The organism is Leucobacter faecis (genome assembly GCF_054456695.2).
The window spans coordinates 57672-115342 of the sequence record NZ_JBTJER020000003.1; the positions used below are offsets into that span (position 1 = coordinate 57672).

Below are 57671 nucleotides of genomic sequence, written 5' to 3' on the forward strand. Positions count from 1 at the left end.
GAGGGCACCCTCGTGCTCGGTGCTTAACGCCATCGTGCGCGGTGCGCGCCGCGCACCCGCCAAGACCAACGATTTGTTCGACCCACTCGAGAAACCAAGGAGCCCCATGGCAGTCCAGAGCCACGATCCCAGCCTCTACGAACACCGCGACCAGGTGCAGGTGCGCCGCGCCCTGATCTCTGTCAGCGACAAAACCCGCATCGCCGAGCTCGCGACCGCGCTCGTCGAGGCCGGCGTCGAGATCGTGTCGACCGGGTCAACCGCCGCGACCATTCGCGACGCGGGCCAGCCCGTGACCGACGTGGCCGAGGTCACCGGCTTCGCCGAGGTGCTCGACGGCCGCGTCAAGACGCTGCACCCCGCCGTGCACTCGGGCCTGCTCGCAGACCTGCGCCTCGCCGCACACCGCGACGAGCTCGAGAAGCTCGGCATCAAGCCGTTTGAGCTCGTGGTGGTGAACCTCTACCCGTTCGAGGAGACGGTCGCGCAGGGCAAGCCCGCCGCCGACGTCGTCGAGAACATCGATATCGGTGGCCCGTCGATGGTGCGCGCGACCGCTAAGAACCACGCGAACGCCGCGATCGTGGTGTCGCCCGCGCGCTACGACGAGGTCATCGCGGCGGTGCAGTCGGGCGGCACCTCACTCGACCTGCGTCGTTCGCTCGCCACAGAGGCGTTCATTCACACCGCACAGTACGATGCGGCCGTCGCCAACTGGTTCCTCGATCAAGACGAGCAGGGCTGGGGCGCAGACGAGGCCGAGGGCGCCGACTCGATCGAGGCCGACGCCGAGGTGTCGTTCGACGTGCTCTTTGAGACGCCCGGCGAGGGTGCCTCGATCAGCGAGAAGACGGTGGGCTACGAGATCTTTGGCATGCGCGAAGACGTGCTGCGCTACGGCGAGAACAGCCACCAGCGTGCGGCGCTCTTTACCGAGCTCGAGGGCACGGGTATCGCGCAGGCGCAGTTGCTGCACGGCAAGGCCATGTCGTACAACAACTACGTGGACGCCGACGCGGCGCTGCGCGCAGCGTTCGACCACGAGCGCCCCGCCGTGGCGATCATCAAGCACGCGAACCCCTGCGGCATCGCTGTCGCACCCGAGGGAGCTGCCGACCCGATTGCGGCGGCGCACGAGCTGGCACACGCCTGCGACCCCGTTTCGGCGTTCGGTGGTGTGATCGCCGCGAACCGTGTTGTGACCGCCAAGATGGCTGAGACCGTGTCGGGCATCTTCACCGAGGTGATCGTGGCCCCCGGCTTCGAGCCCGCCGCCCTCGAGATCCTCACGCAGAAGAAGAACGTGCGGCTCCTGGCGCTGCCCGTCGACTTTGCACCCAACCCGATCGAGCTGCGCCAGATCTCGGGCGGGTTCTTGCTGCAGGACTCAGACCGCACGTTTGCGCCCGCCGCCGAGTGGACCCTCGCCACGGGGGAGCCGGCAGACGCTGCGACGCTCGCCGACCTCGAGTTCGCGTGGCGCGCCTGCCGCGCAGTGAAGTCGAACGCGATTCTGCTCGCGACTGACGGCGCCTCGGTGGGTGTGGGTATGGGCCAGGTCAACCGTGTTGACTCGTGCCGCCTCGCGGTCGATCGCGCGGGTGACCGTGCGCGCGGTGCGGTGGCAGCCTCAGACGCGTTCTTCCCGTTCGCCGACGGCCTGCAGGTGCTGCTCGACGCCGGTGTGCGCGCGGTTGTGCAGCCCGGTGGCTCGGTGCGTGATGCCGAGGTCGTTGAAGCGGCGAAGGCAGCCGGCATCACCATGTACTTCACGGGTGAGCGCCACTTCTTCCACTAAGCGAGGGTGAGCGGCTGGCGACGGGCAGGTACCGTCGCCAGCCGCTTTTTCGTGTCACCCGCGTGCTGCGCCTGCCGCGCGCCGTGTGCCCGCGCAGCGCAGTGCGAGTAGCAACGCAACGGCGGCTGCCCCCGATGCTACGTCGATCGCGACGTCGCGCACTTCGCCCGAGCGTCCCGGCACGAACAGCTGGTGCACCTCATCAGAGATCGCGTACGCGGTCACAAACACGAGGCTCAATACCGCCACTGTCGGTAGTGAGAGCGCCGATCGAGGCCGTGTAAGCGCAACACTGCGCAGGGTCTCGAAAGCGAGCAGCCCCAACACGAACTATGCGGCCGCGTGAGCGCCTTTGCGCACGAGCAGCGTAATCGTGTCGAGCTGCAACGATGCTCCCGCGCCTTGTACGTAACCCGCGATAGCGTCGCTCGGCACGTCAGAAGCGTCGCCCGGCTGCGCCGAAAGCGCGAAAATGAGCCCCATCCACGCCGCGAGCAGCGTCAAGAACAGCGTCACGCGAAGCCACATGCGTAACCTCCCTCGTGCTGTGCTGTCACCGCGTTGCAGAGCGCGGCGTGCACCGCGCTGTCTACCCTAAAGTTCATCGGCCGCCCTCATCGTAACAACCGACGGCGACAGCTGCTGTGCAGGGGGCAACAGCTACGATAGACACTATGGAAATTGTTAAGGGCATTCTTGTCGTTCTGCACATCGTCGGCTTTGGTGTGGTCTTCGGCGGCGCACTCGCCCAGCTGCCCCGTGTGAAGGAGGGCGCCGCGAAGGTTACTGCCGGCATTCTGCACGGCTCGTCGCTGCTGTTCGCGACCGGTCTGCTGCTCGTCGGCATGACATACGCCCTGGGCGGTCAGCCAAACAACGCCAAGATCGGTGTCAAGCTCATTGTTCTACTCGCGATCATCGCGATCGTGCTCATCAACCGCAAGAAGCCGCAGGTGTCGGGCGGCGTCATCGGCGCGCTCGCGGGCCTGTCGGCTGTGAACGTCGCTATCGCAGTGCTCTGGAGCTAATAGCTGCAGCATGAATACAAGAGGGGCCCGGATCATTTGATCCGGGCCCCTCTTTGTACAGGGCAGCACTTGCGTGCTGCCCTGAGATGCCGCGCGCTAGTCGGCCGTGCGCTTGAGCGTGCCGATCTCTTTGCCCGCCTCATCGCTGATGGTGATCGTGTCGCCTGAGACTTTGCCAGTGGTGGCCTGACCGAGCCAGGTGTCGACGCCCTCACAGAACATCATGGTCGAGGCAAGCTGGCCAAACTTTACGACGCCAGCGTCTTCGGTGTAGCTGCCCATAAGCCGATTGCAGCCGTCGGTGCCGGTGACATTGCCGTCTTCTGCGAACTCGAGTGAGGGTTCTTTCTCTTGCGCCGTGTTGCCCCACGACCCCACCACTGAAGCGTCGCCGGAGGCCGAGCAACCGGTGAGAGCGAGTGCGGCGACAGCGGCCGCGGCGGCAATGATGCGCAAACGTGAGGGTGTCATGCGCTCAGCGTAACAGTGCGGGCGATGCCGAAGGAAACATTAACAGGAGATCCATAACGACCCCATCATCCTGCGCTCGTTCGCAGAATCGAGTGTGGATCCTGCGACTCGTTCCTCGCGCAGGATGACGTGGTTGGGGTAGCTCGCGCAGGATGACGTGGTTGGGGTAGCTCGCGCAGGATGATGTGGTTGGGGTAGCTCGCGCAGGATGACGTGTACGAAGCCGCGCGGTGGCCTACTCCCAGCGTTCGCCCCAGCCCTGGGAACCCCCAGCCGCGTCGATCTGCTGCGGCACGCCGCCCGGATTGTCATCGCGCAGCTCAGCGGGCAAGAACGCCTGCGGTGCGTTTTGAAAAGCGACCGGGCGCAAGAACCTGCCAATGGCGGCAGTGCCCACAGAGGTGCTTGCGTCGTTCGTCGTCGCGGGCCACGGACCGCCGTGCTGCTGCGCGGGCGTCACCGCCACGCCCGTTGGCCAACCGTTGAACAGCACCCGCCCCACCTGGCGGCTCATGGCGGTGACGAGCTCTTGCAGCTCGGCTGCGTTTGAGGTGGTGCCGGTTGCCTCCTGGCTGCTCAAGTGCAGCGTACCCGTGAGGTTTCCCTCATAAAACTCGGGCATGAGGGCCGCGAGGTCGGTGCCGTCTGGCGTCTCGACCAGAATCGAGAGCGGCCCAAACGATTCTTCAACGAGCGCGGCGTGGCCGGCCCTAAAGTCTGCGAGCGAGACTGCGACGACGGTGGGGGTAGCCCAACCCTCACCCGCCTCGTCAAACCGCATGCTGCCCTCGAGGATCGTGGTGACGCCGGGGGATGTGAGCACCTCACCGCGGCGGGTACCAAAACCGGTTGCGATGCGTGGGTCAAGTAGGCGGTGCTCGGCGGGAACACCCGCCGCCGATTTGATGGCAGCGGGCAGAGCCGACGCGGCCGGGGCGAACACGAATCCAGGCTTCGTGCACAGCTGGCCCGCAGAGCCCGAGACGCTCGTGAGGTAACCCGCCGCGATCTCGCCCGCGCGCTCAGCGATCGCGTCGGCCGTGATGAATACGGGGTTCACGCTACCGAGCTCGCCGTAGAACGGAATAGGGGCGGGGCGACTCGCGGCGATGTCGGCGAGTAGCCTGCCGACCCGAATCGACCCGGTGAATGAGCCCGCCTTGATGCGGGAATCTTTGAGTACCTGAATGCCCGCGTCGCGGCCGTGGATCAGATGAAAAATGCCCTTGGGCATGCCCGCGGATTCGAGGGCGGCCGCAGCGACCTTGGCGGTCGCGTCTGAGAGCTCGGGGTGACCCGAGTGCGCTTTGACGATGAGTGGGCAGCCCGCGGCGAGAATGGCCGCTGAGTCTCCGCCCATCACCGAGAACGCGAAGGGAAAGTTTGAGGCAGAGAAGTTGATGACGGGGCCAAGCGGCACGTGAGTGCGGCGCACGTCGGGGCGCGGGCCGAGCACGAACTCGGGGTCTGCGTGGTCGATGCGGGCGTCGAGGTAGCTACCGCCGGTGATGGCCTCGGCCATGAGGCGCAGCTGCACTGCGGTGCGTGTGACCTCGCCAGTGAGACGGGGCGAGGTGAGCCCCGTCTCACGCATTGCAATCTCGACCAGCTCGGGTTTGTATTTCTCGAGGGCGCCTGCCACGGCTACGAGGGCGCGGGCCCTATCTGTGGCTGCGGTGGCCGCAAACGCCGGTGCCGCTGCAGCCGCGCTCGCTACGATGACTTCGAGTTCTGGTGTGAGTGTCGACGACTGTGTCATGGTTCCATCTTGCCACGCGCTACCGCCCGAGTGTGCGCGTGATGAACTCGGCTGCGCGCACGAGCTGCGCTTCGCCCGAGGCGATCTTGCCGGCCGACGTGAAGATGCCGTGCGCGTGACCGGGCAGGTGTGTGAGTTCGACGTGGGTGCCGTGTTCGGCGAGCAGCCGCGCGTATTCGAGCCCCTCTTCGGCGAGCGGGTCGAGCCCGAGCGTGATGATCCACGCTGGCGGCTGCGCGGCAGCGCCCGGCTCTCGCACAGCGAGCAGCGGCGACACACGATGGTCGAAGCCGTCCTCGGGGCGCGCGAGAAACTCACGCGCAAACCAGCGCATCGTGTCGGCGGTGAGGGGAAACCCCTCTTCAACGCGGGCATACCCGGCCGACTCCGCCGACACATCGAGTACGGGGTAAAGCAGCACCTGCGCGGCAACGGTGGTGCCGGGCACCCGCAACGAGGGCTCGAAGGCGAGCGCGGTTGCGATGCCGCCGCCCGCGCTGTCACCCACCGTGACGATGCGCCGAGCGTCCCAGCAGCGGGCAGCGGCTTCGTCACGCAGCCACTCGACTGCGCGGCGTGAGTCGAGGTGTGCTGCTGGGAACCGGTGCTCTGGCCCCAACCGATAGTCGATCGCCACGACGGGCAACCCCGTGAGGGTTGCGAGCCTACGGCAGACCGGATCATGGGTTTCAAGGGAACCAATGATCCAGCCGCCACCGTGCGCAAACAACAGCACGGCGTCGTCTGCTGAGCGAGCACCCGCGGGGCGCGGGTCGTAAACCCGCACCCCGAAGCGCTCGGCGCCCTCCCCAATCGAGACGTCTTCGACGAGTGTCACCTCGTCGCGCGGCAGACCGTTTGCGGCGCTCGAGCGTTCATAGCCCTCACGCGACGCGGCCATTGACGCGGCGTCTTGAAACGATTGCGAGCCCGCGGCGCGAAACGCAGCAACCATTTCGCGCTGATCCGGAGCGACAGCCTCGAGAGGAAGGGCGGTCATGAGCCTAGGCCTCCACGAGCTCGAGCGACTTGACGACGTAGTCGTCTGCGTTGAACTCGCGCGCCCAGTCGCGGTACTCCTCGACGGTGCCCGACCAGTTGTTGATGACCTTGCCCTTCGAGTTCTTGTACCAGCTCGAGCACTCGCTCGAGAACGCCGAACCGCGCATCTCGGCCTGCAGCTGCTCGTTGAATGCGTCGAGGCGGTCGCGGCGCACATCGACCGACACCTTCTCGAGGTCAGCGGTCTTCGCAAGCACGTCCTGGACGTATGCCTGCTGAATCTCGAGCATCGTGACGACCGAGTTGTGGTTCAGGTTGGTGTTGGGGCCGTACATGAGGAACATGTTGGGGAACCCGTCGACCGCCATACCCACGTAGGCCTCGGCGTCTTCGGTGCCCCAGCGCTCAGCGAGCGTGACGCCGTCGCGGCCGATGATGTTGAGGTTGCCCTGGAAGTTCTGCGAGTAGAACCCGGTCGCGTAGATGATCACGTCTGCCTCGTGCTCCACGCCGTCGGCGGTCACGATACCGTTCTCGGTGAAGTGCGACACACCTTCGGTGACCAGAGTGACGTTGTCGCGCAAGAACGTGGGGTAGTAGGCCGAGGTGCGCAGAATGCGCTTGCAGCCAAACTCGTAGGTGGGGGTGAGCTTCTCGCGCAGCTCGGGGTCTTCGATCACCGAGTGCAGGTAATCGATCGATTCCTTGGCACCCTCGGCCTGGCCGCCCGTGTTGGAGCGGGTGCGCTCGAAGCCAGCCTCACGCAGCTCGTGGATCGCGCGACGCGACTCCTCGAACGTCTCGGGGTGCTGCTCGAACGTGTCGAGCTGCTCCTTTGTGAACTCGATCTGCTCGCGGGGCAAGATGTAGTTGGCCGAACGCTGGAACACCTCGAGCTGGCCAGCCTCTTCTGCGACGAACGGCACGTACTGCACGGCCGAAGCGGCCGAACCGATCGAGATGACCTTCTTACCCTTGAGGTCGACGTCGTGACGCCAGTTAGCCGAGTGGAACTGCACACCCTTGAACTTGTCGCGGCCCTCCCACGCGGGGATCTTGACCTCGCTGAGCTGGCCCCAGGCGGGAATGAAGAAGTCAGAGGTGTACTGCTCGCCGTTCGCGAGCGAGATCAGCCAGTGTGCCTCTTCTTCGACCCAGCGGGCCTCGACGATTTCGGCGTTGTAGTGCATGTGCTTCTCGATGCCAAACGCATCACGCAGCTGCTGCTGGTAGCCGAGCATCTCGTCTTGCCCCGCGAACATCTTCGACACGCGCAGGTGCGGAAAGAAGGTGTAGTTGTAGACGTGCGCCTGGGTGTCGCACGCGGCTCCCGGGTAGGTGTTGTCGCGCCACACGCCGCCCACGGCGTCTGCCTTCTCGAACACGGCAAAGTTATCAACGCCAGCGCGTACGAGCTGCGCTGCCATGCCGAGGCCGCCGAAGCCGGAGCCGAGAACCGCGACGCGGAAGTGCTGGGGAGTAGTCATGATGTGTCCTTATTGCTTGGGGTGAATGTTGTGAATGCTGTGAAGTTTTGGGTTAGGCGCTTGCCGCGGCGGCTGCCTCTAGTGCCGGATCCGCCTGCGCCTGTGGCATGCGAATGATCTGGCGCAGCACGGTGCCGGCTGCGAGCGCGTCCATACCCTCGTTGATGTCTTCGAGGGCGATTTCGCCGCTGATGAGGCGCTCGAGCGGGAGCTTGCCTTCGCGCCAGAGCTGCTCGAACTTGGGGATGTCGCGGCTGGGCACTGCCGAACCGAGGTAGGAGCCGATGACCTGCTGGGCGCGCGCGGTGAGCTTCAGCGGTTCGATCTCGCTCATGGCACCGGGGGCGGGGAGCCCCACCGTGACGAGGGTGCCACCAAAACCGATGAGCTGGTACGCAGTCTCGAACGCGCGAGGGTGGCCCACCGCCTCGATCACGACGTCAGCGGTGATGCCCTGCTCGATGGCCTGCTGCGGGGTGAGTGCGGCGGTGACGCCCCACTCGCGCGCAAGGTCAAGCTTGGCGTCGTTCGCGTCGATCGCGTACACCTCACGCGGGCCGATGCCGAGGGCGGTGAGAAGCGCAGCCATGCCAACGCCACCGAGGCCCACCACCGCGATCATCTGCTGCGGTGCGAGCTTCGCCGCGTTGAGCACCGCCCCGCCGCCCGTGAGCACGGCACAGCCGAGCACCGCGGCAATGTCGGCGGGCACATCTGCGCCAACGGGCACTACCGAACGCCGGTCGACCACCGCGTACTCGGCGAAGCCCGAGCAACCGAGGTGGTGCTTCACTTCTTCGGTGGCACCTGACTCAGTTTCGCGGCTGAGATGCTGGCTACCCGTGAGCAGCGTGCCGGCCTCGTTGGTGCGGCTGCCCTCTGCGCAGGGGAGCCGGCCGTCAGTTTCGCACTGTGCGCACTCGCCGCAGCGGGGCAGAAAGGTGAGGACGACGCGCTGGCCGAGCTCAAGGTCGGTGACGCCGTCGCCCAGCTGCTCAATGATGCCGGCGGCCTCGTGGCCGAGCAGCATCGGTACGGGGCGGGGGCGTGAACCGTTTACGACCGAGAGGTCTGAGTGGCAAATGCTCGCGGCCTCGATGCGTACGAGTAGCTCGTGGGCGCCGGGGGCGTCGAGGGTGAGGGTGTCAACGCTTAAGGGGCGGCTTGCAGCGTAAGGCGCCTCGGCGCCCAGCGTGTTCAGCACAGCGCCGCGAATGCTGCGCGCCCGGGTGGTGTTGCTCATGTCATCTCCGTCGAAGGTGAAGCGTGGTGAAACTGTGACCAGTGGCCCGCGTAGCTGTGGGGGCCTTGACTACGAGCATGCCCGGGCTCGCTCGCGAGTCGTGTGGAGAGTTCTATACATTTCAAAAATCAACATAGACTTCTTTACATGCAGAACCTCGGTGTGCCCGCCCAAAGCCACGAAGAACTCGTGGAGTGGGCGCGCAAGCAGCAGCGCCTCACCAGCTCAATCTCTGAGTTTGCGATCGCGATCACCTCGATTCGCGACAGCTCGGCGGCGCTGCAGCAGCTCGTAGCGCGTGCGCGCACACTGCTGGATGTCGACATGGCCTACATCAGCTTGAACGGCACCGATGGCTCGGGGCTCACCACCATTGTTGAGACCTCGGGGGTGTGGACAGAGGCATACCGCACCCTGCAAATGCCGCTCGGCGCCGGGGTGCTGGGCCGCGTCGCGCAGGCGGGCGAGCCCGCGCAAACCTCCGACTACGCCGCCGATGAAGCGCTCACCCGCGACGAACGGGTCGACCGCATCGTCGCGGCAGAGGGGGTGCAGGCGATTCTCGGGGCGCCGATGCGATCTGGCGGCGAAATCATTGGTGCGCTGCTCGTGGCCAACCGGTTTGCGCGCGAGTTCTCGGCCGAGCAGGTCTATATCGCGCAGACACTCGCCAACCTGGCCGCCGTCGCGATTGACAACATGACTCGGGTATCGGAGCTCGAGGCGGGGGGCGACAAGCTACGTGCTGAGCTCGCCGCGACGGGGGCCGAGCTTGCAACCGAGCGCCGCGTGACGGGCGCAGACGAAGCACTGATGGACGCGATCGCTGGTGGCGGCGGGCTCGCGGCGCTGCGCGACGGCATGACCCGCGCGCTCGGGCGCAGCGTGCAGCTTGTCGACCTGACCGTGCGCTTTGACATGCGTGCGGCCGCGGCCGACATCGGTGACGCTGAGCGGCCGCTCATCGCGCTGTCGGCGCGCACTGGCACCCCGCAAGCTCACGCCCGCGAAGATGGCACGCAGCACGCGATCATGGCGGCGACGCGCGGCACCGACCTGGTCGGCGCGGTGATGGCCCCTGGCCCGCTTTCGGCGAGTGATGACCTCGTGCTGCGACGTTGCGCCCGGGTGCTGGGCGTGTTTTTGAGCGCGCAGGATCGAGAACGCGGCGACCTAGCCCGGCGCAGGCGCGAGCTCATCGAGCAGGTGTTGGCGCCGGCATCCGGAGGCCTCGGGTTCGCGGTTATCACACAGCTGCGTGAACTGGGCATCGTGGCTGGTAAGCCGTTTCGCGTGCTCGTCATCGACGGCTCAGAGTCGACCTTGCGCGAGTACGCGCACAAGCTCGAGGTCGATTTTGGGCCGTCACTGCTGCACGCAAAACTCGGTGAGCAGTTGATTGGCGTGGTGCCCGAGGCGGCGTTCGAACGTATTCAGGCCGAGATGGAGCAGCGTGGCGCGCGCCGCTGGGGGGCCATGCTCGTCGCGCACTCGCCGGCGCTGCACATGTTCGAGGTCGTGCCAGATGAGTTTGCTCTGGTCGAGCGGGTGCTCGATGCCGCGCGCAGGTCGGGCTTCCAAGAAACGCTCGTGTCGCTCAAAACCTACGGCGCGATCGGCGCATTTCTCACCAAAGTGACGCTCGAACCCACGAGACTCGGTATCGCCGAGGTGCTCGGACCCGTGCTCGATTACGATCGCGATCATGGCACGGGGCTTGCCGAGACTGCGGCAGCGTTTCTCGATGCGGGGCACTCGGTGCCGCAGGCCGCGCTCGATCTGCACGTGCACGAGAACACGGTGCGCCAGCGGCTCGACCGCATCTCGAAGCTGCTGGGGGAGGGGTGGGCGTACGGTCAGCGCGGTCTTGACTGCCACATCATGCTCGCCGCGCACCGCCTGATCGGCCGCTAACTGCACGTGGATTACGGCGGGTGGATCCTGCGACTCGTTCCTCGCGCAGGATGACAGGAGAGGGGTCGTGCGCCCTTCCGCTAGTCTGCGGGAGCACGCCCCCTTTCGTCATTCTGCGGGAGCGCAGCACCCCTTATCGTCATTCTGCGGGAGCGAAGCGACTCGCAGAATCCAGCAAAGCAGACACGCTCACCGGACCGTGCTGGGCGCACGAGTCAGCAGCGAGACTAACCCACCACGTCGAACTGCTTGAGACGTTTGCGGTCGGCCTTCGAAGCCGAGTGCTGCAGCGACAGCAGCTCGGCGTAGATGCCACCCGAAGCGGCAAGCGCGGCGGGTGAACCGATCTCGTCGATGCGCCCGTCCTTGAGCGTGATGATGCGGTCGACGCCTGCGATCGTCGACAACCGGTGGGCAATGATAAAGCTGGTGCGGCCCTGCATCAGATCGTCGAGCCCCTGCTGCACGAGCCGCTCAGACTTCGTATCGAGTGCGCTGGTGGCCTCGTCGAGCACCAAAATGGGCGCGTCCTTGAGCATGGCACGAGCGACGGCGATGCGCTGCTTCTGCCCGCCCGAGAGCTTCATGCCACGCTCACCGATGACGGTGTCGTAGCCCTCGGGCAGTTTCTCCACGAACTCGGCGACGGCGGCGCGCTGCGCAACCGCTTCGATCTCGGCTCGGCTCGCAGATGGATTACCGTACGCAATGTTCTCGGCGATCGAGCCTGAGAACAGCGACGGGTCTTGAAACACGACGCCGATGCTGCGGCGCAGCGATGCAAGGTCGGGCCCGCCACCCCGCACAGAGATCGCCCCGTCACCGGCCGCATAAAATCCGAGAAGTAGGCTGACCAGCGTCGATTTGCCGCCGCCAGACTCACCCACGAAGGCAATGCGTTCGCCCGGGTGCGCGTCGAAGGTGATGTCGCGCAGCACCGGCTCGTGGTCTTCGTAGCCAAATGTGACACTGTCGAATGAAACCGTGGGGCGCAAGGCTTCGGTCGCCGCACCGGGGGTCGCTGCGCGGCCATGATCCGGATCGCGGGGCAGAGAACCAGCCCCGACGAGCGCCGCGGCATCGAGATCCATGACCTCGAAGTACGAGCGTGAGCCTGCGCTCGCGCGCTGGGCGGAGTCGACCACCCAGCTCAGGTTTTGTACCGGCTGCTTGGCCATCGCCATCAACTGGATCAGCATCACCATCTCGCCGGGCGTGAAGTAGCCCAGCACGGTGCGCACGAAAATGATGATGTACAGGGCGAAGAAGATGAGGTTCAGCACGCCACGGCGGATCCCGTCCATCATGTGCCAGTGGCGCGACTGCTCGGCCGTGAGAGCGATTGTCTTATCGAATCGGTCGCTAAAGTCGCCCAGTTCGCTCGCCTCGCGCGCGAACGATTTTACGACTCGCATCTGACCTACGACCTCGGTGAATCGGCCAGAGGCAACGTCGACGTGCTCGTTCTTTTGGTGTTCGAGCCGCTGCCACTTGCGGCTCGTGAGCGCGGTGAGCCACAGGTAGACGGGGTAAGCGATAGCGAGAAGCACCGCGAGCGGCCAGTAGTGCCATGCGCTGATCGCGAGCACCGCGACCGTCGTCATGAGCATCGTCACGAACATGTTCGAGAACGACTTCATGAAGTTCGTGATCTCGGTGATCGAGCGATTGAGGCGCGCAACAATTGTGCCGCTGAGCTCGTTATCGAAGTAGCGCTGCGGCAGCGCGAGCAGCTGCTCGTAGTAGCGGGTCGACAAAATCGTGCGCATCTTCGCACTCATCACGTCGCCCCAGTAGCCGCCAATGTTGCTGACGAACGTCTCAACGAGGCTCGCGGCGAGAAGCGCGAGTGCTAATAGCACGACGCTCCGGATCGCGCCGTCTGGCACCGCCTCACCGCTTGCTACCGCGCCTGCCGCGTCCACGACCACGTCGGTGGCCGCCCCCGTGATGAATGGCACCGCGATGCCCGCGCCGGTGATGACGGCGGCGGCGAGCATGATGCCGATGTAGTACGGCGTGAGCTGGCGGGTGAAGCGCAAAATGCGCGTGAGTGTCGACACGTTAGGGGCTACCTCTGCGGTGGTGGGTGGCGCAGCCTAAACGGTCTTGGGCTGCTGCTGCGTGATGCAGTGAATGCCGCCGCCGCGGGCGAACAGCGGGCGCGCGTCGATGCCAATCACCTCGCGGCCGGGGTAGACGTCGCGCAGAATGCTGAGCGCCTTGTCGTCGGCCGGATCGTCATACGAGCACGCGAGTACGGCACCGTTGATCACGACGTGGTTGATGTAGCTGTAATCAACGAAGCCCTCGTCGTCGCGCAGCGTCTCGGGGGCGGGCAGGTCGAGGATCTCGAAGCCGGCCGAGTTGACGGTGCGGTACTCCTCGGCCACGGCGCGGTTGGTTTTCGCGATGACGTGGTCGGGGTGTGACTGCGAGTTTTGGCTGTGCATAAGGAGCACGTCGGGCGTGGTGAACGCGGCAAGAATATCTGAGTGGCCGCGGGTGCCAAACGTGTCGTGGTCACGGGTGAGGCCGCGGGGCAACCACAGAGCGCTGGTCGTGCCGATGGTGCGTGCGAGCTCGGTTTCGACCTGCTCCTTCGTCCAGCCGGGGTTGCGGCCCGGGTCGAGCTGCACGGTCTCGGTCAGTACGACGCGGCCGGTGCCGTCGACCTGAATGCCGCCGCCCTCATTGACCATCTCTGAGTTGATGAGCTCGGCGCCCGCCGCCTCTGCGACAATCTTGCCGATGTGCTGGTCGTGATCCCACTGCGCCCAGTCCTGTGCACCCCAGCCGTTGAACACGTAGTTCACGGCGCCCAGGCGGCCGTCGTCACCGATCACGAAGCTCGGGCCGATATCGCGCATCCACGCATCGTTGAGGGGAGCCACGAGTGTATTGATCTGAGCCGAGAGGAATTTCGCGGCGATCGCTTCGTCGCCGGGGCTCACGACCACCGTCACGGGCTGGTGCTCACTTGCAGCGTTGGCAACGGCTGCCCAGGTGGTGCGGGCTTCGAGGGCTTCGGCCTCGGTGTCGCCGAGCGTGTAGCCGGTGGTGGGCCAGGCGAGCCACAGGCGCTCCTGCTCGGTGCCTTCGATGGGCATGCGCCACGTCGTCATGAGTGCTCCTCGATGGGTCGGTGCGGTGGGCCAGGCGCCCCGCAAAAGTTGAAATTATTTTCAGTCTACCCTGCGGGGAGGTGCGAAGCCCAGCATGTTCCTGATGAAACGCCGCAGGGGGCTGCTTCACCGACGAAGAATCGGTGAAGCAGCCCCCTGCTGGTCGGTAACTGAACTACGCGTCGAAGTTCAGCGCGCGCTTGATGAGCTCCTCTTGCTCGGCCGCGTGAACCTTCGCTGATCCGGTCGACGGAGCGGCCGAAGCCGCCCGCGATACGAGCGAAATGCGATCGTTCGCCAGGTGCTTTGACAGCTCGAGCGAAATGAACGGCCACGCACCCTGGTTCTCGGGCTCCTCTTGCACCCACACGAGACTTGCGTTCGTGTACGGTGCGAGGGTGCGCACGAGCTGTGCCCCCGGTACCGGGTAGTACTGCTCGACACGCACGATCGCGATGCGCGGGTCGGGGTTCTTATCAAGAGCGTTGCGCAGATCGTAGTAGACCTTGCCCGATACGAGCAGCACGCGCTCCACCGCTGAGTGCTCGGTGACCACGCGGTCGTCGATCACGGGCTGGAAGGTGCCGGTCGTGAAGTCTTCGACGTTCGAGGTCGCACCGCGCAGGCGCAGCATCGACTTCGGCGTGAAGACAACGAGCGGCTTGCGCGGCCGCGCGTACGCCTGGCGGCGCAGCAGGTGGAAGTAGCTCGCGGGCGTTGACGGCTGCGCGACAATCATGTTGTCTTCGGCGCACAGCTGCAGGTAACGCTCGATGCGGGCCGACGAGTGGTCAGGGCCCTGGCCCTCGTAACCGTGCGGCAGCAGCATGACGACAGAGGACTGCTGGCCCCACTTCTGCTCAGCGGCTGCAACGTACTCGTCGATGACGGCCTGCGCGGTGTTCGCAAAGTCACCGAACTGTGCCTCCCATAGCACGAGGGCATCTTCGCGCTGCAGCGAGTATCCATACTCGTACGCGAGGGCCGCGTACTCAGACAGCAGCGAGTCGTAGATCCAGAACCGTGCCTGCTCCTCGGCGAGGTTCAGCAGCGGGATCCACTCCTGACCGTTCGCGCGGTCGTGGAACACGGCGTGACGCTGCGCGAACGTGCCGCGCCGCGCGTCTTGCCCCGCGAAGCGCACGGCCGTGCCCTCCATGAGTAGCGAACCGAGCGCGAGCAGCTCACCAAAGCCCCAGTCAATGCCGCCCTCGCGGCTCATGTGGGTGCGCTTGTCGAGCAGCTGCTGCAGCTTGCGGTGCACCGTGAAACCCTCGGGCTTGTTCTGGTGCGCATCGCCCACGCGCTCGACTACGCTGCGGTCAACCGCGGTTTCAAGGGGAGCCGGGCCGGGGCCGCCCACCTCGCCCACCTCTGCGATGCCGCTCTGATCGATGATCGGGATCGATCCGGTCTGAGCCGCATGCGTCTCTTGGAACGCGAGTTCGAGACGGTCGTGGAAGTCCTTCTTGGTGTTCTCGTACTCTTCTTCAGTGAGATCGCCACGGCCCACGAGCGCGCTCGTGTAGAGACGACGGGTCGAACGCTTCGCCTCAATCAGATCGGTCATGAGGGGCTGCGTCATCGACGGGTCGTCGCCCTCGTTGTGGCCGCGACGGCGGTAGCAGATCAGGTCGATGATCACATCGACGTGGAACCGCTGACGGAACTCGTACGCGAGCTTCGCGACGCGCACAACCGACTCGGGGTCGTCACCGTTCACGTGGAAGATGGGTGACTGCACAACCTTGCCCACGTCTGAGGCGTAGATCGCCGAGCGCGAGTCGGTGGGCAGCGTCGTGAAGCCCACCTGGTTGTTGATGATGATGTGAATCGTGCCACCGGTGCGGTAGCCGCGCAGCTGCGACATCTGCAGCGTCTCGTACACGACACCCTGGCCGGCCATCGCAGCGTCGCCGTGAATCAAAATCGGCAGAGTAGTGAATGAGCCGATTGGCTTCAGGTCTTGCTTCGCGCGCACAATACCCTCGAGTACACCGTTGACGGTCTCGAGGTGTGAGGGGTTCGCCGCGAGGTGAATGGGCACCTGCGTGCCGTTGGGTGCGGTGAACACACCCGACGTACCGAGGTGGTACTTCACATCGCCCGAACCGCCCTTGTTCGCCGTTTGGGCGCCCTCAAACTCGCGGAAGATCTGGCCGTACGTCTTGCCCGCAATGTTCGAGAGCACGTTGAGGCGACCACGGTGGGCCATGCCGACGTCAACGCTGTCGACCCCGTCTTCAGCGGCGTCGATGAGCATCGCGTCGAGCAGCGGAATAACCGACTCGCCACCCTCGAGGCTGAAGCGCTTCTGGCCCACGTACTTCGTCTGCAGGAACGTCTCAAATGCTTCGGCCTCGTTGAGCTTCGACAGAATGCGCATCTGCTCATCACGGCTCGGCTTTGCGTAGGGAACCTCGAGCTGCGCACGCAGCCACAGGCGCTGAGCCGGATCCTGGATGTGCATGTACTCGATGCCGATCTTGCGGCAGTACGAATCACGCAGCACACCGAGAATGTCGCGCAGGAGCATGGAGCGCTTGCCACCAATGCCACCCGTCACGAACTCGCGGTCGAGGTCCCAGAAGGTAAGCCCGTGAGACTCGATCTCGAGGTCGGGGTGTGTGCGCTGCACGTACTCGAGCGGATCGGTGTCGGCCATCAGGTGACCGCGCACGCGGAACGAGTTGATCAGGTCTTGCACGCGTGCCGACTTGTCGATCGCGCCCGACACGTCAACGTGAATATCAGAGGCCCACTGCACGGGCTTGTACGGGATGCGCAGCGCGGCAAAGATGTCTTCGTAGAAGTTGTAGCCACCGATGAGGCGCTGGTGCACCATCTTCAAAAACTCGCCAGAGCCCGCACCCTGAATGACACGGTGATCATAGGTGCTGGTGAGCGTGATCGTTTTCGAAATGCCCAGGTCGGTGAGCGTCTCGGGCGAAGCGCCCTGAAACTCTGCCGGGTACTCGAGCGCACCCGCACCGATGATGCAGCCCTGCCCCTGCATGAGGCGGGGCACCGAGTGCACCGTGCCAATGCCACCGGGGTTCGTGAGCGACACGGTGGCGCCCGCGAAGTCGTCGGCGGTGAGCTTGCCTGCGCGGGCACGCTTCACGAGGTCTTCGTACGCGGCTAGAAACTCGTTGAAGTCGAGCGTCTCGGCGCGCTTAATCGCGGGGACCATGAGGGCGCGCGTGCCGTCGGGCTTGGGGATATCGATCGCGATGCCGAGACCCACGTGGGCGGGGGCGACGACCGACGGCTTACCGTCGACCTCGGCATACATGACGTTCTGGCTGGGAAACTCCTTCAGTGACTGAATGAGTGCCCACCCGATGAGGTGCGTAAACGACACCTTGCCGCCGCGACTGCGGCGCAGGTTGTTGTTGATCACGATACGGTTATCGATCATCAGCTTCGCGGGAATCGTGCGCACGCTGGTCGCGGTGGGCACCTGAATGCTCATGTCCATGTTCTTGGACAGTGTGCGTGCCATGCCGCGCAGCGGCGTCACAACGTCTTGCGGTTCTGACTCTGTCGACTCCTTGGCCGACATTGCTGAGCGCGCGGTGTCTTTCGCGCGCGGCGCATCGGCCGGAATCGGTGCCACACGCGGCGCGGCGTTTGTGGTGCGCGCCGGCTGTGCGGGGGTAGTGATGGGGGTGGTCACCGGGATCGACGCTGTCGCGGGTGCACCGGGCGTGCTGCGCTGGGCAGCAGCCTGGGCTGCACCGTAACGCTCAAGCACCGGCCACCACGACTGGTCAACCGAATTCTTGTCGACCTGGAACTTCTTCCACATGTCGTCGACCAGCCACGCATTTGCGCCAAAATCTCCTGCGGGACCAGCCTCTGCGGTGGTCTCCGTGCGCTCCGCCAAAGCGACGTCCTCTCATTTTGTGATTCTCACAGCAAGATGTAGCCCCGGGTCTCGGCGCCACAGCCGTACACGTCAAGCCTACGCCTTTTTTGTTTGACGTGAAGCAAAACGCTGGGCCGAATCGTCAGAGAGAAATGATAAAGTTGTCTGCGCTATGGACCGAGACTCTCGAAGAAGCTCCGACCCCCCGAGTACCTGCCGCGCACTCGCGCGGCACCACACTCATAATCACTCGCCCGAGGGGGGCATCGCGTGAGCGATTGGCTACTCCTCGCCGTAGGATTAATTCTCACCGCGGGCACGGGCATCTTCGTGGCAGCGGAGTTCTCGCTGGTCGCGCTCGACCGGCAAGACCTTGAGCGTCGACGAGCGGGCGGCGAGCGCGGCCTCGACCGCGTGATTCGCGGTCTCTCTCGCACCTCGACGCACCTATCGAGTGCGCAACTGGGTATCACGCTCACCACGCTTCTCGCGGGTTACACGCTCGAGCCGTCAATCAGCTCGTTCCTCGACGCGCCGCTGGGCGCTCTCGGAGTGCCCGCCGAGCTGCGTCGTACGATCAGTGCACCCATCGCGGTCGCGCTTGCCACGGTGATCTCGATGATCGCGGGCGAGCTGGTGCCCAAGAACTTCGCGCTGGCAAAACCCCTGCCCACGGCGCGGTTTGTGATGCCCGCGCAGGCGGCATTTACGACCGCGTTCAAGCCTGCGGTGCTCGCCCTCAACGGGAGCGCGAACGGTATCTTGCGCAGCATCGGCATCGAGCCCAAAGAGGAAATCTCGGGCGCGCGTTCGGCAGAAGAGCTTTCGTCGCTCGTGCGGCATTCGGCGAGCGCTGGGCTCCTCGAAGAAGACACGGCAACGCTGCTCGGGCGCACACTGCGCTTTGCTGAGCTCACCGCGGCCGACGTCATGACACCCCGGCTCAAGATCGAGAGCCTGCAGCGCCTACAAACCGCCGGTGACGTCCTTGAACTCTCAGGCCGCACCGGGTTCTCGCGGTTTCCCGTGATCGACGACGACCGCGACGACGTCGTGGGGGTCGTGCATGTGAAGCAGGCCGTGGCAGTGCCGCGTGCGAAACGCGCCGACGTGCCGGTGGCCGCTCTTGCAGAGGATGCGTTGCGCGTCCCCGAGACGATCCGGCTCGATCAGCTGCTTGAGGACCTGCGAGGCCAGGGATTTCAGCTGGCGATCGTGGTCGATGAGTATGGCGGTACAGCGGGCATTGTGACGCTCGAAGACCTGGTCGAGGAGATCGTGGGTGAGGTCGCCGACGAGCACGATCGTGCCGCGGCGGGGGTCTTGGGTACGGCCGAGCAGATGACGTTTCCGGCAGACCTGCGCCCCGATGAGCTCGCTGAGCAGACGGGAATCGACGTGCCCGAGGGCGATGAATACGACACGGTGGCTGGTTTCGTGCTGAGCGAGCTGGGCCGCATGCCCGAGGTGGGCGACGAAGTGCGCCTCGCGGGCGGCGGCACGCTGCGGGTCGAACGCCTCGAGGGGCGCCGGATCTCGCGGCTCAAGTTCACGAGTGACCCGCTGCCGAATCGCCCTCCCGCGAACGACACAGACGACACTGACGACACTGGCGACACTGACGAAGCAGCGCGAGGGGAGGGCTCATGAGCGACTGGATGGGCATCATGTGGCTTGTCGTGCTGCTGATCGCGAACGCGTTCTTCGTGGGCGCCGAGTTCGCGGTGATCTCGGCGAGGCGCTCGCAGATCGAGCCCAAGGCCGAGGCCGGCTCGAAGCGCGCCAAGACTGCGCTCTACGCGATGGAGCACGCGACCCTCATGTTGGCGACGAGCCAGCTGGGGATCACCGTCTGCTCGCTCATGATTCTGAACGTGTCTGAGCCCGCGATTCACCACCTGTTGGTCGGCCCACTGTCATGGACGGGCCTATCAGTCGAGGCCGTGTCGATCGCTGCGTTCGTGATCACGCTGCTGCTCGTGTCGTACCTGCATGTCGTGTTTGGCGAGATGGTGCCGAAGAACGCGGCATTCTCGATGCCGGATCAGGCCGTGCTGCTCCTCGCCCCACCGCTCGTGGCAGTCTCGCGTGTGCTGCGGCATGTTATCGCGGCGCTGAACGCCACCGCGAACGGGGTGCTGCGGCTGTTTGGCGTAGAACCGAAGTCTGAGACCAACAGCACGTTTACGCTCGAGGAAGTGGCGAGTATCGTGAGCCACTCGACGCGCGAAGGGGTGCTCGAGGATCGTAGTGGTGCGCTGACCGCGGCGTTCGAATTTACGACGAAGCGGGCGAGCGACCTGCTCGTGCCGCAGGGCAAACTGGTGGTGCTGCCCGCAGGGTCGACACCCGCCGATGTTGAAGCCGCGGTGGCTCGTCACGGGTTCTCGCGCTACTTGCTCGCCGATGAGGCCGGAGGGCTGCGCGGCTACGTGCACATTAAAGACCTCGTGCGACTGGGCGACCATCGGGTCTGCGAACCGATTCCGGGCAAGCGTGTGCGCGAGATGCTCTCGATGCATGCTGACACCGAGCTCGAAGATGTGCTGTCACGCATGCAGGCGCGGGGGATTCACCTCGCTCGCATTCATGACGCGCAGGGGCAAGAGCTCGGCGTCGTGTTTCTCGAGGACGTCATCGAGCTGCTCGTGGGAGAGGTGCACGACGCCACGAAACGCAACCGCTTCGAGTGAGTTAGTCACGCACGTCGAACGTGATGCGGGCCGCAACTTCAGTGTGCTCGTTGTCGATTGCGAGCACACTGACCGGTGCCTGTACGGTGACCGCGAGTTCGGCACCCTCGTCGTCGAGTGAAATGACGTTGAACTGCACGGAGGTGTCGGGGCGTTCAACTCCGCCGTAGGTGAGCGTGCCCACAGCGGTGAGCGACCCGTCTTTGCTCTGTACACGTCGCAGCACGGTGGGCTCGGTGAGTTGAAAGGAAGCGGTGGCATGGTCGCCGAGCTCGCCGCCGAACCTGGTTTCAAACCAGGCGTCGGTGATGACCCCGTCACCCACAACGAAGTAGCCAGAAGGGCTGATCGCTGCTGGCAGCGCGATGCTCGGCGATGACTGCGCAGAGGAGATCTCGATATCGGTCGCCTCATAGATGCGCTCAGACGGCGGCGCCAGCACATCTGAGTCTTGTGCCGCGCTCAGCCTGGTTGCGTGCGCTGACGTGTCAATCGCCTGTGTGCAGCCCGTAAGGCCACACGAGAGCGCGACCCCCGCCAGCAAGATCGCTTGTGCGGTTTGACCCATGCGGTGTTGTAGTTTGAGACTCACCCTGGGGCCCTTTCGTGTCGATCCCACCCTGCCGCGTTCGAGCCTAGACGGGCAAGGTGGGAGGGATCCGAATGATCGGTGTGAGCGCCCTCAGGCGTGGCGTCATGCGTCGCGTAGGGCATCGACAGGTTCGATGCGCGCGGCTTTGAGCGCCGGGTATGTGCCAGCGGCGAGGCCGACGAGTGCGCCGACGCCCACACCGAGGGGTGCCGCCCACGGTGCGATGACCGGAGTCCACTGCTGTACGAGGCACACGCCTAGTATTGCGAAGATGCCGACGACGACACCCATGAGCCCGCCGAGCACCCCGCTCGTGAGGGACTCGAGCATAAACTGCCGGGCAATGTCTCTCGTGCGCGCCCCGAGTGCACGGCGCAGCCCAATTTCGCCGCGCCGCTCTGACACCGACAGCAGTGTCACGTTAGCAATGCCAATACCGCCCGCGAGCAGTGCCACGATACCGACGGCTAAAAAGAGCACGTTGACGTCTGCCTCAACGCCTGCCTGCAGGTCATTGCCCGACTTCGGCGCCAGCACCTTGAACCCTTCTGGGTCATTGGGGTTGAGTGCGATGGGAGCTTGACGTGCGACGACTGATCCGGCACCGATCGCGATGCGTATGTCGAGACTGTCTGGGCGAGTGAGACCGAGCTCTGTGCGGGCCGTGTCCACGGGCACTATGACAGCATCGAGCAAACCCGAGCGCGTACCCACCTTGTCGATGATGCCAATCACGGTGTAAGCGCGCTCGTCGATGAAAATCGCGGGAGAGCCGGTGACACGGTTGATGCCGAGTCGCTTCGCCGCCTCCTTGCCGAGTACGACGACGCGGTCGGCGCGCTGGTTATGGCCGTCGTCAAAGAATCGACCGGTCTGGACCCGGCCGTCAACGACGCTCAGTAGTTCAGGGGACGCCGCCACGATGGGTGGTGCGGCCTGCGCCGCCGCCGACGGGTCTTGCACGCGCACCGCCGTGACGGCGAGGCTGCCGGGCACCTGCGCATACAGCGCCGAGTGCTCAACCCCCGCAAGCGTCGACACGCGTTCGACTGAGTCCCAAGGTATGCGCGCGGTGGCTCGTTCTTTACCACCAGCGCCGTTGGTCGAGCCCGGTTCAACGGTCACGCGCGTTGCCGCGAGCGCGTCAAACTGCTGCGCGATCTGCCCGGCTGCCGTCTGCGCAAATCCGATCGTGGCGACGAGCGCGGCAATGCCGAGCACCGTGCCAATCATGGTGATCAGCAGACGTGAGGGCCGCGCGCCTATCCCCTCGAAGGCCTCGCGAATGAGGTCGCGCGGAGTGATCCGGTGCCGCGTCATGCCAACTCCGTGAGTGTACCGTCGTGCATGCGCACGCGGCGGCGGGCGGCCGCCGCAACCGACTCGTCGTGGGTGATCATGACGATCGTGAGGCCGTCTTCGCCGAGCTGGGCGAAGAGCTCCATGATGGAATCGGAGTTCTTGCGATCGAGGTTGCCTGTCGGTTCGTCGGCGAGCAGGAGCCTGGGGGACCCGCTCACGGCGCGAGCTATCGCGACGCGCTGGCGCTCACCGCCCGAGAGATGCTTGGGCGAAAAATCGACGCGGTGGGCGAGTCCCACGCGCGCGAGGGCCTGCCGCGCGCGACGTTCTCGCTCGTCGCGCGGTACACCCTCGTATGTTCCGGCGAGCATCACATTCTCGAGCACGCTGCGGGTCGGCATGAGGTGGAACGATTGAAATACGAAGCCGATGGCGGTAGCGCGCAGCGCCGCCCGGTCGTCTTCGCTGAGCGCACCGACGTCGACGCCCTCGAACAAAAACGTGCCCGTGCTTGGACGGTCGAGCAGGCCGAGGGTGTTGAGCATCGTTGACTTGCCCGAGCCCGACGGGCCCACGATCGCGAGGTAGTCGCCGCGTTCGATCGTGAGGTCAATGCCGCGCAGCGCGTTGACCGCGGGGGGACCTGGAAAATACCGGGTCACATCGTCGAGCGACACGATCGGCCCCGCATTCGTAGCGTCGCCGATGGGATCGTCGAGCTCGCTCACTTGCCGACCACAACCTTTGCGCCGGGTTTGATGCGGGCGTCGCCGCTCGTGACCTCGACGAACCCGTCGGCGGCGAGACCGGCCTTGACGTTCACGAGCTCGGTGACGGCGTCGGGGCCGCTTTTGAGGTCGACGAGCAATTCGACGCGGTCTTCGCCGCCCGAACCGGCAGACAGAGCCGCGATGGGAACCGACAGCACCTCGCCCTCGGTTGACGCGACGGGAATCCGCAGTCGCACGTTTGTGCCGCGCACGGCCTCAATCTGCTCAGGCGTAAGCGTTTGTGGTGTGAGATGTACCTCGTAGCGTGCGCTGCTGTCAGTGCCCGAACCGCTTGAACTTCCAGCACCGCCGGATCCCTGCCCTTCGCCCCCCTCATCGCCCTGGCCGCCCTTCTTCTTGGGCGTGACGATTTTCTGTACTGTCGCGGTCAGCTCGTCGCCGCCCGGGCCAGGAAAAAACGCTTCGGTACCGTCTGTGAGCAGCTCTGCATCTTGCTTCGATACGGTGCCGATGATGGTGAGCTGCGCGCCCGACACACTCATCGGGCTGCCCGAGAGGATGTCGCCGCGCTCGACTGACACAGCATCAACGCGACGGGGCAGACTCTCAAGGAAGAGCACCTCACTTGAGGGTAGCGTCGGCTGAGCGGCCTGTTGCGCTTGGGCGAGCTCGTTCTGTGCGTCTTCGAGCAGCGTGTATGCAGAATGCACCTCGGCCTGTTCGCCGATGAGGGAAGACGATTTGTCTGCGCGCGCCTGCTCGAGGTTCGCCTGTGCTTGAGCGATACTCACGTTTGCATCGCGCACGGCACGCTCGGCGGCGCGCAGCGCGTCTTGGGCGGCCTCGCCACCGGTGGCAGCTGAGTAACCGATTTGTTCGTAGAGTGCGCCGAGGCCTGCGGCGGTGTCCCACTCAAAGGTGTCATTGCTGGTATCGCCCGACGCATACCCCATGCCCGCGAGCGCGGTCTTAAGCTGCGTGACGTCTGGGCCGCGCATGCCGATTGAGAGCGATCGGTAGGCCGGCAGCCCGCCCGGCATCACGATCACGGGACGCCCGGCGACCTCGAGCGCAATGTTGCCGGTGTTGAACTCGGTGCCCACCGTTGGTACGTGGCCCGTGATCACGGGGCGATCGTCACCCCCGGCGGTGTCGATCGTCACATCGACTGCGTCGGCGTAGGTCACTTCGCCTCGCGAGACGACCGTGTTCTCGATCGTGCGGAGCTCAACAGGAGTAGTGATGGGGCCGGGCTCGGGAGGCTTCGACTTCGCGGCTAACTCGGCGGGGGAGACGATGAACTGCATCGCGGCGATACCGACCAGGAGCGATGCGACCGCAACCGAGGCGACGAGCGTGACAAGCCTGGTGCCAGACCAGCCGCGACGCTCGGGTGTGGGCCTGTCGGGAGCCTCAACCGTGTCAGACGTGTCAGACGTCTCAGGAGTTTCGCTGGAGTCCTCTGTCACAGGATCTAGTCCTTCTTGCTCTTGACGCCGTACTGGGCGACCATCGCCTCAAGGGTGGCCTTGTGCTCGTCGACAAACTTCTGTTCAGCGTCGAACATGATCTTCATCTGAGCGTCATCGTAGTTAGATTTCTTCTTGCACTTTGTATCTGCGAGTGCGACTTCGATTTCGCGCTCCTGGAACTTCTTGTTCTCTTCTTTGCTGGGTTCCTTGTACTCGCCGTCATCGCCGATCATTGACATAGCGTTTAGCTCGTCATAGAGCGTCTGCTGGGCAGCGTTGGGGCTCGTGAACTCGCTGAGGCCAGCCTCAGCCATGCAGTCGGCCCAGGTGCGGTTCAGCTTTGCGATGTCTTCGTTTGGATTCTGCTCGTCGTAGAGCGTGTTCCACATCTCTTCCATCGCTTTAAACATGTCGGCGAATTGGGGGTCTTCGCTCGCGGCCTGATACGGGTCGGTGTCTTGCTGTAATTCGTGCTGGGCTGCGCCGTAGCAGCCGGAGGTCTCCCAGTTGTACTCGTACTGGTAGTCTTCGTCCTCCATCGCGGCCATTTCTTCCTCGGTGGGTGAAGGGCCGCTGAGCGCCTCGTAGTACGCGGTTTGCTCAGATTCGCTGAGTGAGTTCACATAGTCGGCATTGGGATCGACCCACTCTTCTTCTGACATGGTCTCTTCAGAGCCCATCCACGGTGAATCGATGATGCCGTAGCCGTATTGCTTTGCGAATTCCTCGGTGCCCCACTCTGGGCCTTCAGGCTCTTCATCAGGCGAGTAAACTGTGCCGCCATTATTGGTGTCAGGGGTGTACTCGAACCCCTCTTTCGCCATGCAGGCAGCGATCAGATCTTGTTCCTCGATGTTCTGCTTATCGAGCTGCTCCTGTGTAATCTCTTCGCCGTCCCATAGGGCGTTCGTGTATTTCGACAGCGGGCCCTGGCCCGGCTCGGTTTTGTTTGAGTCAGCGCCGCTGCAAGCGGTAAGCATGAGTGCTGCGGCGGCAAGCGCGGCAGGAAGTATGAGACGCACGGGGCGCGTAACGCGTGAAATCTTAGGCATCAGGCTCTCGTTCGTTTGGGGCCGCTAGCGCTTCGATGCGGCAGCGCTTGTCGGTGAATGGGTACAACTGTAGTAGCTGACACGCCCTGGTTGCGTAGCCACACGGCTTAGCCGTCTGCGCTGCCACGCGCAGCACTCTCGCTGCCGTACTGGGCGACCATGGCATCGAGCATCGTCTTGTGCTCGTCGACGAATTCTTGCTCAAGCGCAAACAAGATCTGTGTGAGCGAGTCGTTGTATTTGACGGCTTTCTTGCACTCGGCGTCAGCGAGAGACACTTCGAACTCGCGTTCCTGAAACTTCTCTTTGTCTGCCTTGAGTGGCCCCTGGTATCGGCCGTCTGCTGTCGCTGGCCGTTCAATGCTGCGGTACTCGGCTTCGAGTGCCTGTAAGGCGACATTTGGTGAGGCGTAGTCTTCTTGCCCCGCCTCAGTCATGCACTCAGCCCAGGTGCGGTTGAGCTCCGCGACGTCTTCATGCGGCTTCTCATCGTCGTAGACACCGGCCCAAATTGTTTGCATCTGGGTGAAGAGGTCGGCATACTGCGGATCTTCGCTTGCGGCCACATACGGGTCATAATCTTGGCCCGTTTCATGCCGCGCGAAACCGTCGCAGCCCGAGGTTTTCCAGTCGTACCCCGCCTCGGCGTTGCCGTCTCCTTCTTCGAGCGCGGCCAACTCTTCGTCGGTGAGCTCTGGGCCAGTGAGCGCTTCCCAGTATGCGGCACGTTCGGTGTCGGAGAGCGAATCGACGTAGGCGGTATTCGGGTCGACGAACTCCTCGGGTTCAGGGCGCTCCGCCATCACCTGAACGAAGGGGTTGTCGGCGATACCGTAGCCGTATTGTTTGACAAACTCGTCTGTGCCCCAGTCGGGCGCTTCGACTTCGCTTTCAGCGTTAGTTTCGACACCCGTGTTGATGACAGGTGTGTACTCAAACCCTTCGTTCGTCATGCACTGCGCAATGAGCTCCTCATGCTCAGTCTGCTGCTTCACGATCTGCTCTTGTGTGAGCTCTTCGCCGTCCCAGAGTCCGTTGGTGTAGGTGGCAAGAGGGCTCTCGTCATAACTGGTGGGTGCAGGTGTGTCACCGCTGCACGCCGTAAGCAGGAGCGCTGTGGCCGCGAGCGCGGCGGGCAACAGTAAACGTGCGGGGCGCGTCGCGCTTGAAAAGCCAGACATCGGGCTCTCTTCCGTGTAAGCCGAGTACGTGTTGAAGCGGTCGAATTCTGCAAGCTTCAACACAACTGTAGCGGACTGGCGATGCCACCGCGGCAGGCCTGACGAGGTACGGTCTCAGCTGTTCAGCAGGCGCAAGAGCTCTGTACCGACGCGTTCAAACTCGATGAGAAACGCATCGTGCCCAAACGGTGAATCGATGCGTGTGGCTTGGGGCCCGTCGAGGCTGCCGGGGGTGTGATGCGCGATCTCGTCCTGGCCGTCGAGCGTGAACAGGCGGTCGCTTGGAATGCCGAGTACCAGTGTGGGGAGCTCGAGTGTCGACAGCGCTGCGCGCACGCCGCCGCGGCCGCGGCCCACATCGTGCGAGTTCATGGCCTGCACGAGGGTCAGGTAGCTGTTGGCGTCGAATCGGCGTGTGAACTTGTTGCCGTGAAAATCGAGATATGACTCGACAGCGAAGCGGCCGCCACTGCCGAGCGGGCTTACCGCCGACTGCCAGGCACGACCAAAACGCTCGTCGAGCTCAGTGTTCGAGCGGTAGTTGAGCAGCGCGAGCCTGCGCGCGGTAGCGAGGCCGTGGTGCGGACCCACCCCGTCAGGGGCGTCGTAGTAGTCGCCACCGTGGTAGGCAGGGTCGCTACGTATTGCTTCGAGCTGCACGAGGTTCAAGCCGATCTGGTCGGCGGTCGTTACGGGAGGCGCCGCGATGACGGCGAGCCGCCCGGCGCGGCCGGGCTGAGTGAGGGCCCACTCGAGCGCGTGCATGCCGCCCATTGAGCCACCGATGACGGTGTGAAACCGATCAATGCCGAGGGCGTCTGCGAAACGTGCGGCCGCAGCCACCTGGTCACGAATAGTGAGGAACGGAAACCGGCCACCCCACTCGCGATGCTCGGGGTCGAGGGATCCGGGGCCTGTCGAGCCCTGGCAGCCACCGAGCACATTGGGGGCCACGACGCAGTATTTTTCGGTGTCGAGTGGGCGGCCCGGGCCGACGATCTCAGACCACCAGCCGTCGGTGGGGTGGCCGGGGCCCGCGGGCCCCATCAGGTGGCTGTCGCCCGTGAGCGCGTGGAACACGAGAATCGCGTTGTCGCGTGCGTCGTTGAGCTCGCCGAAGGTTTCGTACGCGATGCGCACGTTGGGTAGCTCTTCGCCCGCCTCGGTCGTGAGTGAGCCGATCGCAGCGAACTGCCGCTGGCCCACCGGGTCGCCGTCGCGCCACCCGCCCGAGATGGGGGGTCGGCCCATGAGGGCGCGCAGCTGGGCGTCAGTGATGAAGTCGGTGGGAAACGAGTCCTCGGGGGTCTGCCAGTCCATGATGATCCATTCTGCCGGGTCTGCGTGCGTGGTGCGGAGCGTGCGTGCGTGTGCGCGTGCGCGAGTACACGCCAGGGGTATGACGCGATATGCCCCAAACGCGCCTTCGCAGCGGAGCGAAGGCGCGTTCGGGGCGATCTGCGGCGCGAGGTTATGCGTTGGCGTTGGCCTCGGCGACAACCTTGCGTGCGGCGGCGAAGCCCTTCTCGAGGTCGGCCTTGATGTCATCGATGTGCTCGAGGCCCACCGAGAGTCGCACGAGCCCCGGGGTGACGCCGGCGGTGAGCTGCTGCTCGGGGGTGAGCTGCGAGTGTGTGGTCGAAGCGGGGTGAATGATGAGGCTGCGCACGTCGCCGATGTTGGCGACGTGGCTGAACAGCTCAACGTTCTCAACGGCCGCGCGGCCGGCTTCGACGCCGCCCTTGAGCTCGAACGAGACGACAGCGCCTACGCCCTTCGGGGCATACTTGTTCGCGGCGGCGTACCACGGGCTCGTCGGCAGACCCGAGTAGTACACGGTGGCAACGTCGGGATGGCCGTCGAGCCACTCAGCGATTTCTTGCGTGTTCTGCACGTGGCGCTCCATGCGCAGTGACAGGGTCTCGATACCCTGCAGCAGTAGCCACACGTTGATGGGGGCGATCGATGCGCCGAGGTCGCGCAGCAGCTGCACGCGCGCCTTGATGATGTAAGCGATGCCGTCACCCACCGCGCCGGTGTAGCTCACGCCGTTGTATGACTCGTCGGGCTCGGTGAGACCGGGGAACCGGTCGACGTGCTCTGACCAGGCAAACTTGCCGCCGTCGACGATGACGCCGCCCATGGTTGTGCCGTGGCCGCCCAAGAACTTGGTGGCCGAGTGCAGCACGATGTCTGCGCCATGCTCGATGGGGCGCACCAGGTAGGGGCTCGCAACGGTGTTGTCAACGATGAGGGGCAGGCCGTTTTCGTGAGCCACGTCTGCGACGGCGCGAATATCGAGCACGTTCGAGCGCGGGTTTGCGATGCTCTCGGCGAAGAACAGCTTCGTGTTGGGGCGAACGGCGCGCTGCCATGCGGCGGGATCGTCTTGATCCTCCACGAACGTGACCTCAATGCCGAGCTTCGCGAGCGTGTACTTGAAGAGGTTGTAGGTACCGCCGTAGATCGATGACGATGACACAATGTGGTCGCCCGCGCCCGCAATGTTGAGCACCGCAAACGTCGAAGCTGACTGGCCGCTCGCGAGCAGCAGGGCTGCCGTGCCCCCCTCGAGCGCGGCGATACGCTGCTCAGCAACGTCTTGCGTCGGGTTGTTGAGGCGCGTGTAGATGGGCCCAAACTCGGTGAGTGCGAAGCGGCCCGCTGCCTGCGCAGTGTCTTCAAACACAAACGCGGTCGTCTGGTGAATCGGCAGCGCACGCGAGCCCGTGGTCGGGTCTGCGACCTGGCCGGCGTGAATCTGCTGGGTCTCAAAGCCCCAAGCGGTGTTATCAGTCATCGTGAAACTCCTCGGTGAGTGGAAGTAGAGGGTGCCGCCGCGACGGAGTTCGCGAGGGTGCTGCCAAGAGACTACGAAATGGATGCATGCGTGGCAATGTTTGCTGACACGAGGCGTAACCTACCGCAGATGCGCCACAGGGGTCGCTCGTTTCGTGGCGTCACGGGCTGATCTGCCACCGGTTTCAGGCAGAATATGTTCATGACTGATCCGGATCATGGCCTCGCGGCGCTTGAGAGGCTCCAGGCCGCGGGCCGTATTGCCCCAGACTGGGCCGATGCGCTTCGCCCGGTGGCGGACGACCTCGACACGGTGCTCGCATTCGTCGACGCAGAGCGGGCGGCGGGCCACGAGGTGCTGCCGCCCGCCGAGTGCGTCTTGCGGGCGTTCGAGCGGCCGCTCGCGCTGGCTCGTGTGCTCGTCGTCGGGCAAGACCCGTACCCCACCCCCGGTCACGCGATGGGGTACGCGTTCTCGGCGGCCCGCGACGTACGTCCGCTACCGCGTAGCCTCGTCAACATGTATCGCGAGCTGCACGACGATCTCGGGGCCTCGCCTGCCACTCACCCCGACCTGAGCTCTTGGGCCGCGCAGGGAGTGCTGCTGCTCAACCGCGTGTTGACGGTGAGGACGGGGGAGGCGGGGTCACACCGACGTAAGGGGTGGGAGCGCGTTACCGACTGCGCGATCGCCGCGCTCGCAGCACGTGGCGGGCCGCTCGTCGCAATTTTGTGGGGCAACGACGCGCGGGCGCTCGCGCCCCGCCTCGCCGGTGTGCCCGTGATTGAGAGTGCGCACCCGTCGCCGCTGTCGGCTAGGCGCGGGTTCTTTGGGTCGAAACCGTTTAGCCGCGCGAACGCCGAGCTGGTGGCGCAGGGCGCCCCTCCGATTGATTGGCGCCTGGGCTGAGCTCAATCCAACGGATTACCCGGTTGCAACACCAAGCGGCCGCAACAGATGGGAACCTCCGTACGGTTCAGAGGCTTATAAAGCGTACGGAGTGTCCCTTCTGTGGCGCGGTTACGGGGTGAGGTCTGCCGGTTTACGTCCACGCACGAAGAACCAGTAGCAGGCGGCAATGAGAACGACCCAACCGGCGCCCACGTAGATCGCCGGGCGGGTGTCGGGCACGATCGCGATGAGTGCGAGCACCACGATCACGAACGCGATCGTGATGTACGACGCGGCAGGCCACCAGGGCACAGGGAACGCGCTCGGCGCGAGCCCGGCGCGAGCCACCTCGCGTTTCATGCGCACGTGGGCGATCAAGATGACAAGCCACACCAGCACGGTCGCGAACGTCGCGAGCGCGGCGATTAAGAAGAAAACTTGATCCGGAAATAGCGCGTTGATTACGACGCCGACGAGCAGCGCAGCGACCATCGCCACGACCGGCATATAGGGCACGCCGCCGCGGCTCGTGCGCGTGAACGAACGAGGGGCCTGCCCCTTGAGCGCGAGGCCGTGCAGCATGCGGCCCGCGCCGAAGATGTCGGCGTTGATGGCAGACAGAGCGGCCGTGATGATCACGAAGTTGAGCACGTGGGCGGCGGCGGGAATGCCGAGCGCGTCGAACACCGACACGAAGGGGCTCGAGTTGCCGTCGATCGCGTTCCACGGTTGCAGACACATGATGACGCCCAGCGTGAGTACGTAGAACAACAGAATGCGCAGCGGCACCGAGTTGATCGCGCGCGGAATCACGCGGCCGGGGTCTTTGGCTTCGCCGGCGGTGATGCCGATCACCTCGATGCCGCCGAACGCAAACATGACGATTGTGAACGAGGCGACGAATCCCCACACGCCGTTGGGCATGAACCCGCCGTGGTTAAACAGGTTTGAGAGGCCCGCCGCGCCCGCGCTTTGCGTACCGAAACCAAACACGATGACGGCGATGCCGCCCGCGATCATGAGCACGATCGCCGAGATCTTGATGAGCGAGAACCAGAATTCGAGCTCGCCAAACGCCTTCACGCTAATCAGGTTGAGCGCCGCGATAAAGAACACGGCTGCGAGCACCCAGATCCAGCGGTCGACGTCTGGAAACCAGAACCCCATGTAGATGCCAAACGCGGTGACGTCTGCGAGCGCGACGACGAACATCTCGAACGTGTACGTCCAGCCCACCAGAAAGCCCGAGAACGGGCCAATGTACTTCGAGGCGTAGGCAGAGAACGAGCCCGAGACGGGGTTGCGCACGGCCAGCTCGCCGAGTGCGCGCATCACCATAAAGACCGCCGCGCCGCCAATGATGTACGCGAGCAGCACCGAGGGCCCAGCGGTCTGAATCGCGCCCGCCGACCCCATGAAGAGGCCCGTGCCGATCGCTGACCCGAGCGCCATGAACCTGATGTGGCGGGCCGAAAGCCCCCGCTTGAGCGCGGTCTGCTGCGGTGCGGCGGCGTGCGGTGCTGCGGCGGGCGAGCCGTCCGTCGAATTCATGGTGTGTTCCCTCTCGGCGGGGTCTCCCGCACCGAAACACTCTAACCCGGGCGGCTCCGTGAGACGCAATCGAGGGTGCCGCCCGCGACTCGCGTGCTGGCCGTGCGTGGCTTGCGGGCGTCTCGCGGGCGGCCTGATCCGGGCTAGTGCCGCCCGAGCCGGGTAGCGAGGCTCGCCGCGGTTACTTGCCGAGCCGGGTAGCGAGGCCGGCAGCGGCCTCAAGCACGCAGAGCGCAGCAAGGCGCACGGTGCGCTGGTCGCTCGTGTCGGCTGTCGCATCGACCTCGGCGATATCGATGCCGCGCACCCGCGGGTCGGTGGCGAGGAGCCTTGCCGCGAGCCGCAGCTCGTGCGCCTGAATACCACCGGGAATTGATGCGGGGCAGCCGGGGGCCACCGAGCGATCGCACACATCGACGTCGAGGTCGACGTGCAGTGGGCCGCCGCCTGAGCCTGCAATGTGTAGCGCTTCTTCGACAACCTCGTGCATGGTGCGCGTGTGTAGTTCGTCGCGGTGAATGACCGTGATGCCGTATTCCTTGGCGCGGCGGCGGTACTCGGCTGAGTTTGCGAAGTCGGCGATGCCGATCTGCACGATGCGGCGCGGGTTGAGCCCGGCCTCGATGAGCCTGCGCACGGGGGAGCCGTTCGAGCGGCCGTCGCGTAGATCGTGGTGGGCGTCGAGCGTAATGAGGCCTGCGTTCTCGAGGTCTGCACCGCAGACGCCGAGCGCGGCCGGCACGGTGAGCGAGTTGTCGCCGCCGAGCGCGACAACCAGCTCGGCGCGCTGCGACAGCGTCGCGACCAGTTCGCGAGCGGCAGCTTCGCCCGCCTCAGAGTCGGGGTTTGAGACGTCGCCGGCGTCGACGATGGTGAGCGCCTCGTCGAGCACAATCTCGTTCTCGCGGCGGCGTCGGCCGGGAAACCCCGGGGCGACGACGTGGCTCGAGTAGCGACGCAGGGCCTCGCGCACCGCGGCGGGTGTCTCGTGGGCATTCGTGGGTGAGAGCGATGTGAGCGAGGTGGGAATCCCCACGAGTGCGAGATCGATGTGCGTGTCGTCTGCGGGCAGCGGCCCCCACTCGCCTGTGCGGGGCCAGGCCGGGTCTACCGACAGGTTAGAGGTGACGTGCGCTTCGTTGCGGGGCTCTTCGTTGCGAAACCCTGTGTCGTGGATCATGCTTCGACCGTAACAAAGACGGTGCCCCTCGCGCGCCCCGCTTGACCAATCATCTGGGATCCCAGACAGGGGAGTGTGTGGCGGGGTACCACCCGGCGCGCAGGTGCGGTGTGATCGAAGCATGAACGCATATGCCACCGTCACCCTCGGTGACGCACCCCTCACCATCGCCGACGTCGTCGCCGTCGCACGCCACGACGCCCCCATCGCTGTATCGAGTGCGGCGCTCGAGCGTGTTGCCACCAGCCGCCAGATCGTCGAAGATCTCGCAAACGACTCGCAGCCGCACTACGGTATCTCGACCGGGTTTGGGGCCCTCGCTAAGGTGCAGATTCCCGTAGAAAAGCGGCAGCAGCTGCAGCGCAGCCTCATCAGGTCGCACGCCGCAGGCACGGGTGCCGAGGTCGAACGGGAGGTTGTGCGTGCCCTTATGCTACTTCGCCTCGCAACGCTTGCCACCGGCCGCACGGGTGTGCGCCCGGCCGTGGTTGAGACCTACGCGGCGATCATCAACGCCGGCATCACCCCTGTTGTGCACGAGTACGGTTCGCTCGGCTGCTCGGGCGACCTGAGCCCACTGGCCCACTGTGCACTCACGCTCATGGGTGAGGGGCAGGTGCGGCTCGCCGGGGCGGCGGCCGATGCGGCCCCGACCGACGCAGCAGACGCGCTCGCCGCCGCGGGCATCACCCCGCTCGTGCTCGCAGAGAAAGAGGGTCTCGCTCTCATCAACGGCACCGACGGCATGTTGGGCATGCTGTGCCTGGCGCTGGCAGATCTCGCCGAGCTCTTCGCCGTCGCTGATGTGGCCGCCGCCGCCTCCGTCGAAGGGCTCACCGGCACCGACGCGGTCTTCGCCGCCGACCTGCACGCGCTGCGCCCGCACCCGGGCCAGGCTGCCGCCGCCGCCAACATGCGCGCCGTGCTCGAGGGCTCGCATCTGATTCAGCGCCCCCGCGAGGGCGAGTTCACGCGTGTACAAGACGCCTACTCGCTCCGCTGCGCACCGCAGGTGCACGGCGCCGCCCGCGACACCGCCGCCCACGCTGCGACCGTAGCGGGGTACGAACTCGCGTCAGCCATCGATAACCCGGTCGTGCTCGCCGATGGCCGGGTCGAATCGAACGGCAACTTTCACGGCGCGCCCGTCGCCTATGTGCTCGACTTTCTCGCCGTGGCCGTCGCCGACCTCGCCTCGATTAGCGAGCGCCGCACCGACCGCTTTCTCGATGTCGCGCGCAACCACGGGCTGCCGCCGTTTCTCGCCGCAGACGCGGGGCTCGACTCAGGGCTCATGATCGCGCAGTACACTGCCGCCGGTATCGTGAGCGAGCTCAAGCGACTCGCCGCGCCAGCCTCGGTCGATTCGATCCCGTCGTCGGCGATGCAAGAGGACCACGTGTCGATGGGTTGGCATGCCGGGCGCAAGCTACGCCGCGCGATCGACGGGCTCTCACGTGTGCTCGCTATCGAGCTGCTCACGTCGACTCGCTCGCTCGATTTTCGGGCGCAGGCGCAAGACGCAGCCGAGCATCAGCCGTCGCCCGCAACGCTCGCGGTGCACGAGCTGTTTCGCACGCGCATCGCGGCCCCCGACACCGACTCGTTCCTGTCGCCCACCATCACGGCGGCGCACGAGTTCGTCGTGAGCGGGGCGGTGCGTGCGAGCGTCGAAGCTGCGCTCGGCGCAAAGCTCGCTTAGGCACGACGCTCGCGTACCCGCGACGCTAAGCAGTAGGCCCGGGCTCACCTCTTATCCCGGGCCCACCGCGGCTCGGGCCCACCGCGGCTCGGGCCCAACCGATCCGGCGCGCGATAGGGTGCACTCATGACCGAACCCAAGGTACCGGCGGCCGACCAGACGCTGCGCATCTTGAGCCTGCTCGCGCGTTCGCGTGGGCCGATGGCGGCCAGCATGATCGCCACCCAGCTCGAGCTGCCGCGGTCGACGGTGTATCACCTGCTCGCGACGCTACAGCAGCACGGGTTCGTGATGCACCTGCCCGAGGATAAACGCTACGGGCTCGGCATTGCCGCGGTCGAGCTCTCGAGTGCGTACGAGCGCCAGGAGCCGCTCGGTAGGCTCGGTCGCCCGCTCGTCGCGCAGCTCGTCGACCGGCTGGGCGAGAGCTGCCACCTCGCCGTGCCGCACGGCCGCGACGTGCTCTACGTCATCGAGGAGCGCGCGCCCGGGTCGCGGCCCCTCGTCACCGACGTCGACGTGCGGCTGCCCATGCAGCTCACGGCGAGCGGACGCGCAATTCTCGCATCGCTGCCTAAAGCCCAGGTGCGGGCGCTGTTTCCGTCGCAGGAGGCGTTCGTGCATCGGCACACGCTGCCCGACGGTGAGCACATCGACCGCTACTCCAAGCTGCGTACCGTGCTCGACGATACCCGCACGCGCGGGTATGCGCTCGAGCGGGGGTCGGTCACTGAGGGGCTCGTGTCGATCGGCGTGCCGGTGCTTGACCACCGAGGGTGGCCGGTGGCTGCGATCGCGGTGACGTTCGGTGAAGAGCGCATCGCTCCGGATCAATTCGCAGGCGTCGCCCTCGCCGTGCGGCAGGCGGCGCAGACCCTCTCCACCCGTATTCACGGTCGCGCGTAGGGGCTGCGCCGCGGCCACCCTCACCTTGCCGCGTTTTTTGCACGCTGTGGGGCCACGGGTGGTGGTTATGAGCGCTCTTAACCAGCACTCATGGCCCCGCAAGGTGTGAGCTGCCTCCGGGAGCGCAAAAATCATGTCGTCCACAGGGGCAAAAAGCCAGCGCGAACTTAGCATTATTGGTGCGTCCTGTGGATAAGCCATTTCGGGCGACATTAGTGAACACACTGGGATGTATGTCCCGTATCCCCACACCCCTTGCAGTCTTACCTGGCACAGTGCACACCATCTCTGAATGGGGCAGAATTGGCGTCACTCGCAACATGCTGCGCCACACGAGATTCGTTCGAGTAGGCCAAGGGGTGTACCGGTTGCTGCACGAACCTGAACTCTTGTATGACGAAGGCAAGATGCGCTTTCTCGCGCAGGGGGTGCACCCCGCGATGCGATCGAGTGATGTATTCAGTCACACGACTGCGCTGCTGCTTCGAAAGGTTCCGATCAGGGCTCCCCTCGAACTACACATTACCTCTCCTCACCATAGAAATCGCACCCGCCTCAAGAATGTGACAGGGCATCGTAAGCGAGCGGAGTATCGCACCGTGTCTGACCACACGGGCCTACCGTGTATGCCTGAACTAGACGCGATACTCCAATCAGCATCACTGCTTGAGTTCTGCGAACTAGTGGTTGCCTTTGACCACTTGTTAAAGCTGAGCGGTCCGTCGTGGCAGCGGTATGCGATCGCAACTCGAGAGGAAATAATGGCTGCCATCTGTGCAGGGAAAGTGCTGCAGGCTAGGCGATTGCGCGCGGCCTTGATGGTGGCGCGCGTTGGCGCAGAGTCGCGCATGGAATCATTGTTGCACTTCGAGCTTGCACGCCTAGGGATTGACGACTTAGAGATACAGTCTGCTGTGTTTGATGCGCAGGGAAAATGGGTCGGACGGTTTGACCAAGTTGATCATGTGAAGAAGCTCATCTTGGAGTACGACGGTGAGCAGCATCGTACCGACCGCGGTCAGTACCTGCGCGATGAAGCGAAGCTACAGGGAGCACGCGAGGCGGGGTATGAAATAGTGCGTCTGCACTATGAGGATTTTTTCGCAGAGAATCTCAAAGTAACGCGCTCGTTCTTGTGCGAAAAAACGGGACGGAGCCCACAACCGCTCCCTCGCGAGTTGGCCCGCCTGTTCGCAGAGTCGCCCGCGCCGTCGCTGTAGTTTTGCGCCATCGTTGTATTCGAAAAGCGACGCTGCCGCGGTGTGTTGGGGCCACAACTGGGGGTAATGGGCTCTCAAAACACCGGGTTGTGGCCCCAAACGCGAGGCAGTGTGGCCTGATACGACCTACGACCTATGTGGCCTAAACAAACACGAGCGCGCTACACCTCGCGCACTCCGCGGCGCCACACCGCCGTCGTGAGCGGCATGCCCGGGCGGTACGCGAGGTGGGTCACCGAGGGGGCCTCGAGTAGCTGCAGATCGGCGCGCGCCCCCACGCGCACGACTCCGACCGCAGGCTGCGCTACGCCCCGCGGATCGCGCCAGCCCTCCTCGTGCATGCCGAGTGCGAGCGCGCCGCCGAAGGTTGCCGCCCGCACCGCCTCTTGAATTGTGAGACCCATCTGCAGCACCGCGGTAGCGACGCAAAACGCCATGGAGCTCGTGTACGAGGTGCCCGGGTTGCAGTTTGACGCGATCGCAATCTGCGCGCCCGCGTCGACGAGCTTGCGTGCGGGAGCAAGTGGCATGCGGGTCGATAGGTCACACGCGGGCAGTACGGTCGCCACGGTGCCACGCACCGCCCCGGTGCCGAGTGCCGCTGCCCTGCCGGATCCCGCCCAAGACGCCGCGAGCGCTTCGATGTCTTCGTCGCTCAAGAACGCAACGTGGTCGACGCTGAGCGCGCCGTGCGCGACGGCGAGCTGTACCCCGGGGCCAGGTCCCAGTTGGTTGCCGTGCACTCGTGTGGCGAGCCCGGCGCGGGTGGCGGCCTCGAGCACGCTGCGAGATGCAGCTTCATCGAAGGCACCTGTCTCGCAGAACACGTCGACGGCGCTCACGTACGGGGCAACAGCTTCGAGCATGGGCCCCGTGACGAGGTCTAGGTATGCGCCGGGGTCAGAACCAGCTGGTACGAGGTGCGCGCCTAAGAAGGTGACAGCGTCAACGTGACGGCCCGCGATTTGTGCTGAGCGTACCTCGTCGGCCACCGTCAACCCGTAGCCCGTCTTTGTCTCGAGGGTCGTCGTGCCGCCACGACGGGCCTCGTCGACGAGGCGCTCAAGGTTGTGCTCAAGCGCGGCGTCAGAGGCCTCGCGCGTCGCGTTCACGGTGACGTTGATGCCGCCCGCGGCGTATGCCTCACCCGACATGCGCGCCTCGAACTCGGCGGTGCGGTCGCCCGCAAACACCATGTGGGTGTGCGAGTCCACCCAGCCGGGCAGCACCGCACGCCCCGCCGCGTCGAAGCGTTCGTCGGCGGCCGGCGCCACAGCTGCCGCGCCTACCCAAGCGATGCGGTCGCCCTCGATGACGACCGAAGCGTCGGTGAGGCGCGCCGGGGCGCCTGGCTCGCAAGCGTCAGCGTTCGTGGTGAGTTCGCCAATGTTGTCGATCAGTATTGAGGGCAATGGAGGTTCGCTTTCGGGGGTGGATTCTGCGACTCGCAAGCTCGCGCAGAATGACGGTGGCTGGGGTGCTCGCGCAGAATGACGGTGGCTGGGGTGCTCGCGCAGAATGACGGTGGGGGCGCAGCGGTAGGGGCGGGGTGCGGGCGCGGTTCTGGGCGCTTTTGCGGCCGAGGCGTGTGCGATGATTTTTGCGCACACGCCGAGGACGCAATGTTGCGCCCAGAACCGCGCCCGCACCCCGCCCAACTCGCAGCTTTACTCGTGGCGAATCGTCGGCGTCATGGGCACGCGCACCCCGCGCTCGGCCGCAACGTCTACTGCGCGCTGGTAGCCCGCGTCGACGTGGCGAATCACGCCCATGCCGGGATCATTCGTGAGCAGCCGCTCGAGCTTCTCGGCCGCAAGCGGTGTGCCGTCGGCCACCGACACCTGGCCCGAGTGGATCGAACGGCCAATGCCCACGCCGCCACCGTGGTGCAGCGACACCCAGGTCGCACCCGACGACGCTGCCGTCAGCGCATTGAGTAGCGGCCAGTCTGCGATCGCGTCTGAGCCGTCGGCCATCGCTTCGGTTTCACGGTATGGCGATGCGACCGATCCGGAGTCGAGGTGATCGCGACCAATCACGATCGGGGCCGAGATTTTGCCCTCGGCGACGAGTTCGTTGAAGCGCAGCGCGGCGCGCTGGCGCTCGCCGTAGCCGAGCCAGCAGATGCGGGCGGGCAGGCCCTCGAATTCGACGCGTTCTTGCGCCGCGCGAATCCAGCGGCGCAGGTGCTCGTTCTCGGGGAACAGCTCGAGGATTGCCTCGTCGGTGACGCGAATGTCTTCGGGGTCGCCCGACAGCGCAGCCCAACGGAACGGCCCGAGGCCCTCGCAGAACAGCGGGCGAATGTAGGCCGGTACGAAGCCGGGAAACTCGAAGGCGCGGTCGTAGCCACCCTTGCGTGCCTCATCGCGAATCGAGTTGCCGTAGTCGAACACCTCGGCGCCCGCGTCTTGAAACTCGACCATGGCCTTGACATGCGCGGCCATGGCCGCCTGCGCGTCGAGCGTGAACTGCTCGGGGTCTGCTGCCGCGCGTGCTGCCCACTCTTCGACCGTGTATCCGATGGGCAGGTACGAGAGCGGGTCGTGGGCACTCGTCTGGTCGGTGACGATGTCGATCGTGATCTCGCCGGCGCGGTGGCGGCGCAGAATCTCGGGGAACACCTCGGCGGCGTTGCCGACGAGCCCAACTGACCAGCCGCGCTTTTCGTCTTTCGCCTGCTGCACCTTCGCGAGCGCTTCGTCGAGATCGGTGACGACCTCGTCGAGGTAGCGCTTGCCTACGCGGCGCTGCATGCGTGACTCGTCAACGTCGACGATGAGGCACGCGCCGTCGTTGAGGGTGACGGCGAGCGGCTGCGCGCCGCCCATGCCGCCGCAGCCGCCGGTGAGGGTGAGGGTGCCGGCGAGGCTGCCACCAAAGCGTTTAGCGCCGATCGCCGCGAAGGTTTCGAACGTGCCCTGCAGAATGCCCTGGGTGCCAATGTAAATCCACGAACCGGCGGTCATCTGGCCGTACATCATGAGGCCCTCTGCCTCGAGCTTGCGAAACTCGGGCCACGTCGCCCAGTCGCCCACGAGGTTGGAGTTTGCGATGAGCACGCGCGGTGCCCAGACGTTCGTGCGAAAGACGCCCACGGGCTTGCCCGACTGCACGAGCAGGGTCTCGTCGTCCTCAAGGTCGCGCAGGGTGTCGACGATCGCGTCGTACGCCTCCCAGCTGCGGGCCGCGCGGCCGGTGCCGCCGTAGACGACGAGGTCGTCGGGGCGCTCAGCGACCTCGGGGTCGAGGTTGTTCATGAGCATGCGCAGCGGGGCTTCGGTCTGCCAACTCTTCGCTGAGATCTCGGTGCCGCGGGGGGCTTTGACGGGACGTGCGCCGGGGAGTGCCATGGTGTGGGCCCTTTCGAAACAGTGCGGCGGCGGTGCCGCGGTGCTTCTATCTCACCGCGTCACCGCCGCCTGTTCAATGCGCCCGGAAGCTCCTCTGTCTGGGATTCCGGATCCAGGGGGTGCGACCTATTCTGCCTGCAGATCTACCAGCTCGGTGTCGTAAGCTCCGGGCTCGGTGCCGTGGCCGATCTGGCGGTAGAGTGCGGGCTTGCGCGCCTTTAACACCAGCCCCCAGACGATGCCGACGATGCCGGCGGCAAAGATCATGCCGGGCAATATGTAGGTCGTCGCGTCGGGCTGTTCTTGATCGAGCATGAGCTGGAAGTTCGCGAGGATCATGATGAACACCCACAGCAGTGCCAGCCCTGAAATGACAGGGGCGATCACCCGCGTCCAGAGCCCCAGGCCGCGCTGGTTCTTCATGAAGAACCCGATCACCGCGGCGGCGATTGCCGCCATGAGCAGCACAAGTCCTGCCGCGCCTGTGTTGGTGAGCCAAGTGAACATGGTGAGCACGGGGTACAGGATCGCGTTTTCGCCGAGTGCGGCGGCGCCGCCAAACGCGTCACCAGCGAGTGCGAAGCCAGCGACCGCCACGAGGGCGATCACGGTCTGAGCGAGCGAGCCAGCCCACGGGGCACCGGCGGCCGATGTACGCGCGAACCCGCGGGGCAGCACGCCCTCACGGCCGAGCGAGTAGAAGTAGCGTGCGACCGCGTTGTGAAACGACTGCAGTGCCGCGAACAGGCTCGTAATGAACAGCAGGGTCATAGTGTCAGCGAACAGCATGCTCGTGTGGTCGGTCATAAACACAAACATCAGATCGGGGCCGTGGGTGCGTGACGCTTCAACGATCTCCGACGGGCCAATGCCCACAGAAAAGGCCCACGCACTGAACGCGTAGAACAGACCGATAATTGCCACGGCGGCGTACGTGGCGCGGGCGACCGTGCGCTTGGGGTCTTTCGCCTCCTCGCCATAAATGGCTGCGCCCTCAAAGCCCATAAATGCGGCCACGCCAAACACGAGAACGATGCCGAGGGCAGGGCCGAACAACTCGGACGGGTTGAGTGTTGCCGTAGAGACGCCCTCAGGCGCTACCGAGAACGAAACGACATCGAAGATGATCACCACGAGAAATTCGAGTGCGACGAGGGCACCGAGCACCTTAGCCGAAAGATCGACGCGGTTGACGCCGAGCACGCCGACTACAACGATGCACAGTAATACCCAGATCCACCAGGGGGAAGCGAAGCCCAGCTTGGCCTCCAAGAAGAGCGAAAGCTGAAAACCAAACAGGCCGTAGATGCCCACCTGCATCGCGTTGTACGACACGAGCGCAATGAGCGAGGCGCCCACCCCGAGGGGCCTCCCGAGGCCCTGCGCGATGTAAGCGTAAAACGCTCCAGCATTGGTGACGAACCGGCTCATGGCGGTGTAGCCAACCGCAAACACGGTCAAGATGACGGCGATCAAAAGAAAGCCGAGGGGCACACCGAGCGATCCGGTGACGGCAAAAGAGGTCGTGACACCGCCGGCGACCACTGTAAGTGGTGCAGAAGCAGCGATAATCATGAGGGTGATGGCCGGGGCGCCGAGAGTACGCCTACTAAGACCGGGTTGTTGTGGAGGGGCCTGCTCACTCATGGGGGAGTCCTTTCTGAGGCTTCATTGCCGTGCGCGAATGGGTCGCCGAAGTTGACCGTGCGCACTTGTTCATTTGAGCGTAAGCCGAGGAATGCCCGGGGTGCTTGGTTCTGCGCGCACGAGCGGTGATTTTGAGTGCAGTAAGCGAGCTGCCAAGGGGCCAGTGCATGAATAATCGTTGTCACGCCAAGTGTTCAGGTAAATCGGGGGTAGACTAGTATGATGACCTCTTCTGAGAATGCCACATCAGGCGAATCCGCTGTCCCTTCAGAAACCGAGGGTGAGCGCATTACATTCGCCGACCTCGGTCTCTCTGCTGAAGTTCTTCAGGCCGTTACCGACGTGGGCTACGAGACCCCGTCGGCAATTCAGGCCGCCACCATCCCTGTATTGCTTGAAGGCCGTGACGTTGTCGGCCTCGCACAGACTGGAACCGGTAAGACCGCAGCGTTCGCGCTGCCCGTCCTCTCGCGCATGACGCCCGGTGCTGGTGTGCCGCAGGCGCTTGTGCTTGCCCCGACTCGTGAGCTCGCACTGCAGGTGTGTGAAGCGTTTGAGAGCTACGCGACACACCTGCCGCAGGTCAACCTGCTGCCCGTATACGGTGGCCAGGCCTACGGCCAGCAGCTGTCGGCTCTGCGCCGCGGCGTTGATGTTGTTGTCGGCACCCCCGGCCGCATCATGGACCACCTGAAGCGTGGCTCACTCGATCTCACCCAGATCAAGTACCTCGTGCTTGACGAGGCAGACGAGATGCTCAAGATGGGCTTCGCAGAAGACGTCGAGACGATCCTCGCTGATACTCCCGACGACAAGCAGGTCGCACTGTTCTCGGCCACCATGCCGTCACAGATTCGCCGCATCTCGCAGCAGTATCTGAAGGACCCGCAAGAGATCAAGATTGCTGGCAAGACGCAGACCAGCCAGAACATCACGCAGCGCTACATCGTCGTGTCGTACACGCAAAAGCTCGATGCGCTTACCCGCGTGCTCGAGGTTGAGGACTTCGACGGTCTGATCGTGTTCACCCGCACCCGTGGTGACTCCGAGCAGGTCGCAGAGAAACTGCGCGCGCGTGGCTACTCGGCCGCCGCTATTAACGGTGATGTGCAGCAGGCTCAGCGCGAGCGCACCGTGCAGGCCCTGAAGGACGGCAAGCTCGACATTCTGGTCGCCACCGACGTCGCTGCACGCGGCCTCGACGTGGAGCGCATCAGCCACGTTGTGAACTACGACCTGCCGATCGACGTCGAGTCGTACGTGCACCGTATCGGCCGCACCGGCCGCGCGGGCCGCACGGGCGACGCGATCAGCTTCGTCACCCCGCGTGAGCGCCGTCTGCTGAAGCAGATTGAAAAGACCACGAAGCAGACCCTCACTCAGATGCCGCTGCCCGGCATTGAAGAGGTCAACGCGACGCGTCTGTCGCGCTTCGACGACGAGATCACGGCGGCCCTCGGCCGCACGGGCCGTATCGAGCGGTTCCGCGAGATCATTCAGCACTACGTGAAGCACCACGACGTTCCCGAGATTGATGTGGCTGCTGCGCTCGCAGTTGTCGCACAGGGTGCGACACCGCTGCTGCTGTCGGCTGAAGACGATCGCAAGTTTGATCGCGACCGCAAGCAGGCCGCGAACTTCTTGGACGACAGCAGGGACCGTCCTGAGCGTGAGAAGCGCGAGCGCGGCCCGCGCCGCGACGACCTCAAGAGCTACCGCATCGAGGTGGGCCGCCGCGACCGCGTGCAGCCCGGTCAGATTATTGGCGCTATCGCCAACGAGGGTGGCCTCACCCGCGACGACTTCGGCCGCATTCAGGTGCGCGACGACTTCTCGCTTGTTGAGCTGCCCGCGGATCTCTCAGCAGAGACTCGTGCAAAGCTCCAGGACACGCGCATCAGCGGCAAGGCCATTGAGCTGAAGGAAGACCGTGGCGGCGGGGGGTCGCGCGGCGGCTATGACCGCGGCGGCGATCGTGGCGGCTCGCGCAGCGGCGGCTACGGCAACGACCGCGGTGGCCGTGGCGGCGACAGGGGCGGTTACAACAACGATCGCGGTTCGCGTGGTGGTTACGGTAACGACCGTGGCGATCGCGGTGGGTACAGCAACGACCGTGGCGACCGTGGCGACCGGGGCGGTTACAACAACGATCGTGGTTCGCGTGGTGGTTACGGTAACGATCGTAACGACCGTGGCGATCGTGGTGGCTACAACAACGATCGTGGCTCACGTGGCGGTTACGGCAATGATCGTGGCGACCGCGGCGGTTACGGCAACGACCGTAACGATCGCGGCGGCCGTGACTTTGGTGGCGACCGCGCAGACGGCAAGCGCAAGCCGCGCTGGTAACCCTACGGGGTACCAGCGCGCGTAGCGCGATACTCAGATGACGATGCGGTGGTGCGCCCTCGGCCAAAGTGTCGACGGGCGCATCACTGCGTTAGGGCTCGACGCGGCGGCGAGCGAAATATCGCGCACAGAGTTCGCGCCCGCAGACCTCGACGAGTTTGTGCGCACCACCGAGGCCAGGCACAGTCCGCGCTGGGTCTGGAATGACACTGCCCGCTGGCTGCCGGGCCTCTTACGGCGCGGGCTGCGCGTCGCGCGCTGCCACGACCTCCGGCTCGCGCACGCCATTCTCGTGCGCTCCGAGCTCGTGCCCGACGCCCGCGCACTGCGCGCTGCAGCGGCGTGGGACGTGGGGCCCGAGGACCCCGATCCGGAGCCGAAACAAGCGACACTTTTTGAGCTCGAAACGCCCCGAATAACGGCGGTGCCGCAGGGTATTTCTGAGACGGTGGCCGAGTTCGAACGGCAGCGGGCCGCCCTCGCCGCGTCGCCCGGGCAGCTGGCGCTGCTCGTGGCGGCCGAGTCGGCGGGCGCGCTCGTCGCGGCCGAGCTGCGTGCGGCCGGGGTGCCGTGGGACGTAACCGAGCATGAACGTATTTTGCAAGAGGCCCTGGGGCCGCGCGTGCCCGCGGGGGCGCGGCCCGAGAAGATGGCGGTACTCGCGGCGCGGATCGGACGCCTGCTGGGCGACCCGGGCGTCAACATCGATTCGCCGCCGAAGCTGCTGCAAGCGCTGCGCGATGCAGGCCTCGACGTGCACTCGACGTCGCAGTGGGAGATCGCAGACGTAGAGCACGCGGCGATCGAGCCGCTGCTGCGGTACAAAAAGCTGTCGCGGCTCTACACCGCGAACGGCTGGAACTGGATCGACGAGTGGGTGCGTGACGGGCGTTACCGGCCGGTGTATATTCCAGGCGGTGTCGTGACCGGCCGCTGGGCGTCGAACGGCGGCGGCGCGTTACAGCTGCCGCGGCTACTGCGGCCCGTGCTGCGTGCAGACCCCGGTTGGGTCTTGGTGTCGGCTGATGTGGCGCAGCTCGAGCCGCGGGTGCTCGCGGCGATGGCGGGCGACCGCGCGATGGCGCGAGCGGGCGCTGGCACCGACCTGTACGCAGGCATCGTCACGAGCGGTGCGGTCGCCACCCGGCAGGAGGCCAAGATCGCTGTGCTCGGCGCGATGTACGGTGCCACCACGGGTGATAGCGGTCGGCTCGTGCCTCGCCTGCGCAAGAGCTTTCCGGCCGCAATGCGGCTCGTCGACGCTGCGGCTGAGACGGGGGAGCGCGGCGGGGTCGTGTCGACGTGGCTCGGGCGCTCATCGCCCCGGCCGGATCCCGCGTGGTTCGAACTACAGGCGCGCGCGAACGCCCCTGCCGCGACGGCCGCGGACGAGCGCAATGCCCGTAGGGTCGCCCGAGACTTCGGGCGCTTTACGCGTAATTTCGTGGTGCAGGGCACCGCGGCCGAGTGGGCGCTCGCGTGGATCGCCGACCTGCGGCTGCGGCTGGGCGAGCTGCCCGCTCTCGATGAGCAGCCCGCGGCGGTGGGCGCGGTGGGCGCGGCGGGTGCGGCCTCCGCGGCCTCCGCGGCCTCCGTGGCGCGGGCCTCGGGGCCCGCATTCGCGCACAGGCCGCACCTGGTGTTCTTCTTGCACGACGAGATCATTGTGCACACCCCTATCGCGCTCGCAGACCGAGTCGTCGCGGCGGTCACGGCCGCAGCAGGCTCGGCGGGGAAACTGCTGTTTGGTGATTCGCCGGTCGATTTTCCGCTCGACGTGCGGGTGGCCGAGCGCGCCGCAAAAGACTAGCCGCAAGGGACGTCGTAACCTCCCGGCAACAAGCGTCGCGCTAAGCTGAGGGTTGCCGAAAAGCATTTCGAAGAAGAAGCGCAGCGTCGCCACCCCTTCTTCGCTGTTGAGCCATGAGTGCTTCGTACGCGCCACCGCGCGGCAGATCACTCAGGTGTGCCCAGACTTCTCAGAGTCAAGCCCCGCAACAGGAGACCCACGTGAATCTCACGCTTAACCGCACCCTCGGTGTGCCCGGCATCGTTTTTATGGTGATCGCGGCGGCCGCGCCCATCACCGTTGTCGCTGCCAACTTTCCCATCATCATTGGTATTTCGGGCTCGGTGGGGGTGCCCACGATGGTGCTCGCCGCCACCGCTATTCTGCTGTTGTTCGCAGTGGGTTATACGTGGATGTCACCGCGGGTACCCGACGCCGGCGCGTTTTACTCGTATGTGCATCGCGGGCTGGGCAGGCGTCTGGGGCTGGGCACCGCCGCCATCGCGCTGTTCAGTTATGTGCTGCTTACGGTCTCGATGACCTGCTACCTCGGCGTGCAAACCGGCAACCTGATCAATCTGTGGCTCGGTGTCACCCCACCCTGGTGGTTGATCTCGGGCATCATGCTGCTCATTGTGGGCGTGCTGGGCTACCGCGACATTGAGCTCTCTGCGAAGGTGCTGGGCGCGGTGCTCGTGCTCGAGGTCGTGGCGGTGCTGGCGATCGATCTCGGCGTGCTGTTCAACGGCGGCAGCCTTTCGGCGGCTCCGCTCAACCCAGCCCAGGCGCTTGTCGGGGCCCCGGGGCTCGGGCTCCTCTTCGCGTTTCTGGGGTTCTTTGGCTTCGAGGCTACGGCCGTGTTTCGCAATGAGGCCAAGGATCCGGATCGAACGGTACCGCGCGCGACGTACATCGCCGTGATCACGATCGGCGCCCTGTACTTTGTGTCGTCGTGGCTCGTGATCTCGGGGCTCGGGGCAGGCGAAGCCGTTGCGCTCTCGAACGAGGCGCCCGACAGTGTCGTGATCGACCTCGCAGGAGCCGTTGTCGCACCCATTGTGGCCGACCTGGTGCAGGTGCTCGTGGTCACCAGCATGTTTGCCTGCATGCTGTCGTTTCACAACATCGTGACCCGTTACCTCTTTACCCTCGGCCAGCGCGGTGTGCTGCCGGGAGCGCTTGCCGAGGTGCACGCAGCCCACCGGGCGCCTTCGCGTGCCTCGCTCTGGGTGAGCATTGTGACCTCGGCGGTGGTGCTCGTCTCGGCGCTGGGTCAGCTCGATCCGGTCACCCAGATCTACACCTGGTACTCGGGGGCGGGTGCCGTGGGAGTGATCTTCATGATGGCCCTCACGAGCGCCGCGGTGCTCGCCTTTGGCGGGCGACGGGGCGTGGCGGGCGGTGCGGCGCCGCGTGCGGTGCTCGTGGCGAGCGTGCTGGGCGGATTGGGGCTGTGTGCGGTGCTTGCGATCTCGGTGTGGAACCTGCCTGTGCTGGTGGGCGGGGTGCTCGAATCTCTGATCTGGGGCGGCGCGCTCGTGGTCGTGTTTGTGGCCGGTGTCATGCATCCTGAGCGCGAGGCCGAGCTCGATGCACGCCTACGAGAGGAAGCGGCAACGCTCGGCCGGTAGGCTTGACACATGGCAATAGGCGCGACGATTCACACCTTTGATGTGCAGCTGGCAGACGTGGATCGTGGGGTGTACGAGGACTTCTCACTGCGCGTGGCACGGCATCCCTCTGAAACCGACGCGTACATGGTGACGCGCCTGCTCGCGTACTGCCTCGAGTACGAAGAAGGCATCACATTTGCGGCGGGCGGGGTGTCTTCAACCGACGAGCCGGCGGTGCTCGTGCGCGATCTGACCGGCCACATCACCGCGTGGATTGAGATCGGTGCGCCCGACGCCGCGCGGCTGCACTTCGGCAGCAAACTGGCCGACAGGGTGGCGGTGTATACGCACCGCGACCCTGCGAAGCTGCTCGCGTCGTGGGCGGGTAAGACCATTCACCGCTCAGAAGAGATCACCCTTCGTTCATTTGACTCGGGCTTCATTGACCTGGTGGTGGCCGAAGTAGGCCGACGCAACACGCTTTCGGTGTCGCGCACTGAGGGACAGCTCTATCTTGAACTGGGCGGCACATCGCTTTCGAGCGAGGTGCGCGAACACCCGGGGGCCGCTTCCTAGTACCGGGTGTCCGCCGCATGCGTAGCCAGCGAGCGCTCTCAAGACTGTTACCGAGCGGAACCGAAGGCTGCGCGCACCTCATCGTGGGGCAGCGCGTAGCTGAGGTGGCCAGCTCGTCCCTCCATGTCGCGGGCCGCAACGAGCGCGTTTACCACGGCCTCCTCTGTCGCTTCGACGACGGCCTCGAAGAAGGCATCGATCGAGCCCCACGCGACGTGCGCAAGCGATTCGATCCGGATCCCATTGCCGGCCATCTTCGAGCCGAGCGCGCCCTCGTTCGCGGTTGAGAACGCGAGAAAAATGTCGCCCGAGAAATGGCTGCCGGTCGTGCCGGTGCGGGCGAGGCCGAGCGGCACGCGGCGGGCGAGCGCCTCGCACTGCGCGGGCAGCAGCGGGGCATCGGTGGCAACCACCACGATCACGCTGCCCGCACCGCCCGCCGCCTGCAGGCCCGCGCTGGCTTCGCGCTCAAACCAACCGCTCGTCTCCATGGGGTTGGGGGCGGCCGTGGTGCGGCCGAGCGGCTGGCCCGCGATGCGCAGCTCCTTGCGTGAGCCAAAGTTGGCCTGCATCAGCACGCCCACCGTCCACGCATCGTCGCCCGACCGTACGACGCGTGATGCGGTGCCGGTCCCACCCTTGAACCCGTAACAGTTCATGCCGGTGCCGCCGCCAACATTGCCCTCAGTGACGGGGCCAGAGCGTGCGTTATTGAGTGCCTGCGCGGCGTGCTCCGGTGTGACCGAGGGGGCGTTGATCGAGTTCAGATAGCCGTCCCACGTCTCACCGACGACGGGCAGCATCCAAGCGGCGGCGCTTGTCGGGTGGTGCTCGGCCATCCAGCGGTCGACGCCCGAGTGCACGGCACCCACGGCGTGCGAGTTGGTGATCGCGATGGGGGTCTGCAGCTGGCCTGACTCCTCGATCCAGCTGCGGCCCGTCAGCTCGCCGTTGCCGTTGAGTACCGCAATGCCCGCGGCGCATGGTTCGCCCGCACGCCCGCGACCGCGGGGCAGGATCGCCGTGACGCCGGTGCGCGTGACGGGGACGTCGGGCTCGTCACCGATGATCGTAACGAACCCAACCTCCAGGCCGGCAACGTCGGTGATGGCGTTGTGCGGGCCCGGTGTGCCGTCGAACGGCACACCCAGGTCGCGGGCGCGCGTACCTACGACAGGGGTGGTGTCGGCGGTGCTAGAGAGCTCATCATTGAACAATGTTTAATCCTTTCGTTGGTGCTTATGCTACTCAGGTCAACGCCTAGTTGCATAGGTTGGACTGTTGTTCAAACAAGATGCGTAATTGGCTACGGCACCCCATAAGCTGGGGGCATGAACGTGACCGCGCGACGCCGCCTCGAACGACGTGAAGACATTATTCGGGCGTTCTGGCGCGTCGCGCGGTCGCGGCCGAAGCGGGGAGTGAATGTGCGCGCGGTCGCGGCAGAAGCCGACATGAGTCCGGCAAACGTGCTGCACTATTTTGCGACGCTCGATGAACTGCAGATGACGGCGATTGCGGGCGCGATGAACGAGTTCAGTGAACAGCGGCAGCAGATTCTCGATCGCCCCGAAAGCGCAGCGGCCCGCGTCACAGCGATGATTGACGCTGGTGTGCCCGACGACATCAGCGACGAGCTGCGTCACGTATACGAGAGCGTCGCGATTCTGGCCGAGCACCCGCAATACCGCCCCGCTCACCGCGCGCTTACTGAGCGGCAGATCATGCTCTACCGCACACTCATCGAGATCGGCGCTGGCACGGGGGAGTTCGTGCTCGGCTCGCCACCAGCGATCATCGCGCGCAACCTGGTCGCGCTCGAGGACGCCTATGACCTGTATCCGCTCGTCGGCGACACGACTCCCCGTGAGGTGTGCCGTGCCTCGGTGCGCAGCTACGCGGAGCTCGCCCTGGGCATCGAACTTCCGACCGCCGCCCCCGTGTAGAAAATATGCGCGTGCAATTCCGCTTTACGCTCGTTCATAAGCGGAACTAGTCCCGCATATTTTGCGCGGGCGGCCCAGAGGGCGCGAAAAATCCCCGGAGTGCGAAGCACCCCGGGGATTGATCCGGATCACAAACAGCCAGAGGCTGCCGCGAGCCTAGAGCGTGTTGCCGAGCTTGAAGCCCTTCTCGCCCTCTTCGTCACGCGTGTATGAGAAGCCGTCGGCGCCGATCGTGACAGCCATTTCGGAGTCGTGCTCGCGAGCGATGACGGGCTGGGGGTTGCCGTCGAGGTCGAGTACGAGCGAGCCGTCCGTGTACCACGAGGGTACGACGGGGTTGCCCCACCAGTCGCGGCGCTGGTTGTCGTGCACGTCCCAGGTGACGACCGGGTTGTCGGGGTCGCCCGTGTAGTAGTCCTGGGTGTAGACCTCGACGCGGTGGCCATCGGGGTCGCGCAGGTACAGGTAGAACGCGTTCGAGACGCCGTGGCGGCCAGGTCCCCGCTCGATGCTGTCAGACTTGCGCAGCGCGCCGAGCTTGTCGCAGATCGCGAGAATGTTGTGCTTCTCGTGGGTCGCGAAGCAGACGTGGTGCATGCGGGGGCCGTCGCCGCCCGTCATGGCCGTGTCGTGCACGGTGGGCTTGCGGCGCATCCACGCGGCGTAGACCGTGCCATCGTTGTCCTGAATGTCCTCAGTGACGCGGAAGCCCAGGTTCTGCATGTAGCCGACAGCGCGGGGCACGTCGGGCGTAATCTGGTTGAAGTGGTCGAGGCGCACGAGCTCGCCGGGAATGTGCAGGTCGTAGCGCCACGACATGCGCTCGGTGTGCTCGGTCTGGTAGAAGAACTCGTACGGGAAGCCGAGCGGGTCGACAACGCGCACCGAGTCACCGATGCCCTTCACGAAGCCGTTCGGGTTGCGGCGCACTTCGCAGCCGAGCTCCTCGAAGAAGGCGACAGCCTTGTCGAGGTCCTCGGGGGTGCGCACGCGGTATGAGAACGCAGCCACCGCGGCGACCGGGCCCTTGCGCAGCACGAGGTTGTGGTGAATGAACTCCTCGGTCGAGCGGAGGTAGATTGCCTCGTCGTCCTCGGTGGTCACGTACAGGCCGAGCACGTCGACGTAGAACTCGCGCGACGCAGCGAGGTCGGTGACGATGAGCTCCATGTAGGCGCAGCGGAGGATGTCGGGTGCCTCGCTGGTAGCCGTGGGGATCGGGTTAGGAGCCTCGATAGGGGCCTCCTTTGTGACCCAGAAACCCGCAGACTGCTTGTCTTCTTCGTTGAGCTTTGACATGGTGTTCGCTTCCTTGCGTTCTAACTTGGGGGGATCGAGAAAAGTGTTAGACGGTCTTGTTAGACGGTCTTGCCTGCGGCTTCGACGCCCGCGCCGAAGCGGGGGCTGTGGGCCTCATTCAGGGTGATCTGGATCGACTGTGCGGTCGTGTAGAAATCGACCGAGCGGTAGCCACCCTCGCGGCCGAGGCCCGAAGCCTTCACGCCGCCGAACGGGGTTCGCAGGTCGCGCACGTTGTTCGAGTTGAGCCACACCATGCCCGACTCGATGCCGTGAGCGAAGTTGTGTGCGCGCTTGAGGTTGGTGGTCCACACGTAGGCCGCGAGGCCGTACTTCGTGTCGTTTGCGAGCTTCAGTGCTTCTTCGTCTGAGTCGAACGGGGTGATCGAAACGACGGGGCCGAAGATCTCTTCCTGGAAGATACGCGCGTCAGACTTCACGTCTGCGAACACGGTGGGAGCCACGTAGTTGCCCTCGGGGAAGCCCTCGGGGCGACCGCCGCCGGCGACGAGGCGACCCTCGCTCTTGCCGATCTCGACGTAGCTCATGACCTTCTCGAAGTGGCTCTCGTGCACGAGTGCGCCGACCTCGGTAGCCGGGTCGCTGGGCAGGCCGACGACAATGTTCTTGGCACGCTCTGCGTAGCGGGCGACAAAGTCGTCGTAGATCGAACGCTCGACGAGCACGCGGCTGCCCGCGGTGCAGCGCTCACCGTTCAGGCTGAAGACGCTGAATACGGTCGCGTCGAGCGCTTCTTCAATGTCGGCGTCAGCGAAGACCACCGAGGGGCTCTTGCCGCCGAGTTCGAGCGAAAGGCCCTTGAGGTAGGGGGCAGCATTCGTTGAGATCATGGCACCCGTTGAGCTGTCGCCCGTGAACGAGATGAGCGGCACATCGGGGTGCTTCACGAGCGCATCGCCAGCGACGCCGCCCGAGCCGAGGATCAGGTTGAACACGCCCTCGGGCACGCCAGCCTCACGGAAGATCTCAGGCCACAGCACGGCCGACAGCGGGGTGTAGCTCGCGGGCTTCAGCACGACGGTGTTGCCCGTCGCAATGGCGGGAGCAAGCTTCCATGACTCCTGCATGAAGGGAACGTTCCAGGGAGTGATGAGGCCCGCGACGCCCTTGGGCTTGCGGTTCACGTAGTTGATCTGGCGGCCGGGCACCTTGGTGACGTTGTCGTGCTCGGCAACGATGAGGTCGGCAAAGAAGCGGAAGTTCTCGGCTGCGCGGCGCGCCTGACCCTTGGCCTGCGTGATCGGCAGACCCGAGTCCCAGCTCTCAAGCAGCGCGAGCTGCTCGTCGCGCGACTCGACGATGTCTGCCACGCGGTGCAGAATGCGTGAGCGCTCGCGCGGCAGCATCGTGGGCCAGGGGCCCTCGTCAAACGCGCGCTTGGCAGCAGCGACCGCACGGTCTACGTCTACCTTGCCGGCGGCTGCGGCCTTGATGTAGACCTCGTTCGTGACGGGGTCGACCACGTCGAACTGGGCGCCATCAGCGGCATCGACGAACTCGCCGTCGATGAACAGCTGCAGCTTCTCGGGAAGGCCCTCGGGCTTTACGTGAGTCATGATTACTCCTTCGTTGGGTAACTTTTGTTCGGTGAAATTGATAAGTCTTGAGCGGGTAGCTGGGTGCGCAGTGACTATGCGGGGCGCAACTGCTGGTGATCGTGTGCGTCTTGGTGGGCGAGCACCGCGTTGAGCGTGGCCGTGCGGTGCTCGCGCGCCGTGAGCTCAATCTCAACCGGATCCGCACCGGCCTCGATCAGGTCGAGGAGCTTGTCGTGCTCGCGCACCGACTCGCTCGCTCGCCCCGGCACGAAACTGAACGACGAGTTGCGCAGTACGTTCATGCGGTTCCAGCCCCTGTGCACCAGCTCAAGAATGTGCGGGTTGGGGCAGGTCTCGAACAGCACACTGTGAAAATCGAGGTTCAGTGCGGTGAAAGCTTGGGGATCAAACATGGTGAGTGACTCGCGCATGGTCTGGTTGATCTCGCGCGCACGGCGAATCTGATCGGGCGTAATGTGGGGCGCGGCAAGCCCTGTCGCTGAGCCTTCAACGACCGCGAGGGTCTGCATGGTGTGCAGATACTCCGTCTCCTTGATGAGCGAGACCTGCGCGCCCACATTGCGCTCGAATGTAACAAACTGCTCGGCTTCCAAGCGCCGGATCGCCTCGCGCACCGGCACGACCGACATCTCGAGTTCTGCCGCAATGGGGGCCAGTACGAGCCGGTAGCCCGGCACGTACTGGCCGCTGTCAATGCGACCCCGGATCAGGCGGTACGCCCGCTCTGACTTGGACTCCGCAGCCATGATTTAGGCCTGGTCTGCCTGTGCCGCGAGCTCAGCGTCGTAGCGCGCACGCCACTTCGCGTTCATGGGGAAGAGACCGTCTACCGCCGCGCCCTCGGCGACGCGAGCGGCCACCCATTCGTCCTGCTTCTCTTGTGCGGCGGCCTCTGCCGCAACCTCTGCGAGCAAGAACGGTGGAATCACGATGACGCCGTCACGGTCGCCCATGATCACGTCGCCGGGCTGCACCGCAGCGCCGCCGCAGGCGATCGTGACGTCGGTCTCCCACGGCACGTGCTTGCGGCCGAGCACACTCGGGTGCGCGCCCTGCGAAAAGACGGGAATGTCGAACTCCTGCACGGCTGCGTAGTCGCGCACACCTCCGTCGGTAACGACACCCGCCGCGCCGCGCACCTGGGCGCGCAGTGCCAGCACGTCACCGACGGTGCCGGTGCCGCGTTCGCCGCGAGCCTCGACCACGAGTACCTCGCCCGGGTTGACCGTGTCGAACGCGCGCTTTTGGGCGTTGAACCCGGGAGCGTGTGACTTGAACAGATCGGGGCGGAACGGGATCATGCGCAGGGTCTTGGCCGTGCCAAGGATGCGGTCACCCTCGTGGTTCGGGTGCACACCGTCGATGAAGATATCGACGTATCCGCGCTTGCGCAGCGATGCCGAGACAGTTGCGACGGCGACGTTCGCGAGCAGTGCGCGAACCTCATCGTTCAGGGGATGGGGGGCAGCATCGAGCGGGGTTGCGCGGCCGGCCTCGACGGCTGCCGCGTGCTCGTCTTCGCTGCCCCAGGCTTCGATGCGCTGCAGGTCGGTGGCCTTGGGGGTGTTACCAAAGGCGCCGAACTCGTTGGTGCCCTGCGTGACGGTGGTTACCAGGCGGCCTGTGGTGGGTGCACCCGCCGCGTTCGGGGCGTCAACCTCAATCTCGACGACGTCGCCGGGGTTGACGACAGACGAGCCTGCAGGGGTGCCGGTGAGGATCACGTCACCCTTCTCGAGCGTGAAGTGCTGAGACAGGTCTGCGACGAGCTGGCCGAAGCTGAACTTGAGCGTCTCGGTCGTGTCCTCCTGTGCCAGCGCACCGTTGACCCAGGTGCGCACGCGCCACTCGCCCTCACCAATTCCCTCTGTTGAGATGGCCTTGGGGCCGATGGGGGTGAAGCCGTCGCCGCCCTTGTTGCGTACGTTCGAACCCTTGTCGGCTGCGCGCAGATCGTAGATGCCAAAGTCGTTGGCGGCGGTGACGCTTGCTACGTGCTTCCAGCCGTCTTCGGGGGAAACCCAGCGGGCGGGTTCACCGATGACGAGTGCGATCTCGCCCTCGAAAGCGAGCAGCTCGGTGCCGGCGGGGCGCTCGATGCTGCCACCGGTGGCAGCGAGCGAAGATGCTGGCTTGAAGAAGTAGGAGGGAAACTCGGGGGCCCGGCCGCGCTGTTGCATGCGCGAGGGGTAATTGAGATGGACGGCAATGATTTTGCCCGGAGTGTCGATTCCGTAAGTCATAGCTACCTCACTTCGTTGTTGTATTTCAAATGATATACGATCTGGTGGCGTTTGTCACGCGCAGTTTTCGGGGCGCCGCGCGGGCGCGGTCCGTTTCAATCTCGTCACTCTGCGTGAGCTCACCCCATGTCACCCTGCGCGAGCTCACCCCATGTCACACTGCGCGAGCTCGCCCCATGTCACCCTGCGCGACCTCACCCATGTCACCCTGCGCGAGCTCACCCATGTCACCCTGCGCGAGCTTGCGAGTCGCAGGGTCCAGTCGTGTGGATACTGCGACTCGCTTCGCTCCCGCAGCATGACAGGGGAGGAGGCTCGCGCAGCATGACGGGGGAGGTCGCTCGCGCAGCATGACGGGGGAGGTCGCTCGCGCAGCATGACAAGGAGAGGCTGCGCGAGCTGGTTCCTATCTGTCACCCTGCGCGAGCTCACCCCATGTCACCCTGCGCGAGCTTGCGAGTCGCAGGGTCCAAACATCCTGGTGCTTCCCTCGCGTCTCCGAAATACTGTCGCTATGACCGCGTACGTATACATCCTCGCCAGTAAACGGAATGGGACTTTGTATGTGGGTGTGACCTCTGATCTCATGCGCCGTCTCAACGAGCACCGAAGCGGACAGGTGCCTGGCTTCACCGAAAAGTACGGCGTCACGCGCCTCGTTTGGTACAACGAAGGCCCGAGCGTTCTTGATGCGATTGTCGTGGAGAAGAAGATCAAGAACCGCGGCCGGCAATGGAAGGTCAACTTGATTGAGCGTGAGAACCCCGACTGGAATGATCTTGCTGCCGATTGGGAATAGGGGCGTGGATACTGCGACTCGCTTCGCTCGCGCAGCATGACGGGGGAAGGTCGCTCGCGCAGCATGACGGGGGAGGTCGCTCGCGCAGCATGACGGGGGAGATCGCTCCCGCAGCATGACAGGGGAGGAGGCTCGCGCGCGGCTAGTAGCTTGCGCGGGGGGCGGCTGATCCGGAGCCAGAGGCCGTGAAGCGGTCGACCAGAGCCTCGGTTTGGCGCGCGAGGATCGCGACATCGGCGCCGATGGCGACGAACGACGCGCCGGCGGCGATGTAGCGCTCGGCGTCGGCCGGCACGAAGGCGTTGACGCCCACGGGCTTGCCTGCCGCGCGGCCCGCCTCGATCGCGCGCAGCACGCTCGCGACCACGTCGGGGTGGTTCTGCTGGCCGAGCAGCCCCATCGAAGCCGCGAGGTCAGAAGGGCCGACGAAGATCGCGTCGACACCGTCGGTGGCGACGATTTCTTCGACATTGCGTACAGCTTCGGCCGACTCGATCTGCACGGTCAGGCTGATCGTGTCGCGGGCGCGACCGAGGTAGCCCTCGACGCGGTTCCAGCGGGCCGAGCGGGCGAGCGCCGAACCCACGCCGCGCACTCCGCCACCCTGGCCGTCGGGGTAGCTGACCGCGCGCACGATCTCGCGCGCCTGCGCCGCCGTGTCGACCATGGGAATGAGCAGGTTCTGTGCGCCGAGATCAAGAAACTGCTTGATCGTGACGGTGTCGCCGAACGGCGGGCGCACGACCGGCGCGACCGGGTACGCGGACATCGCGTGCAGCTGAGCGAGCACCGACTCGAGCCCGTTGGGGGAGTGCTCTGCGTCAAGCAGCACCCAATCGCAGCCGCTGCCGGCCACGATCTCGGCGGTGACGGCGCTGCCGGCACAGGCCCACAGCCCGATGAGCGGGCGATCGCTCTTGTCGAGACGCGCGCGCAGGGTGTCGGGGAGGGTTAGATGAACCGGCACGTGACGCTCCCGAGTTCGTTGTAGTCGGCGTGCACTGTGTCGCCGCGCTCGACCCACATGGGCTTCGTGAACGAGCCCGCGAGAATGATCTCGCCCGCATCGAGGGACTGGCCGTGCTGTGCGAGCTTGTTTGCGAGCCACGCGACACCGAGCGCCGGGTGGCCGAGCACCGCGCCCGCGACACCCGAGTCTTCGATGCCCTCGTTGCGGTAGAGCAGCGCCTTCGCCCAGGTGAGGTCGATGTCGTCAACTTTGACCGGGCGGCCACCGATCACCATGGCGCCCATGGCGGCGTTGTCACTGATCGTGTCGACGATCGTGCGGCCCTCGAGCTCGAGGTGCGAGTTGAGTACCTCAAGCGCGGGCACCACGTATGCGGTCGCGTCGAGCACATCGAACAGTGTCACGTTGGGGCCGGTGAGGGGCTTCGAGAGCACAAACGCGAGCTCAACCTCGATGCGCACGTTCGAGAAGCGATCGAATTCGAGCACCGAGCCCGACTCGTAGACCATGTCGTCGTGAATCACGCCGTAGTCGGG

General features: G+C 65.2%; 44 protein-coding genes and 1 pseudogene (2 of these 45 cut by a window edge). 16 read left to right on the plus strand and 29 right to left on the minus strand.

The genetic code is table 11. The annotated features are described in order from the left end of the window. Both purN and purH read left to right on the plus strand, forming a co-directional pair. Window positions 1–27, plus strand: partial view of a phosphoribosylglycinamide formyltransferase gene (gene purN / locus ACXR2W_RS04030; protein WP_458815063.1) — the 3' portion only. 573 nt of this gene lie to the left of the window's left edge; 27 of the gene's 600 nt are visible here — the last part of the coding sequence; its start codon lies beyond the left edge, outside the window; it ends in the stop codon at window positions 25–27. 79 nt (window positions 28–106) lie between these two features. After that, window positions 107–1798 (plus strand): bifunctional phosphoribosylaminoimidazolecarboxamide formyltransferase/IMP cyclohydrolase, encoded by a 1692-nt coding sequence (gene purH, locus ACXR2W_RS04035; RefSeq protein ID WP_458815065.1) that lies wholly within the window; start codon window positions 107–109, stop codon window positions 1796–1798. A 54-nt stretch (window positions 1799–1852) separates the two neighbouring features. Here the strand turns inward: purH and ACXR2W_RS04040 are convergent. Continuing rightward, window positions 1853–2326: pseudogene (locus ACXR2W_RS04040) on the minus strand (VanZ family protein). Window positions 2327–2472: 146 nt separating this feature from the next. Between ACXR2W_RS04040 and ACXR2W_RS04045 the strand changes: the two are divergent. Further along, window positions 2473–2826 (plus strand): hypothetical protein, encoded by a 354-nt coding sequence (locus tag ACXR2W_RS04045; protein ID WP_458815067.1) that lies wholly within the window; start codon window positions 2473–2475, stop codon window positions 2824–2826. A 96-nt stretch (window positions 2827–2922) separates the two neighbouring features. Here the strand turns inward: ACXR2W_RS04045 and ACXR2W_RS04050 are convergent, their stop codons facing one another. The 5 genes from ACXR2W_RS04050 to ACXR2W_RS04070 all read right to left on the minus strand — a co-directional run bounded on the left by ACXR2W_RS04050 (window position 2923) and on the right by ACXR2W_RS04070 (window position 8788). Further along, window positions 2923–3297, minus strand: a complete 375-nt coding sequence (locus tag ACXR2W_RS04050) for an META domain-containing protein (protein ID WP_458815069.1) — start codon at window positions 3295–3297, stop codon at window positions 2923–2925. A 235-nt stretch (window positions 3298–3532) separates the two neighbouring features. Next, a complete protein-coding gene (locus ACXR2W_RS04055; RefSeq protein WP_458815071.1) occupies window positions 3533–5056 on the minus strand; it encodes an aldehyde dehydrogenase (NADP(+)) in 1524 nt (507 codons plus the stop codon). Between the two features lie 19 nt (window positions 5057–5075). Further along, the gene (locus ACXR2W_RS04060; RefSeq protein ID WP_458815073.1) at window positions 5076–6056 is read right to left on the minus strand and encodes an alpha/beta hydrolase; all 981 of its coding nucleotides are present in this window, start codon (window positions 6054–6056) and stop codon (window positions 5076–5078) included. A gap of 4 nt (window positions 6057–6060) precedes the next feature. After that, window positions 6061–7545, minus strand: coding sequence for a flavin-containing monooxygenase (locus ACXR2W_RS04065; RefSeq protein WP_458815075.1), 1485 nt, complete (start codon window positions 7543–7545; stop codon window positions 6061–6063). 52 nt (window positions 7546–7597) lie between these two features. Continuing rightward, the gene (locus ACXR2W_RS04070) at window positions 7598–8788 is read right to left on the minus strand and encodes an alcohol dehydrogenase catalytic domain-containing protein (protein ID WP_458815077.1); all 1191 of its coding nucleotides are present in this window, start codon (window positions 8786–8788) and stop codon (window positions 7598–7600) included. A 147-nt stretch (window positions 8789–8935) separates the two neighbouring features. On the opposite strand from ACXR2W_RS04070, the gene ACXR2W_RS04075 reads away from it, so the two are divergent. Continuing rightward, window positions 8936–10702 (plus strand): helix-turn-helix domain-containing protein, encoded by a 1767-nt coding sequence (locus ACXR2W_RS04075; protein ID WP_458815078.1) that lies wholly within the window; start codon window positions 8936–8938, stop codon window positions 10700–10702. A gap of 227 nt (window positions 10703–10929) precedes the next feature. Here the strand turns inward: ACXR2W_RS04075 and ACXR2W_RS04080 are convergent, their stop codons facing one another. The 3 genes from ACXR2W_RS04080 to ACXR2W_RS04090 form a co-directional block, all read right to left on the minus strand. Continuing rightward, window positions 10930–12765 carry an ABC transporter ATP-binding protein gene (locus tag ACXR2W_RS04080; RefSeq protein WP_458815079.1) on the minus strand — a complete coding sequence of 612 codons (1836 nt, stop codon included), beginning with the start codon at window positions 12763–12765 and terminating at the stop codon, window positions 10930–10932. A 36-nt stretch (window positions 12766–12801) separates the two neighbouring features. Next, entirely contained in the window at window positions 12802–13827 is a 1026-nt protein-coding gene (locus ACXR2W_RS04085; RefSeq protein ID WP_458815081.1) for an agmatine deiminase family protein, read from the minus strand. 175 nt (window positions 13828–14002) lie between these two features. Next, window positions 14003–17716 carry a multifunctional oxoglutarate decarboxylase/oxoglutarate dehydrogenase thiamine pyrophosphate-binding subunit/dihydrolipoyllysine-residue succinyltransferase subunit gene (locus tag ACXR2W_RS04090; RefSeq protein WP_458815083.1) on the minus strand — a complete coding sequence of 1238 codons (3714 nt, stop codon included), beginning with the start codon at window positions 17714–17716 and terminating at the stop codon, window positions 14003–14005. 252 nt (window positions 17717–17968) lie between these two features. On the opposite strand from ACXR2W_RS04090, the gene ACXR2W_RS04095 reads away from it, so the two are divergent. Together ACXR2W_RS04095 and ACXR2W_RS04100 are read left to right on the plus strand one after the other, a co-directional pair. Then, complete coding sequence (locus ACXR2W_RS04095) at window positions 17969–19348, plus strand: hemolysin family protein (protein ID WP_458815085.1); 1380 nt, start codon at window positions 17969–17971, stop codon at window positions 19346–19348. Continuing rightward, window positions 19345–20391 carry a hemolysin family protein gene (locus ACXR2W_RS04100; RefSeq protein WP_458815087.1) on the plus strand — a complete coding sequence of 349 codons (1047 nt, stop codon included), beginning with the start codon at window positions 19345–19347 and terminating at the stop codon, window positions 20389–20391. Before ACXR2W_RS04095 ends, ACXR2W_RS04100 begins: the two co-directional genes overlap by 4 nt. 1 nt (window position 20392) lies before the next feature. On the opposite strand, the gene ACXR2W_RS04105 is transcribed toward ACXR2W_RS04100, so the two are convergent. The 8 genes from ACXR2W_RS04105 to ACXR2W_RS04140 all read right to left on the minus strand — a co-directional run bounded on the left by ACXR2W_RS04105 (window position 20393) and on the right by ACXR2W_RS04140 (window position 29521). Further along, window positions 20393–20959, minus strand: a complete 567-nt coding sequence (locus ACXR2W_RS04105) for a hypothetical protein (protein ID WP_458815089.1) — start codon at window positions 20957–20959, stop codon at window positions 20393–20395. Window positions 20960–21085: 126 nt separating this feature from the next. Continuing rightward, window positions 21086–22303 carry an ABC transporter permease gene (locus tag ACXR2W_RS04110; RefSeq protein WP_458815091.1) on the minus strand — a complete coding sequence of 406 codons (1218 nt, stop codon included), beginning with the start codon at window positions 22301–22303 and terminating at the stop codon, window positions 21086–21088. Beyond that, complete coding sequence (locus tag ACXR2W_RS04115) at window positions 22300–23013, minus strand: ABC transporter ATP-binding protein (RefSeq protein WP_458815093.1); 714 nt, start codon at window positions 23011–23013, stop codon at window positions 22300–22302. Before ACXR2W_RS04115 ends, ACXR2W_RS04110 begins: the two co-directional genes overlap by 4 nt. Next, window positions 23010–24485, minus strand: coding sequence for an efflux RND transporter periplasmic adaptor subunit (locus ACXR2W_RS04120; protein WP_458815095.1), 1476 nt, complete (start codon window positions 24483–24485; stop codon window positions 23010–23012). Before ACXR2W_RS04120 ends, ACXR2W_RS04115 begins: the two co-directional genes overlap by 4 nt. Before the next feature lie 5 nt (window positions 24486–24490). Then, on the minus strand, window positions 24491–25540 hold the full coding sequence (locus tag ACXR2W_RS04125; protein ID WP_458815097.1) for a hypothetical protein: 1050 nt from the start codon (window positions 25538–25540) through the stop codon (window positions 24491–24493). Window positions 25541–25647: 107 nt separating this feature from the next. Further along, on the minus strand, window positions 25648–26721 hold the full coding sequence (locus tag ACXR2W_RS04130) for a hypothetical protein (RefSeq protein WP_458815099.1): 1074 nt from the start codon (window positions 26719–26721) through the stop codon (window positions 25648–25650). 114 nt (window positions 26722–26835) lie between these two features. Beyond that, window positions 26836–28041: a homoserine O-acetyltransferase MetX gene (gene metX, locus ACXR2W_RS04135; RefSeq protein ID WP_458815101.1), complete on the minus strand. Its 1206-nt coding sequence runs from the start codon at window positions 28039–28041 to the stop codon at window positions 26836–26838. Between the two features lie 151 nt (window positions 28042–28192). Beyond that, window positions 28193–29521: a bifunctional o-acetylhomoserine/o-acetylserine sulfhydrylase gene (locus ACXR2W_RS04140; protein ID WP_458815103.1), complete on the minus strand. Its 1329-nt coding sequence runs from the start codon at window positions 29519–29521 to the stop codon at window positions 28193–28195. 201 nt (window positions 29522–29722) lie between these two features. Here ACXR2W_RS04140 and ACXR2W_RS04145 point away from each other — a divergent pair, with 201 nt between their 5' ends. Next, window positions 29723–30430: a uracil-DNA glycosylase gene (locus ACXR2W_RS04145; protein WP_458815105.1), complete on the plus strand. Its 708-nt coding sequence runs from the start codon at window positions 29723–29725 to the stop codon at window positions 30428–30430. A 111-nt stretch (window positions 30431–30541) separates the two neighbouring features. Here ACXR2W_RS04145 and ACXR2W_RS04150 read toward each other — a convergent pair whose 3' ends face one another. Together ACXR2W_RS04150 and ACXR2W_RS04155 are read right to left on the minus strand one after the other, a co-directional pair. Beyond that, entirely contained in the window at window positions 30542–31963 is a 1422-nt protein-coding gene (locus ACXR2W_RS04150) for an amino acid permease (RefSeq protein WP_458815107.1), read from the minus strand. A 181-nt stretch (window positions 31964–32144) separates the two neighbouring features. Then, a complete protein-coding gene (locus ACXR2W_RS04155) occupies window positions 32145–33143 on the minus strand; it encodes an agmatinase family protein (RefSeq protein WP_458815109.1) in 999 nt (332 codons plus the stop codon). A 121-nt stretch (window positions 33144–33264) separates the two neighbouring features. Here ACXR2W_RS04155 and hutH point away from each other — a divergent pair, with 121 nt between their 5' ends. From hutH to ACXR2W_RS04170, 3 genes are all read left to right on the plus strand, one after another. Further along, window positions 33265–34845 (plus strand): histidine ammonia-lyase, encoded by a 1581-nt coding sequence (gene hutH / locus ACXR2W_RS04160; RefSeq protein WP_458815111.1) that lies wholly within the window; start codon window positions 33265–33267, stop codon window positions 34843–34845. Between the two features lie 126 nt (window positions 34846–34971). Beyond that, window positions 34972–35751, plus strand: a complete 780-nt coding sequence (locus tag ACXR2W_RS04165; RefSeq protein WP_458815113.1) for an IclR family transcriptional regulator — start codon at window positions 34972–34974, stop codon at window positions 35749–35751. 626 nt (window positions 35752–36377) lie between these two features. Further along, window positions 36378–36971, plus strand: a complete 594-nt coding sequence (locus ACXR2W_RS04170; protein WP_458815115.1) for a putative endonuclease domain-containing protein — start codon at window positions 36378–36380, stop codon at window positions 36969–36971. Window positions 36972–37132: 161 nt separating this feature from the next. Here ACXR2W_RS04170 and ACXR2W_RS04175 read toward each other — a convergent pair whose 3' ends face one another. The 3 genes from ACXR2W_RS04175 to ACXR2W_RS04185 all read right to left on the minus strand — a co-directional run bounded on the left by ACXR2W_RS04175 (window position 37133) and on the right by ACXR2W_RS04185 (window position 41971). Then, on the minus strand, window positions 37133–38383 hold the full coding sequence (locus ACXR2W_RS04175; RefSeq protein ID WP_458815117.1) for an amidohydrolase family protein: 1251 nt from the start codon (window positions 38381–38383) through the stop codon (window positions 37133–37135). A gap of 255 nt (window positions 38384–38638) precedes the next feature. Then, a complete protein-coding gene (hutU, locus tag ACXR2W_RS04180; protein WP_458815119.1) occupies window positions 38639–40324 on the minus strand; it encodes a urocanate hydratase in 1686 nt (561 codons plus the stop codon). Between the two features lie 126 nt (window positions 40325–40450). Continuing rightward, on the minus strand, window positions 40451–41971 hold the full coding sequence (locus ACXR2W_RS04185; RefSeq protein ID WP_458815121.1) for an APC family permease: 1521 nt from the start codon (window positions 41969–41971) through the stop codon (window positions 40451–40453). Window positions 41972–42190: 219 nt separating this feature from the next. Here ACXR2W_RS04185 and ACXR2W_RS04190 point away from each other — a divergent pair, with 219 nt between their 5' ends. The 4 genes from ACXR2W_RS04190 (at window position 42191) to ACXR2W_RS04205 (ending at window position 48298) form a co-directional block, all read left to right on the plus strand. Further along, window positions 42191–44320, plus strand: a complete 2130-nt coding sequence (locus tag ACXR2W_RS04190; protein WP_458815123.1) for a DEAD/DEAH box helicase — start codon at window positions 42191–42193, stop codon at window positions 44318–44320. 43 nt (window positions 44321–44363) lie between these two features. Further along, window positions 44364–46130 carry a bifunctional 3'-5' exonuclease/DNA polymerase gene (locus tag ACXR2W_RS04195; RefSeq protein ID WP_458815157.1) on the plus strand — a complete coding sequence of 589 codons (1767 nt, stop codon included), beginning with the start codon at window positions 44364–44366 and terminating at the stop codon, window positions 46128–46130. A gap of 200 nt (window positions 46131–46330) precedes the next feature. Then, window positions 46331–47740: an APC family permease gene (locus ACXR2W_RS04200; RefSeq protein WP_458815125.1), complete on the plus strand. Its 1410-nt coding sequence runs from the start codon at window positions 46331–46333 to the stop codon at window positions 47738–47740. A gap of 9 nt (window positions 47741–47749) precedes the next feature. Next, on the plus strand, window positions 47750–48298 hold the full coding sequence (locus tag ACXR2W_RS04205; RefSeq protein ID WP_458815127.1) for a YaeQ family protein: 549 nt from the start codon (window positions 47750–47752) through the stop codon (window positions 48296–48298). Window positions 48299–48345: 47 nt separating this feature from the next. Here the strand turns inward: ACXR2W_RS04205 and ACXR2W_RS04210 are convergent, their stop codons facing one another. Then, window positions 48346–49515 (minus strand): DmpA family aminopeptidase, encoded by a 1170-nt coding sequence (locus ACXR2W_RS04210; protein WP_458815129.1) that lies wholly within the window; start codon window positions 49513–49515, stop codon window positions 48346–48348. A gap of 114 nt (window positions 49516–49629) precedes the next feature. Here ACXR2W_RS04210 and ACXR2W_RS04215 point away from each other — a divergent pair, with 114 nt between their 5' ends. Beyond that, window positions 49630–50244 carry a TetR/AcrR family transcriptional regulator gene (locus ACXR2W_RS04215; protein WP_458815131.1) on the plus strand — a complete coding sequence of 205 codons (615 nt, stop codon included), beginning with the start codon at window positions 49630–49632 and terminating at the stop codon, window positions 50242–50244. Between the two features lie 156 nt (window positions 50245–50400). Here ACXR2W_RS04215 and hpaD read toward each other — a convergent pair whose 3' ends face one another. The 4 genes from hpaD to ACXR2W_RS04235 all read right to left on the minus strand — a co-directional run bounded on the left by hpaD (window position 50401) and on the right by ACXR2W_RS04235 (window position 55366). Then, a complete protein-coding gene (gene hpaD / locus ACXR2W_RS04220; RefSeq protein ID WP_458815133.1) occupies window positions 50401–51543 on the minus strand; it encodes a 3,4-dihydroxyphenylacetate 2,3-dioxygenase in 1143 nt (380 codons plus the stop codon). A 59-nt stretch (window positions 51544–51602) separates the two neighbouring features. Further along, on the minus strand, window positions 51603–53120 hold the full coding sequence (locus ACXR2W_RS04225) for an aldehyde dehydrogenase (protein ID WP_458815135.1): 1518 nt from the start codon (window positions 53118–53120) through the stop codon (window positions 51603–51605). A 74-nt stretch (window positions 53121–53194) separates the two neighbouring features. After that, entirely contained in the window at window positions 53195–53869 is a 675-nt protein-coding gene (locus ACXR2W_RS04230) for a GntR family transcriptional regulator (RefSeq protein ID WP_458815137.1), read from the minus strand. A gap of 3 nt (window positions 53870–53872) precedes the next feature. After that, window positions 53873–55366 carry a fumarylacetoacetate hydrolase family protein gene (locus ACXR2W_RS04235; protein WP_458815139.1) on the minus strand — a complete coding sequence of 498 codons (1494 nt, stop codon included), beginning with the start codon at window positions 55364–55366 and terminating at the stop codon, window positions 53873–53875. Between the two features lie 514 nt (window positions 55367–55880). On the opposite strand from ACXR2W_RS04235, the gene ACXR2W_RS04240 reads away from it, so the two are divergent. Continuing rightward, window positions 55881–56165: a GIY-YIG nuclease family protein gene (locus ACXR2W_RS04240; RefSeq protein ID WP_458815141.1), complete on the plus strand. Its 285-nt coding sequence runs from the start codon at window positions 55881–55883 to the stop codon at window positions 56163–56165. 142 nt (window positions 56166–56307) lie between these two features. Here the strand turns inward: ACXR2W_RS04240 and ACXR2W_RS04245 are convergent, their stop codons facing one another. Both ACXR2W_RS04245 and ACXR2W_RS04250 read right to left on the minus strand, forming a co-directional pair. Further along, a complete protein-coding gene (locus ACXR2W_RS04245; protein ID WP_458815143.1) occupies window positions 56308–57132 on the minus strand; it encodes an HpcH/HpaI aldolase family protein in 825 nt (274 codons plus the stop codon). Beyond that, on the minus strand, window positions 57117–57671 hold the 3' portion of the coding sequence (locus tag ACXR2W_RS04250) for a fumarylacetoacetate hydrolase family protein (protein WP_458815145.1). 231 nt of this gene lie beyond the right edge of the window; only the last 555 of its 786 coding nucleotides appear in the window; its start codon lies off the right edge, out of view; its stop codon occupies window positions 57117–57119. Before ACXR2W_RS04250 ends, ACXR2W_RS04245 begins: the two co-directional genes overlap by 16 nt.

Coding starts and splice junctions, on each gene's coding strand:
- ACXR2W_RS04195 (WP_458815157.1), top strand. CDS start 44,364: ATGCGGTGGTGCGCCCTCGGCCAAAGTGTCGACGGGCGCATCACTGCG.
- ACXR2W_RS04165 (WP_458815113.1), top strand. CDS start 34,972: ATGACCGAACCCAAGGTACCGGCGGCCGACCAGACGCTGCGCATCTTG.
- hutU (WP_458815119.1), bottom strand. CDS start 40,324: ATGGCACTCCCCGGCGCACGTCCCGTCAAAGCCCCCCGCGGCACCGAG.
- ACXR2W_RS04225 (WP_458815135.1), bottom strand. CDS start 53,120: ATGACTCACGTAAAGCCCGAGGGCCTTCCCGAGAAGCTGCAGCTGTTC.
- hutH (WP_458815111.1), top strand. CDS start 33,265: ATGAACGCATATGCCACCGTCACCCTCGGTGACGCACCCCTCACCATC.
- hpaD (WP_458815133.1), bottom strand. CDS start 51,543: ATGTCAAAGCTCAACGAAGAAGACAAGCAGTCTGCGGGTTTCTGGGTC.
- ACXR2W_RS04075 (WP_458815078.1), top strand. CDS start 8,936: ATGCAGAACCTCGGTGTGCCCGCCCAAAGCCACGAAGAACTCGTGGAG.
- ACXR2W_RS04055 (WP_458815071.1), bottom strand. CDS start 5,056: ATGACACAGTCGTCGACACTCACACCAGAACTCGAAGTCATCGTAGCG.
- ACXR2W_RS04150 (WP_458815107.1), bottom strand. CDS start 31,963: ATGAATTCGACGGACGGCTCGCCCGCCGCAGCACCGCACGCCGCCGCA.
- ACXR2W_RS04100 (WP_458815087.1), top strand. CDS start 19,345: ATGAGCGACTGGATGGGCATCATGTGGCTTGTCGTGCTGCTGATCGCG.
- ACXR2W_RS04240 (WP_458815141.1), top strand. CDS start 55,881: ATGACCGCGTACGTATACATCCTCGCCAGTAAACGGAATGGGACTTTG.
- ACXR2W_RS04215 (WP_458815131.1), top strand. CDS start 49,630: ATGAACGTGACCGCGCGACGCCGCCTCGAACGACGTGAAGACATTATT.
- ACXR2W_RS04145 (WP_458815105.1), top strand. CDS start 29,723: ATGACTGATCCGGATCATGGCCTCGCGGCGCTTGAGAGGCTCCAGGCC.
- ACXR2W_RS04235 (WP_458815139.1), bottom strand. CDS start 55,366: ATGACTTACGGAATCGACACTCCGGGCAAAATCATTGCCGTCCATCTC.
- ACXR2W_RS04065 (WP_458815075.1), bottom strand. CDS start 7,545: ATGACTACTCCCCAGCACTTCCGCGTCGCGGTTCTCGGCTCCGGCTTC.
- purH (WP_458815065.1), top strand. CDS start 107: ATGGCAGTCCAGAGCCACGATCCCAGCCTCTACGAACACCGCGACCAG.
- ACXR2W_RS04085 (WP_458815081.1), bottom strand. CDS start 13,827: ATGACGACGTGGCGCATGCCCATCGAAGGCACCGAGCAGGAGCGCCTG.
- ACXR2W_RS04190 (WP_458815123.1), top strand. CDS start 42,191: ATGATGACCTCTTCTGAGAATGCCACATCAGGCGAATCCGCTGTCCCT.
- ACXR2W_RS04105 (WP_458815089.1), bottom strand. CDS start 20,959: ATGGGTCAAACCGCACAAGCGATCTTGCTGGCGGGGGTCGCGCTCTCG.
- ACXR2W_RS04130 (WP_458815099.1), bottom strand. CDS start 26,721: ATGTCTGGCTTTTCAAGCGCGACGCGCCCCGCACGTTTACTGTTGCCC.
- ACXR2W_RS04070 (WP_458815077.1), bottom strand. CDS start 8,788: ATGAGCAACACCACCCGGGCGCGCAGCATTCGCGGCGCTGTGCTGAAC.
- metX (WP_458815101.1), bottom strand. CDS start 28,041: ATGGACTGGCAGACCCCCGAGGACTCGTTTCCCACCGACTTCATCACT.
- ACXR2W_RS04170 (WP_458815115.1), top strand. CDS start 36,378: ATGCCTGAACTAGACGCGATACTCCAATCAGCATCACTGCTTGAGTTC.
- ACXR2W_RS04185 (WP_458815121.1), bottom strand. CDS start 41,971: ATGAGTGAGCAGGCCCCTCCACAACAACCCGGTCTTAGTAGGCGTACT.
- ACXR2W_RS04110 (WP_458815091.1), bottom strand. CDS start 22,303: ATGACGCGGCACCGGATCACTCCGCGCGACCTCATTCGCGAGGCCTTC.
- ACXR2W_RS04140 (WP_458815103.1), bottom strand. CDS start 29,521: ATGACTGATAACACCGCTTGGGGCTTTGAGACCCAGCAGATTCACGCC.
- ACXR2W_RS04045 (WP_458815067.1), top strand. CDS start 2,473: ATGGAAATTGTTAAGGGCATTCTTGTCGTTCTGCACATCGTCGGCTTT.
- ACXR2W_RS04155 (WP_458815109.1), bottom strand. CDS start 33,143: ATGATCCACGACACAGGGTTTCGCAACGAAGAGCCCCGCAACGAAGCG.
- ACXR2W_RS04230 (WP_458815137.1), bottom strand. CDS start 53,869: ATGGCTGCGGAGTCCAAGTCAGAGCGGGCGTACCGCCTGATCCGGGGT.
- ACXR2W_RS04050 (WP_458815069.1), bottom strand. CDS start 3,297: ATGACACCCTCACGTTTGCGCATCATTGCCGCCGCGGCCGCTGTCGCC.
- ACXR2W_RS04125 (WP_458815097.1), bottom strand. CDS start 25,540: ATGCCTAAGATTTCACGCGTTACGCGCCCCGTGCGTCTCATACTTCCT.
- ACXR2W_RS04205 (WP_458815127.1), top strand. CDS start 47,750: ATGGCAATAGGCGCGACGATTCACACCTTTGATGTGCAGCTGGCAGAC.
- ACXR2W_RS04060 (WP_458815073.1), bottom strand. CDS start 6,056: ATGACCGCCCTTCCTCTCGAGGCTGTCGCTCCGGATCAGCGCGAAATG.